Genomic DNA, 57,671 nt, shown 5'->3' on the forward strand with positions numbered 1-57,671 from the left:
GAAATTTTTCGCGAAATGGGTGAGCTCGGTTTGTTGGGCCCCACCATCCCCACGCAATACGGCGGCCCTGGATTGAACTACGTGGCCTACGGTTTGATTGCGCGTGAGGTCGAGCGTGTGGACTCGGGCTACCGCTCCATGATGAGCGTGCAGTCGTCACTGGTGATGGTGCCCATCAACGACTTCGGCACCGAAGAGCAAAAACAAAAATACCTGCCCAAGCTGGCCACCGGCGAGTGGATCGGTTGCTTTGGCCTGACAGAGCCCGACCATGGCTCCGACCCCGCCAGCATGGCCACCCGCGCCAAGAAAGTGGCGGGCGGCTACCAGCTCAAGGGCAACAAGATGTGGATCTCCAACAGCCCTATCGCCGATGTGTTTGTGGTGTGGGCCAAAGAGGTCAGCGAAGGCGGTCAAGTGGGCCCCATCCGCGGCTTCATTTTGGAAAAGGGCATGAAGGGCTTGAGCGCCCCGGCCATCCACGGCAAGGTGGGCTTGCGTGCCTCGATCACCGGTGAAATCGTGATGGACGGCGTGTTTGTGCCCGAAGAAAACGCCTTCCCCGAAGTGCAAGGCTTGAAAGGCCCGTTCACCTGCTTGAACAGCGCGCGCTACGGCATTGCCTGGGGCGCCCTGGGTGCGGCCGAAGACTGCTGGCACCGCGCCCGCCAGTACACCTTGGACCGCCAACAGTTTGGTCGCCCGCTCGCTGCCAACCAGTTGATTCAAAAGAAGTTGGCCGACATGCAAACCGAAATTGCGCTCGGCCTGCAAGGCTGCTTGCGCCTGGGGCGCATGAAAGACGAAGGCACGGCCAGCGTGGAAATCACCTCCATCTTGAAGCGCAACTCGTGCGGCAAAGCCTTGGACATTGCCCGCATGGCGCGCGACATGATGGGTGGCAACGGCATCAGTGACGAGTTTGGTGTGGCGCGTCACCTGGTCAACCTTGAAGTGGTCAACACCTACGAAGGCACACACGACATCCACGCCCTGATCTTGGGTCGTGCGCAAACCGGCATCGCCGCATTCGCCAACTGAGTCTGGCGTGATGAGCAACAGCGGGACATGGGTGTTGTCCCGCTGTTGCTGTTGGCCCTGAGCGGCTACCGTGGGCCTCTGGAGTTTTTGTTTTCTGGAGCGCCCGTTGACCCAACCCTCTTCTCCCAGCATCACCCGCCGTCAAACTTTGCAGGGCTTGGCCGGTTCTTTGGCCACCTTGGGCGCCCCCGCGTTCCTGAGCCCGCAGGCCTGGGCGCAAGACAAATTCCCCAGCAAACCCATCTCTTTGATCGTGCCGTGGCCCGCGGGCGGTCCCAGCGATGCGGTGTTGCGCGCCTTTGCCGAGAGTGCCAGCCGCGCCTTGGGCGTGGCGGTGGTGCCCGACAACAAACCCGGCGCGGGCGGCATCTTGGGCGCCACGGCCATGGTGAGTGCCAAGCCCGATGGCTACACCTTGACCCAGTTGCCCTTGGGCATTTACCGCTTGCCCCACATGCAAAAAACCAACTTTGACCCGATCAAAGACATCACCCATATCGCGTGCTTGACGGGCTACACCTTCTGCTTGGCCGCGTCCATGGACGCACCGTTCAAAACCTTGCAAGAGATGGTGACCTATGCCAAAGCCAACCCGGGCAAATTGGAATACGGTCACACGGGGACCGGCACCACACCGCATTTGGCGGTGGAGGAGTTTTGCCAAAAAGCAGGCATGGTGCTCAACCCGATTCCCTACAAAGGCGCAGCAGAAATTTTGCAGGCCATCCTGGGGGGCCACATCCGTTTGATGAGCAGCACCACCGAGGTGATGCCTTTGGTGAAAGAAGGCAAGCTGCGTTTGTTGGCCACCTTGGGCAGCAAACGCGCCAAGGCGTTTCCCGATGTGCCCACCGTCAAAGAGAGTGGGTGGGACACGGTCTCTGAGTCGCCCTTTGGCATTGGCGGCCCCAAAGGCATGGATCCGGCGGTGGTGCGCGTGCTCCACGAGGCCTTCAAAAAAACGCTGGATGACCCCAAGGTGATCGAGACCCTGGACCGCTTCAACCAGCCCGTGATCTACATGAACAGCGAGGACTACACCAAGTACGCGCAGCGCACCTACGAGTCCGAGCGCGCCACGGTGGAGCGCTTGGGGCTGGCTAAAAAAATCTAAGCCTTGGCGGTGCGGTTCACCAACACAATGCCCAGCGCCACACCGGCGAGCGCCATCAACAAACCGAGGGTCACCGGTTCACCCAGCCACAAGGCGCCCGCTGCCAACGCAAAGATGGGGGTGAGAAAGACAAACGCATTCAAGCGTGTTGCGGGGTAGTGGCGCAGCAACCACATCCACACCAAATAGCTGGCAAAGGCCCCCATCACGGTTTGCACCGCGATCGACGTCCAGGCAAACACGCCGAAGTTGCTCGGCCAGCTTTCGTGCATGAGCCAAGACAAACAGGGCAAGACGCATGCGCTCACGCCCACTTGGTAGAACAACATTTTTTCTGCGCTCACCGTGGCCATGCGCGTGCTGCGAATCACCACCGTGGTCAACGCCCACAACACACCCGCGCCCAGCGCCAAGGCGTCGCCCAGCCACGACAGCCCGTGACTGTCGGCATGTGCGGTTTGCAGTCCGTCCTTCAGCGCCACGCCCACCGAGGCAAAGGCAACCCCAAGCCCAAGCCATTGCACGGCGCGCAAGCGTTCGGCCTTGACCCGCAAAGGCAGCAGCAATGCGACCCAAAACGGCGCCGAGTACAAGAACAGCGTCAGCCGCGAGGCCGAGGTGTATTGCAAGCCCAGGTAGATGCACACGAACTCGCTGCAAAACAACGCACCCGCCAACAAGCCGGCCCCCAGACTGCCATCGGCTTCAAACAAGGCCACGTGCCGCAGACGGCACCACAGCCACAACAACACCGTTGCGCCTGCAAACCGGATCGCGGCTTGCAGCATGGGAGGCACATCGGCCAAGGTGGCTTTGACCAAGACCTGTTGCAGGCCCCAAAACAAGCAGCAGATCACCAACAGGCTCATGGCCAGCCCATCCAAATGTGTACGTCGTGTTTTCATCAGATTGAACTTAACATGACCGGCTGTTCCTGGCCTCACCTCTGACCCTTTCCATGCAAAGACGCGCTTTCAACCAACACCTTCAACGCAGTGCCCTGGCGCTGGCGCTCTCGCCTTGGATGACCGCCCTGGCCGAGCCTGCCGTGCGTGCCTACACCTGGCGTGTCCAGCCCTTTGCCTTGGGCGTGGCCAGTGGCCGACCGCGCGCCGACTCGATCGTGCTGTGGACGCGCTTGCTGTTGTCGCAGGAAGACCGTGCGGCTTTGGGCGATGGCACGCTGCGCGTGCAGGTGGAGCTGTTTGCCGATGAGGGCTTGAAGCGCCGCGTGCAACACGCCGAGGTGTTGACCGATGCCAGCCGTGGCCACAGCGTGCACCTGCATGCGCAGCACCTGCAACCCGCGACCGATTATTGGTACCGCTTTCGCCAAGGCGATGCGCTCAGCGCCGTGGGTCACACCCGCACGGCACCGGCCCTCCATGCCGATGTGCGCCAGTTGCGCATCGCGCTCGCCTCGTGCCAGCACTACGAGCAGGGCCAGTATGTGGCGCACCAAGACATCGCCCAGCAGTCGCTCGACCTGGTGCTGTTTGTGGGCGACTACATCTACGAAAGCAGCAACCCGCAATACGCGCTGCGCAAACACAGCGGGCCCGAACCCAAAACCTTGCCGCAGTACCGCGAACGCTACGAGCAATACAAACGCGACCCCATGCTGCAAGCCGCACACGCAGCACACCCTTGGGTGTTGATGTGGGACGACCACGAAGTGGTCAACGACTACGCCAACGACCAAGACCGCAACTACACCGACCCGCAACAATTTTTGTTGCGCCGCGCGGCGGCCTACCAAGCCTACTTTGAACACCAGCCCGTGTTGTTGGGGCCGGACGCCAACAGCCCGCAGGCTGCATCGATGCGGCTGTACGACCAACTCAGCTGGGGCCAGTTGGCTGATCTGTGGACCCTCGATTGCCGTCAATACCGCAGTCCCCAGGCTTGTCGCGACCCGGTGCGCGGCGGCGGGCGCATGGTCACCCAGTGCGAGGCCTTGGACGACCCGCAGCGCAGCATGCTGGGTGCCACGCAAGAACGGTGGTTGAACCAAACCCTGAGTGCTTCCAAACGCACCTGGAAGTTGTTGGGCCAAGCCACCTTGATTGCGCCCACCAGCATTCCCGCGCCTGTGGGGCGTGCCACCTACACCGATGCCTGGGACGGCTACCCCCAGGCCCGCCAGCGCTTGCTGCAAACCGTGGTTGACGCACGCTTGCAAAACGTCGTCACCCTGGGTGGTGACGTGCACATGAACGTGGCCAGCAACTTGCGCTTGGTGCCCAACGACCCGCTCTCGCCCATCGTGGCGAGCGAGTTTGTCACCACCTCCATCACCTCACGCGGCATGGGCGACAACGTGCTGGCAGTGATCAAAGCCAACAACCCAGACCTCATCCACGCACGCGCCGATGAGCGCGGCTACAGCCTGATCACGGTCACGCCAGAGCGTGTGCGCTGTGACTTCAGGACCACCGCGTTTCCTGCCGGCAGCGAAGTCGGCATGAAGACGCAAGCCAGCTTTGTGGTGAACAAAGGCAAGGCTGGCGTGCAGAGTGTGTGATCTGTAAAAATACAAGTATGCGACGTGTCACACGTCATCCTCCAATGACCGAGAAAGCTCCTTCATGTCTTTGATCGAAATTCGCAAGCGCTGCCTGATCGTAGAAACCACCTACCACGAGGGTGGCCCGGTGGTGGACAAGCCACTCAAGCTGGCGGCCTCGTGTGCTGTCATTCGCAATCCCTATGCCGGTCGTTACGAACCCGATCTGATGCCCTTCATGGCCGAGTTGCGCAGCCTGGGAACATTGCTCGCACAAGAGCTGGTGGACACCTTGGGCAAAGACAACATCGAGGTCTACAGCAAGGCCGCCATCGTGGGCATCAACGGCGAGATGGAGCATGGCGCCGTGTGGCACGAAGCGGGCGGTTGGGCCATGCGCTCGGTGTTGGGTGAACCCAAATCGATGGTGCCCGCCGTCAAGGCCGTGGCCAGTGCGGGCTACCGCATGATGGTGCCCGTGCACTACATCCACGCGTCGTATGTACGCAGCCACTTCAACAGCATCGAGGTGGGCATTCAAGATGCACCGCGCCCCAACGAAATCTTGTTTGCCTTGGTCATGGGCACCGGTGGACGCGTGCATTCGCGCCTGGGCGGTTTGCTCAAAGAAAACGTGACGGTGCACGACGGTCAGCGTTGAGCCTCGTCACGTTTCACGCGCACGGCCACCTTCGGGTGGCCGTTTGTTTTGGTGTCTGCCTCAGCGCCCGCGCACCCGCGCCACCGCTTCTGGCAAGTTTTGCCACGCCGGTTGTTGTGGCGCATAGCGGGCCCGCATCCAGCCTGCCAGCTCGGCAATTTGGCTGTCGCTGAGGCTTTGTGCAAAGCTGGGCATGAAGCCAATGTCGCGTGAAGCCGGGCGTTGCACGCCCTCCAAGATGACGCGGATCAAGTTGTCCGGGCGGTCGCTGTGCAGGTTGGTGTTGAGTGCCAACGGCTGGTTCAAGCCCAGCAGTTGCGGGCCGTCGCCGTCGTGGTGACAGCTGCTGCAACTGCCTTCGAATTGGCGTTGGGCGGCACTGGGCGGCGGCGCTTGGGCGGCGGCGGTTTGCACCAAGGCACGGGCTTGCTGGGCCAGATTGGGGGTGTCGCTCACGGGGTTGAGGCTGCTCAGGTACACCGCCATGGCGCGCAGGTCGGCGTCGGGCACCACGGCCAATTCACGCACCACCTCACCCATGGGGCCTGCCGCCATGCCGTGCTGCGGGCTGTGGCCACGGCGCAAATAACTGAACAAGGCGTCCTCGGTCCACGGCACGGGGCTGCGGTTGAGCGCGGTCAGTGCGGGAGCTTCCCAGCCGTCCACCAGCGCGCCTTGCAGGTAGGCGGCTTGCGACTTTTCCGCACCCAACCACCCGCGAGGTGTGTGGCAGCCGCCGCAGTGGCCCAGGCCGTTGACCAACTCGGCCCCACGGTTCCAGGCTTCAGACTGTTGGGGGTTGGGCGTGTAGCCGGTCTCGGTGTGGAACAGCGCATTCCACAGCCCCATCAAAGGCCGCAGACTGAACGGAAACGCCAACTGTGTTTGCGGCGGGCGTGATGCCACCGCAGGCTGCGACATCAGGTAGGCGTACAAAGCCATCATGTCGTCGTCGCGCATGTGTGCAAAGGCGGTGTACGGAAATGCCGGGTAGAGCCGGTGCCCGTCGCGCGACACGCCCTCGCGCATGGCACGCTCAAACGCGCGGTATGACCAAGCGCCGATACCACTCTCGCGGTCGGGCGTGAGGTTGGTGGTGTAGACCGTGCCAAATGGGGTGGCCATGGCACGGCCCCCGGCGTTGCGCTCGCCGTCTTCGGTGGTGTGGCAGCCCGCACAGTTGCCCAGCGCCGCCACTTGCTGGCCGCGTGCCAACATGCTGGCGCTAAAAGGTGAGGTGTCGAGCGGGCCCACCAGCGGCAAGCTGCTGCGCCAACCCAGCAAAGCGGCGCTCACGGTGAACACCCCCAGCCCCAAAGAGGCCAGCTGCCCCCAGCGGCGACGCCATGCCGACGCCACGCCCGGTTGGCGGCTGCGCGGCGTGCGCCGGTCCCAGCCTGGCTTGGACGGCGTGACCTGGTCGGCAGGTGGCGTGGGCGGGGTGGTGTGGCCCAGCGGGTGCAAGGCGGCGCGCACCACCTCGGGGGTGAACGGCGGGTTGCGAAAGCGAATGCCGGTGGCATCAAAAATGGCATTGGCAATCGCGGCGGTGCCCGGCACCGACGACGATTCGCCCGCCCCCAGCGACGGCTCGCCCGGACGCGGCATGTGCATGACCTCGATCACAGGCACTTCGCGGAAACTCAAAATCGGGTAGCTGCCCCACTCTTGGCTGGTCACGCTGCCGGTTTGGGGGTCGACCTGCACCTGTTCTTTGAGGGCGCGGCTGGTGGTTTGCAGCACGTTGCCGTGCACCTGGTGTTGCACGCCTTGTGGGTTGACCATCAAGCCAGCATCGTGGCCCACCACCACGCGTTTCACATGCACTTCACCGGTGTGTTGGTGTACCTCCACATCGGCCACCCAGGCCGCCCACGCTGCACCAAAGCCCGGCCATTTGCTGTGGATGTAGCGCGCATAGGCAAAGCCTTGGCCTTGCAACCAGTCGCCCTGTGCGGCTTGTTGTTGCGGCAGGCGGTGTGGCTTCCAGTGGGCGCGCTCGGCGGTGGCTTGCACCAGCTCATGGGCGCGTGGGTCTTGCAAGATGCGCAAGCGGTAGTCCACCGGGTCCACCTTGGCCGCACTGGCCAGCTCGTCAATGAAGCTCTCATGCGCAAACGAATTGGGCAAGGCCGACACACCGCGCAACCACGAGGCACGCAAGATGGCGGGCATGTCGTTGACGGTCACGCGCAAGTTGTCGTAGGCGTAGGGTGGGCGTGCGGTGCGGTCGCCCATCTCATACGCACGCGACACCGGGTCGAGCGTGCGCGTCAGCAGCAGGGCCAGTGTGGGCGCGCCGTTGGAGGGGTAGGCGGTTTGAAAGTCGTAGGCCGCAGGCATGCCGTCGGCCTTCAAGCCACCGCGCACTTGCATGAGTTGTGCCGCGCCTTTGGGCTCCCACGCATGCTCTTGCTCGCGCGTGAGTTGCACCCGCACCGGCGCGCGCACGGCTTTGGACAGCAGGGCCGCATCAGCGGCCACGTCGTCGGCGCCGTTGCGGCCATAGCAACCCGCAGCTTCCATGCGCACCACGTCTACCGCGGTGTCGGGCAGGCCCATCAGCAGCGCCAGATCAGCACGCAGCACATGCGGGTTTTGGCTGCCGGCCCAGACCCGCAGCAGGGTCTGGGGTGCGTCAGGGTCGCCGTCTTTCATCCACGCGGCCACGGCGCACGAGGGGCCGATGGACGCATGCATTTGGTAGGGCCACACATAGGTGCGGTCGAAGGTCTGCACGGCATCGTGCAGGGCTTGGTCCACCGCGCCTTCGTTGACCAGCTCGCGTGGTGTGCTGGGGTTGTTGCGCAAGGCTTGTTCGGTGTCGTCCAGGCCACGCATGCCAGGCCACGGCTTCCAGTGCACCACCAGTTCGCGCAGCGCTTGTTCGGCTTGTTCTTCGCGCTCGGCCACGATGCCCACAAAGTCGCGTTGCGTCACCACAGCACGGATGCCGGGAATGTGCGCGATCGACTGTGCGTCCACCCGCTCCAAGGTGTTGCCCACAAAGTCGCCGCTGTCGGCCCCCGCGTAGGGTGGGCGCACCACACGGCCATGCAGCATGCCGGGCAAGCGCATGTCATGCACAAAAATTTGCTGCCCGGTGGCTTTGGTCAGCAGGTCGACCCGAGGCAAGCTGCTGCCCACCAGGCGGTAGTCGTCGGGCGATTTGAGAGGTGTGTTGGCGTCCAGCATCAAGGCGGTGTGCTGTTCGCGCACCCACTCACCAATGTCGGCCTGTTGGGCGGGCCCGTGCACCACCCCGTCGCGCAGTTGCACTTGGCTGGCGTCGACAGCCCATTGGTGTGCTGCTTGGGCGAGCAACCATTGGCGTGCTTGTGCTGCAGCCAAACGCAAAGGCTGGGCATGAATTTGTAGCGAGGCGCTGGCAATGGTGGCACCTTGGTTGGGCGCAGCGGCGGTGCTGCCCATCACCAGGTGCACGCGCTGTGGCAGCACGTCCAGCTCTTCGGCCACCACCTGGGTGAGCGCGGTGCGTAAGCCGGTGCCCAAGTCCACATGGCCGTGCAAGGCGGTCACACTGCCGTCGTCCCACACCGCCAGCAAAATTTCGACGCCTTCGGCGGGGTTGCCCGCCACCAAGGTGGGTTGGCCCGGCGCGGGTGGCGGTGCGGCAGGCGGGTCGCGCACCACCAGCAACACGCCATGGGCTTGGTGAAAGTCGGCGCGCGAACGCACCTGTTGGGCGCGCAGTGTGTTCATGCGGGGTTGGCCATCAGCGAAGCGGCGCGGCGTACCGCATCCATGATTTCAAGGTGCGCGCCGCAGCGACACAAATTGCCAGCCAGTGCGTGGCGAATTTGGGCGTCGCTTGGGTTGGGCGTGTGGGCCAACAAGGCGACGGTCATCATCACCATGCCATTCAAGCAATAGCCGCATTGGGCCGCTTGCGCGTCGATGAACGCCTGCTGCACCACGTGCAACTGTTGCGCATTGCCCAGCCCTTCCAAGGTGGTGATGGCGCGGTCTTGCACCTCGCAGGCCGGGATCACGCACGCGCGTGCTGCCACGCCGTCCACCAGCACCGTGCAAGCGCCACACTCGCCCAAGCCGCAGCCAAACTTGGGGCCGTTGAGGCCCAGGTCGTTGCGCAAGGCGTTCAGCAAGGTGGTGTGCCGCGTGAGCGGCAGGTGGTGCGATTCGCCGTTGACAGACAGATGGACGGGCTTCATCGGGTGTGTGTTGAGGCTTGGCGTCAGACGCTCAGGTAGTTGCGGCGAATTTCGTCGTCTTCTACCAGCGCAGCCATGGCGGCCTCGTGGCGAATCTGCCCTTTTTCCAACACGTAGGCGCGGTCCGACACCCACTGCGCAAAGTGCAGGTTCTGCTCAGACAGCAAGATGCTCACGCCTTCGGCTTTGAGCGCCAAGATCATGTCGGCCATTTGCTCCACGATCACCGGGGCCACGCCCTCAGACGGCTCGTCCAGCAATACCAGCAAGGGGTTGCCCATCAAGGTGCGTGCCACGGTGAGCATTTGCTGCTCGCCACCGCTCATGCGGCCCCCCGCGCGGTCTTGCATTTCACCGAGGTTGGGAAACAGCTTGAACAGCTTCTCGTGGGTCCAGTAAGGCGCGGGCGTGCCATCGGGGAAATGGCGTGGGGCCTGTCGGCCCACGCTCAGGTTTTCCAGCACCGTGAGTTCGCTGAACACGCGGCGGTCTTCCGGTACAAAGCCCAAACCAAGGCGCGCCACTTGGTAGGGTTCGGCGTGTGAGATGTCGTGGTTCAAAAACCGCACTGCGCCGCTGCGTTTGGGCATGAGCCCCATGATGGCTTTGAGGGTGGTGGACTTGCCCGCGCCGTTGCGACCCATCAGCGCCACCACTTCGCCACGTCCGACGTGCAGGCTGACATCGAACAAAATTTGCGCTGCACCATACCAGGCGTTGAGGCCTTGCGTTTGCAGCAAGGTGTTGGGGCTCGGGTTCATGCCGGTTCTTTCCGTTCAAAGGTTTTGCCGCTGCCAAAGTAAACCTCTTGCACTTTGGGGTGGTCGCGAATGTCTTGCGCCTGGCCTTCGGCAATCAAGCGTCCACGGGCCAGCACGATGATGCGGTCGGCAAAGCCAAACACCACATCCATGCTGTGCTCGGTGAACAACACGGCCATGCCGCGTTGTGTCACCAGCTCACGCGTGAGGGCCATCAATTTGTTGCGTTCGCCCGGCGCCATGCCGGCGGTGGGTTCGTCCATCAACAGCAGGCGCGGTTGGTTGGCCATGGCAATCGCCAGCTCCAGGCGCTTGACGTCGCCATAGGCGAGTTCGCTGCACGGTCGATCGGCTTGTTCGACCAGGCCCACTTGTGCCAGCAGGGCCAAGGCGTCGGCACGGCGGTACAAGGTGGCACGGCGCCACATGGCAAACAAGCGTGCGTCGTCAGACAGCAAGGCCATTTGCACGTTCTCGGCCACGGTGAGGGAGCTGAAGGTTTCGGCGATCTGGAAGGTGCGGCTCACCCCCATCTGCCACACCTCGCGCGGCTTGCGCCCCACCAGGTTGTGACCGCCCAGCGTGATGCTGCCGCTGTCGGGTTGCAACTGGCCGTTGAGCATGTTGAAAGTGGTCGATTTGCCTGCGCCGTTGGGCCCAATCAGGGCCAACAACTCACCGGGTGCGAGGCTGAAGCTGATGTCGTCCACCGCCCGGTTGCCACCAAACGATTTGCCCAGCCCTTGCACTTGAAGCAGGCTCATGTCGTACCCCCTTGTCGCTGCGCGTGTGTGTGGCCACGCTGAAAGCGTGCCTGTAATTTGCTGCTGACAAAACCTGCCAAGCCCTGTGGGAAGACCATCACCAACAGCAAGATGGTGCCGCCCAACACGGCGCGCCAATAGTCGGTGCTGCGTGCGATGGTGTCTTGCAGGCCGGTGAAGGTGATGGCCCCCACCAACGGCCCCACCACGGTTTGCACGCCGCCCAGCAAGACCATGACCAAGCCATCGACCGACTTGGACACACCCAAGGCGTCGGGCGAAATGCTGCCTTTGGAGAAGGCAAACAAAGCGCCCGCCAAACCGGCAAATGCAGCGGCCACCACAAAGCCCGCCCACTGCAAGTGTTTGACGTTCATGCCAATAGCTTCGGCGCGCAGCACCGAGTCCCGGCTGGCGCGCAAGGCATAGCCAAACGGTGCAAACAGCATGCGCCGCAGGGCGTACACGCTCAAGCCGCACAAGGCGAGCGTGAGGTAGTAGTACATGCGCTTGTCGGCCAGCCAGGGGCTGGGCCACACGCCGGTGAGCCCGTTGCTGCCACCGGTGAAGTTGTCCCACTGAAAACAAATCGACCACAAGATTTGGCCAAAGGCCAAGGTCAGCATGGCCAGGTACACGCCCGACAGGCGCACACAAAACCAACCAAACACAGCCGCCGCCACGGCGGTGAGCAGCGGTGCGCACACCAAGGTCAACTCCATGGGCATGTTCGCGCGCAAAGCCAGCAAGGCGGCCACATAAGCCCCCAGCCCAAAGTAAGCTGCGTGACCAAACGAATGCATGCCGGCAGGCCCCATGATGAAGTGCAAGCTGCAGGCAAACAACGCGGCCGTCAGCAGGTCAATCGCCAACACGGTGGTGTAGGGCGACTGCGCGGTCAACAGGGGCAAGGCCCATAACACCAAGCCACACAACACCCAGACCAGCAGTTGACCGCGACCGCCCAAGCGCAGCGGGGCCTCGGCTTCGCCGCCATGGCGTGGCGTGCTTTGGGGTTTGCCCATCAGGCCCCAGGGGCGCACCATCAGCACCACGGCCATCACCAAAAATTCAGCCACCAGGGTGAGCTTGGAAAATGCGAACGACATGCCCCAGAGCTCCACCGTGCCCAGGCCCACGCACAGGGCTTTGATCTCGGCAATCATCAGCGCCGCCACATAGGCCCCCGGAATTGAGCCCATGCCGCCGACCACCACGATCACAAACGCGTCGCCAATGGTCAGCAAGTCCAACCCCAAGTTGGCGGGTTCACGTGGCAGCTGCAAGGCGCCGCCCAAGCCCGCCAGTGCGCAGCCCAGGGCGAACACACTGGTGAACAACCAACGTTGGTGGATGCCCAAAGCGCCCACCATCTCACGGTCTTGGGTGGCGGCACGCACCAAGGTGCCAAAGCGGGTGCGCGTGAGCAGCAACCACAACAGGCCCAACACCACCGGGCCAATGACGATCAACAACAAGTCGTAGCTGGGAAAGCGACGACCCAAAATATCGACCGCACCGGACAAGCCCGGTGCGCGTGGGCCCAACAAATCTTCGGGGCCCCACAGCCACAAGGCCGCGTCTTTGATGACCAGCACCAAGGCAAACGTGGCCAGCAATTGAAACAACTCAGGCGCGCGGTAAATGCGGCGCAACAGCAGCATCTCCACCAAGCCGCCCAGCAGGCCTGAGATGAGCGCGGCCAACAGCAGCAACCACCAAAAGCTCAGCGCCAAACCGATGGAGCGACCCACGTGTTCCACCAGCGAGTACGCGATGTAAATGCCGAGCATGAAAAACGAGCCATGGGCAAAGTTGACGATGCGCGTGACCCCAAAGATCAGCGACAGGCCGGCAGCGACCAAAAACAAAGAGGATGCACCGGCCAAGCCGTTGAGTCCTTGCACCACAAAGCCAGAAAAATCCATGTCTACATTTCCGTGAACATCCGCATGCAGCACCGAGGTGCGCTGCATGCGGACAGGGGCTGCTTAGTCGGCAGCGCGCAGTTTCTTGACTTCGTCGTTGCTCGGCTGGAAGGCCGCGCCGTCGAGGTAACGGTAGTCGACCATCACGCCCTTGCCGTTGTCATTCTTGATGCGACCCACAAAGGCACCCATAGTGGATTGGTGGTCTTGCGCCCGAAAGCTCACTTTGCCAAACGGGCTGGTGAAGCTCAGGTCGCGGAACGACACGGCGAGTTTTTCAGAGTCGGTGCTGCCGGCTTTTTTGATGCCAGCGGCCAGTGCCTGAATCATGCTGTAGCCCACGATCGAACCCAGACGTGGGTAGTCGTTGAACTTGGCCTGGTAAGCACCCAAGAAGGTTTTGTGCTCTGCGGTGTTGATGCCGTTCCAGGGGTAGCCGGTGACGATCCAGCCGTTGGGCGTTTCGTCTTTCAGCGGGTCCAGGTACTCGGGTTCACCGGTCAGCAAGCTCACCACCTCACGGCCTTGGAACAGACCACGCGTGTTGCCTTCGCGCACAAACTTGGTCAAGTCAGCGCCAAACAACACGTTGAAGATGGCATCGGGCTTGGCGTCTGCCAAGGCTTGGGCCACCGCTCCAGCGTCGACCTTGCCCAGTGCTGGCGCTTGTTCGGCCACGAACTCCACATCAGGTTGTGCGGCCTTGAGCAATTGCTTGAAGGTGGCCGCAGCCGATTGGCCGTATTCGTAATTGGGGTACACCACGGCCCAACGCTTTTTCTTGAGCTTGGCGGCTTCGGGCACCAGCATGGCGGCTTGCATGTAGGTGGAGGCGCGCAGACGGAAGGTGTATTTGTTGCCACCTTGCCAAACAATTTTGTCGGTCAGGGGTTCGCCCGCCAGGAAGAAAAATTTCTTTTGCTTGGAGAAGTCGGCCACCGCCAAACCAATGTGCGAGAGGAAGGTGCCACTCAGCACATCCACTTGTTCGCGTGACACCAGCTCTTCAGCGGCACGCACGGCGTCACCGGGGTTGGCGTTGTCGTCGCGGATGACGAGTTGCAGTTTTTTACCGTTCACACCTCCGGCGGCGTTGATTTCGTCAACGGCCAGTTCCATGCCTTTTTTGTACGGTTCCAAGAAGGCGGGCTGGGCCTTGTAGCTGTTGATCTCACCGATCTTGATGACACCTTGTGCCATCGCCGGGGCAAGACCCCAGGCCAAGGCCGCGGCGGCGGCGGCACGGGTCAGGCTGCGAAAACTCTTCATGCTGGCTCCTTTAAAAAACGAAACGTGAACGATAAACGAAACAAATCACTTCACCCTCAGCGCAGGCCGTCTTGGCCCACAATCTCTGACACTTGCAAGCCGCCGATGCGCGGTGCGGGACGACCACTGTCGGTCACCACCACGGCCACCACCATTTCGTTGGCGCGCGGGGCGTCGCTCACGCGGGCTTCCATGGCATCAAAGTGGCTGCGCACAAAGGCGGCGTCTTTGTGGCCCAAGGGCACATCGATGATGGTGCCCAAGGTGCCGCGCTTTTTGGCCGATGGCACCAAGGCGGCGCCATGGCTCACGGCTTTGCGCAGCGGCGCACCCAGTTTGGGGTGCAACACAGCGGCGGCGTGTTCAAGCTCGCCCGCTTCGCCCACGATGGCGGCTTTGCCGTAGCTTTGCGCTTGCTCGGGCGTGATGCCCAAAGCCTGGACGCAACGTTGGCCCAACAGACCGCCCAGCTCTTCGCCGATTTCGATCAGGATGTCGAGGTTGGCGCTGTAGTGGCCCGCGTAGGGGTTGTCGATCACCGCCATCGCCAGGGCGCGGCGTGTGGGTGGGTCAATGGCTTGACCGCCTTCGACATGGGTTTCGTCGACTTGCACGACGATCTTGCGAATGGTGGCTTTCATGGGGTTCATTTCTCCTATCAGGCTAAGCAGGCTTCGTGCCCGGCGACTTCGATCTGGCCTTGGCAACACAACAAGGCGGCGTGTATCAAACCTTGGGCTTGCAACTGGTGGGCATAGCGTTGACCACGTGTCAAGGCCTGGCTAATTTGGCAGGCACTGAGTGGCGGCACATCCACCGTGACCCAGCGTGTGCCCAGGTCGGCGTCGTCACGCAACTGATTCGCAGGCTGGCGCACGATGCGTGGGTCGTCCACGTTGACGGCGTTGGCAATCAAGGTGGCGGCGGCGTCGGCTTGTGCGGCGGTGGCGGCCAACACGGTCACGCTGTCGGCAATGCCGAGCGACTGGCTGCGGCCGCGCCAACCGCTGGTGGCGATGCCACGCACGGGCATGTCGGCGCTGATGTGCAGCGCGCCATCGAGCACCCAGTCACTCAGCGGCGACTCACCCCAAGCGCGTGCGATGTCGCTCACCAAACCAATGCGCACTGAAGTACCTGGCGTCAAATGCAAGGCAATGTCACCGCCGTTGTTGACCCAAGCGCGTGCAATGCCTGCGCGTTGGTAGCTGGCCAGCACCGCTTGCGCCACGGCCCCGGCGACGGCCGCCATGGCCGTGATGAAGCCGTCGGGGTGTGTGGGGCAGGGAGCGGCCAGTGGCGCACAGGCTTGCCACATGCTGCGCGCAATGGCACCGCGCAGGAGATTGTGTGCACGCGCTGGCACGGCTTGGCGCAGCTGGGGCAACTCTTGCACCAAGCTGGGCAGCATGGGTTGAAACGCGGCCCACGCGGCCTCGTGCGCGGCTTGCACGCAAGCGGCGTCACCGTCGGCCTGAATCACCAAGTCGATCGGGCCGTGCTGGAAATGCCAGCGTTGCGGGTCCAGGGCTTGGCGATGGGCTTGCATGGGTGGGTCAGCCCAACATCGGGGGTGTGTCCAGCGGCCAAGGGCTGTCGCTGGCGGGTGGTGCCACCCAACGCAGTTGTGTGGGTGCGCCGTCGTTGTGCCAAGCGCCGTGGCGCAGCGTGTCGTCCAGGCTGCGCACAAAGCCCATGTGACCGCCCAAGGCTTGGTAGTCACTCAAGCGCATGGTGAACTCAATGGGCGCCACGATGGCCGGTGTGGGCACGGTGCCAAAGCTGCCGCGAGGCATGCGCAGCACGTCCACCATCAAGGTGATGCCGCCGCCCGGCCATACATAAGACGGTGCGCCGCCGCAGGTGACATTGACCAGTGCGCGTTTGATGGCGCGTGTCAGTTGCACCGGGTTGTCGGTCACGCCCGCGCGCAAGCTGCCGCCCGCGCCGCCCAGGAACAGCACCGACACGAGCGAGGGTTCGCAGTTTTCGCCAATGCGTTCGACCACGCGACGCACGGCTTCGGGCATGTCGGCCACTTGGGGTTGCAATTGTTCATCCAGCACATACCACGCCGCGTGTTCGCCCGTGGTCGAGGTCATCAACAAGCGCAGCCCAGGGCGTGCCACCTCGGGGTCCCAGCTGTCCAAGATGGACAACGGGTCTTCGATGTCGGTGCCACCCCAGCCGGTGCCCGGATTGGCCACCTGAAAGTAACGACCCGGCGTGGACTTGCGCCCTTTGATGCGGATGCCGCTGGGTGGAATGTGCAGGCAACGCCCGGCTTGGTGCTCGCTGAGCACACCGGTGATGTGGTCGTCCACGACCACCACCTCGTCGCACAGGCCCAGCCATTGCTGGGCAAAGATGCCAATGGCGGCTGAGCCGCAGCCCACGCGCATGCGTTGCTCGGTCACACCGTTGACGATGGGCGCTTGGCCTGCTTGCAACACCACGGTGGCACCGCCGTCGATGGACACTTCCACCGCCTCGTGGTTGCCCAGGGCCTGCATCAGGTTCATGGTGACGCGGCCTTCTTTTTTGCTGCCACCGGTCAGGTGGTGCACGCCGCCCAGGCTGAGCATTTGTGAGCCGTATTCGGCCGTGGTGACGTGGCCCACCACTTCGCCCTTGCACAGCACAGAGGCTTGTTCGGGGCCGAGGTAGCGGTCGGTGTCGATCTTCACTTTCAAGCTGCAGTAGCTGAAGATGCCTTCTGTCACCACCGTCACCATGTCCACCCCGCGCGATTGCGAGGCCACGATGAAGGGGGCGGGTTTGTAGTCGGGGTAGGTGGTGGAAGACCCAATGCCGGTGACAAACACGCCACGCGAAGCGCTGGCGGCTTGGTCTTTGGCATCGACCTTCAGGTCGCTGCGTGGCGTTAACGCTTCGGTGTCAGGCTCGGGCGTGGTGCCTTGGTGCAACAGCACCACCGGATCGAGGCGCACCAACACGCCGTTGCGGTTGGCATAGCGGTCACACGCGCCGACGCGTCCGTCAGAGATTTGGCACAAGACGGGACAGGCATTGCACTCGACCTTGTTGCCGGCCATTTGCTCGTTGCGCGGTGTTGCGCGCTCCAGTCCCCAGTTGGGAGAAGCATCGTCGGGGCCTGGCAGGCCATCGCCTTTGGTGTGCGTCGTCATGTTGTACAGCCCAATGTTTTTGTGTAGTATTCACCACAACTTGATGTTGCAAACACTACATGAAATCGCAATATAGAGCATTCAACGTCGCTCAGCAAGAGGGACATTCACGACAGACGTTTCTTTTTTTAACCTTTGGGCCCAACCCATGAGTGCATTCCACGAAGAAGAAGTGTTGACGGTTCACCACTGGACCGACCGCTTGTTCAGCTTCACCACCACGCGCGACACCGCGCTGCGTTTCTCCAACGGCCACTTCACCATGATCGGCCTGCGCGTCAACAACAAACCCCTGCTGCGCGCCTACAGCATCGTCAGCCCCAACTACGAAGAGCACCTGGAGTTCTTGAGCATCAAGGTGCCAGACGGCCCCCTCACCTCACGCCTGCAACACATCCAGGTGGGCGACAAAATCATCGTCGGACGCAAGCCCACCGGCACGCTGCTCATTGACTATTTGTTGCCCGGAAAAAATCTGTACCTGCTCTCCACCGGCACCGGCATGGCACCGTTTCTGAGCGTGATCCGTGACCCTGACACGTATGAGCGTTTTGACAAAGTGATCCTGGTACACGGCGTGCGCGAGGTCAAAGAGCTGGCCTACCACGACTACCTCACGCACGAGTTGCCCCAGCACGAGTTCTTGGGCGAGATGGTGCGTGAGAAATTTCTGTACTACCCGACCGTCACGCGTGAACCATTCAAAAATCAGGGCCGTCTGACCGACGCCATCGAGAGCGGTAAGTTGTTCAGCGACCTGGGGCTGCCGGCCTTCAATCCCGCCGATGACCGGGTGATGATTTGTGGCAGCCCACAAATGCTCAAGGATTTGAAGCACATGCTCGAAACGCGTGGCTTCAAAGAGGGCAACACCACCAAACCGGGCGACTTTGTGATCGAGCGCGCGTTCGCCGAGCAGTGACCATGGCCAGCACGCGCACCCCAGCCACACCTGCGCCCAAGCGCGCCGTGACGGGCGTGCGTTTGGCTAAGCGTGTGGCCCCGCAGCGTAAAACGGGCGTGCGCGAGTTGTCGGCTCAGGCCACGCGTGAGAGCATTTTGAAAGCAGCCACGCGGGTGTTTGCCAAATACGGTTTCGATGGCGGTAGCGTGGAGAAAATTTCCAAAGCGGCCAAGTCGGTGGACCGCATGCTGTACTACTACTTCGGCAACAAAGAGGGTTTGTTCATCGAGGTGATCGAAGACATTTACCGCCGCATGAACGAGGCCGAGTCGCAACTCGATCTCAACACCGACGAGCCTGTGCAGGCGCTCAAAGACGTGATCGCCTTTGTGCTGAATTACTACCGTCGCAACCCCGAGTTTGTGACGCTGCTCAACACCGAGAACTTGCACTTGGGGCGTCACATCACCAAGTCAGACCGGGCCGCGCAGTACTCGTCGCCTGCGATTGATGTGATCCGACGCATCTTGGAGACCGGGGTGCGCAAAAAACTATTTCGTCAAGACTTGGTGGCGCGCGATGTGTATTTGCTCATTGTGTCTACCGGGTATTTCTTCATGTCCAACCGCTACACCTTGTCGGCCTTCATGGGCGAAGATTTGCAAACGCCCGAGGCGGTGCAGCATTGGCAAGACTTCGTGACCGACACGGTGCTACGCACGGTGAAGCGGTGAATTTCCACGTTCTAACCCTTTGATTGGAGAACCCCATGGCCACCGCCGCTGTTGAAGAAAAATCTGGCAAAGTTGTTTTGCGCAATATCGGGCTGCTGCTCTCGGGCGACATCGACCATCCGATCTTGGACGCCGACACCATCGTGATCCATGATGGCCTGATCACCGCGGTTGGGCGTGAAAAAGACTGCGATATCTCCGAGGCCAAGACCACCATCGATGTGCGCCAGACCTGCGTGGCCCCGGGCTTGATCGACAGCCACGTGCACCCGGTGTTTGGTGATTGGACGCCACGGCAAAACCAAATCGGCTGGATTGACTCCACCATGCATGGCGGCGTGACCACCATGATTTCTGCGGGTGAAGTGCACTTGCCTGGCCGCCCCAAAGACATCGTGGGTTTGAAAGCCCTGGCCATCACCGCGCAACGTGCGTTTGACAACTTCCGCCCCGGCGGCGTGAAGGTGATTGCGGGTGCCCCCATCATCGAAAAAGGCATGACCGAACATGATTTTCAGGAACTCGCCGCTGCCGGCGTGACGCTGCTGGGCGAGGTGGGTTTGGGCTCGGTGAAGGCGGGCTACGAAGCCAAAGAGATGGTGGCCTGGGCGCGCAAGTACGGCATCCAAAGCACCATCCACACCGGGGGGCCGTCAATCCCGGGCTCGGGCTTGATCGACAAAGACGTGGTGCTCGAAGCCGATGCCGACGTGATTGGTCACATCAACGGTGGTCACACCTCGTTGCCTGAGGCGCATGTGTGTGAGTTGTGCGAAAAGTCGAGCCGTGCGATTGAAATCGTGCACAACGGCAACGAGCGCGTGGCCATTGCCGCTGCCAAAGCTGCGCTGGAGCTGAAGTGCCCGCACCGCGTGATCTTGGGCACCGACGGACCTGCGGGCTCAGGCGTTCAACCCTTGGGCATGCTGCGCATGGTGGCTTTGCTCTCCAGCCTGGCCAACATCCCGGCCGAGTTGGTGTTTTGTTTTGCCACCGGCAACACCGCACGCATTCGCAACTTGAACTGTGGCTTGATCGAGGTGGGTCGTGCTGCCGACTTTGTGTTCATGGACCGTGCCCAGCACACCGCTGGCAAAACCTTACTTGAGAGCGTGCAGCTGGGTGACATTCCTGGCATTGGCATGGTGATGATCGACGGCTTGGTGCGTTGCACCCGCAGCCGCAACACACCGCCTGCCACCGAGGTGCCAGTGGTGGTGCACTGAATGTCTGTGCTAGTCTGCGCGGGTGTCACAGCCCAACCGTCACCTCGTGCCCAAACTTGAAATTCGCTGGCCAGGCGTGGCCATCTGGCTGAGCGCATGGGCGTTGCTGTGGGCCTGCGATGGCGTGCTCAATTTGGGCAACTTGGCCTTGTTGCTGGTCTTGGCCAGTGCCATGGCGAGCATGTGGTTGTCGGCCACGGCCTCGGTGGTGCTCAGTGCGTTGTCGGTGCTGGGCTTCAACTGGTGGTTTGTGCCACCGCGCTTCACCTTCCATGTGCATTTGCACCAAGACTTGCTGCTGCTGGTCACGATGTTGGGCGTGAGTGTGATGGTGAGTTATCTGATGGCACGTTTGCGCTTGGCCGCCGAACGAGAGAGCCAGCATGCACAGTCGGCCCAACAGCTGCGGGCTTTGAGCGAACAGTTTCGAGAAGGCTTGGATTTATCAGCGCAAGGCCGCCTGTTGCAGTCGGTGCTTCAGACGAGTGTGCAGGGCACAGTGTCGGTGTTGCTGCTGCGAGAGCCAAACGCACTGAACACCCAAGCTGCTGCGAGCAGCTTGATAGGGCACCCCGACGCACAAGACACACAAGGCTTGTGGGCTTGTGTGAAGCAGTTTGCGGCCATGGGGCCGGGGACGGGGCGTTACGAAAACCAGGGCACCTTGTTTTTGCCGTTGCGCGGCCCATCGTGTGCCTGGGGTGCGGTGGCTCTTCACGATGTGTCTTCTTTGTCGTTGAGCGCGTTCACACGCCACACGGCGCAGCAGATGTGCGATGTGTTGGGGCTAGAGATCGAGCGCGCCCACACCTTGCAACTGGCACAGCACGCCAAAGAAGAGGCGCAGAGCCAGAGCTTGCGCAACACCTTGTTGACGTCGATCTCTCATGACTACCGAACACCCTTGGCCAACCTCATGGGGGCGGCGTCCGCCATTCACGACCAGGGCGCGCTCTTGAGTGCGCAGCAGATCACCGACCTCGCGCACACCGTGCTGCTGGAGGCACAACACCTCAACCGCATGACCACCAACACCTTGCAGCTGGCACGCCTGGACGCGGCCCCATGGCAAGTGCACAAAGACTGGGAGTCCCTGCAAGAGGTGGTGGGTGCGGTGCTGTCCAAAACGCGTCTGCGCTATCCGCAGCGCCAGATCGACGTGGTGTTGCCCGCGGGCTTGCCGCTGATTTTTTGCGATGCCATGCTGCTGGTGCAGCTGCTGGATAACTTGGTGGAAAACGCCATCAAATACAGCCCTGACGAGTCCTTGATCCAGCTCCACGCACAACGGCAAGGCGACACCATCGAGGTGCGGGTGATCGACCAAGGGCCTGGCATTCCCGATGCCTGGAAAGACAAAGTGTTTCAAGCGTTTGAGCGCATACATCCGCAGGCGGCGCAAGCCGACGCCTCGGACGAGACGCAGTTGCGCCGTGGCGTGGGGGTGGGGCTGGCGGTGTGCCAAGCCATTGCCAAAGTGCATGGCGCCAAGATTTGGATTCAAGACACGCAGCCCCATGGCGCAACGGTGTGCGTGGCATGGCCCGTGGACGTGCAGCCTGAAATGAATAGCCCAAGCTCGGAGGTTTGACGGACATGGCTTTGCGTGTGCTGTTGGTAGAAGATGACCGTGAACTGCGTCGCACCTTGCGCGATGCGTTGATGGTGGAAGGCTATGAGGTGGTGCTCAGTGGCAGCGCTGCTGACGCTGCCGCCGTGTTGCGGCACACCATGCCGTCGCACACGCCGCTGGATTTGTTGATTTTGGATTTGGGCTTGCCCGATGGCGACGGGGCTGAGGTGTTGCACGCGGTGCGCGCGCAGTATGACGTGCCGGTCCTGATCATTTCGGCCCGGCACGACGATGACAACAAGGTGCATTTGCTCGATGCGGGCGCGGACGATTACTTGGTCAAGCCCTTCAGCATCAGTGAGTTGCTGGCCCGCATGCGCGTGACCTTGCGCCACCGCGGAACCGCCGTGCAGGCCCCTCAAACACATTACCGCCGGGGTGACCTCGCGGTGGACTTGGCCAAGCACGAGGTGCGCATGGGCGTCCAGGCGGTCCATCTGACACCGACCGAGTTCAATCTGCTGGCGCGCTTGGTGCGGCAAGCGGGGCAGGTGGTGACGCATCGCCAGTTGCTGTTGGATGTCTGGGGTGCGGAGTACGTGGCGCACACCCACTACTTGCGCTTGTACATGGGGCAGTTGCGGGCCAAGTTAGAACACAACCCGACAGAGCCACAGATGTTGTTGACCGAACCCGGTGTGGGCTATCGTTTGAGCGAGCCGGATTAAGCGCTTGCGGATACTTATGCGTTCCTAACGCGAACTTCGGCAAGCTCGGGGCACTTCATACAGGAGAGCCCATGTCAGTTGCAGCGATAGATTCAGGCAACCCCTCGGCCCACATCAAACGCCAGTCCACAGCGGCCTTGACCTTGGCTGCCATTGGCGTGGTGTATGGCGACATTGGCACCAGCCCGTTGTACACCGTCAAAGAAGTGTTTTTGCCAGCCACGGGTGTGGCCATGACGCCTGAAAACCTGATCGGTGCTGTCTCCACCATCTTCTGGGCTTTGATGCTCATCGTCACACTCAAGTACGTGCTGCTGATTTTGCGTGCGGACAACCGGGGCGAGGGAGGTGCTTTGGCATTGACCGCGCTGGCCGCCCATGCCGTCAAGGACCGCCCTGCGTTGCGCCGTTTCTTGTTGCTGTTGGGCTTGTTTGGCGCCACTTTGTTTTATGGCGACAGTGTGATCACGCCCGCGATTTCGGTGATCGGCGCTGTCGAAGGCCTGGAGATGGTCACCCCCGTGTTGCAGCCGTATGTCGTGCCCATTGCGGTGGTGGTGCTGGTGCTGTTGTTTGTCATGCAACGTTGGGGCACGCAACGGGTGGGCAAGTTTTTTGGTCCCATCATCGTGGTGTGGTTCACAGTGCTCGGAGCCACAGGGGTGGTGCAGATTGCGCAAGAGCCCAGCATTTTGCAAGCGCTCAACCCCTGGCATGCGGCCACTTTTTTGTGGGACCGTGGGCCGTTGATTTTGGCGGCGGTGGGTGCCGTGGTGCTGGCCTTGACCGGCGCTGAAGCGCTGTATGCGGACATGGGGCACTTTGGCCGCAAACCCATTCAGTGGGCATGGATGACATTGGTGTTGCCCGGTTTGGCCTTGCACTACATGGGGCAAGGTGCGTTGCTGATGCGCGATGCCAGCGCGATTGAAAACCCCTTCTTTCGCATGTTTCCAGAGGCTTGGTTGATTCCTGCTGTGGTGTTGGCCACGGTGGCGGCCGTGATTGCTTCGCAGGCCGTGATTTCGGGTGCGTATTCCATGACCAAGCAGGCCATTTTGTTGGGCTTTTTGCCACGCATGGACATCAAGTACACCTCTGAGCAAGAGGTGGGTCAAATTTACATGCCCGCCGTCAACTGGATTTTGTTGGTGGGCGTGGTGGCCGCTGTGCTGGCGTTCAAAAGCTCATCCGCTTTGGCCGGTGCCTATGGCATTGCCGTGACCTTGACCATGGTGATCACCACCACCATGACCTTTTTTGTGGTGCGTGACGCCTGGAAGATGTCTTTGCCTCTGGCGTTGACCGCAACCTTGTTTTTTCTCAGCATCGATGTGTTTTTGTTTGCGGGCTGCATCATCAAATTCTTTGATGGGGGGTGGTTCCCTCTGGTCATGGGCTTGACCTTGTATGTGGTGATGACCACCTGGTCACGCGGTCGTGAGTTGGTGGTCGAGACCATCCGTCGCGACGGGCTGGATATGCAGTCGTTCATCCAGCACATCGATTCCGGGTCCACCCACTTGGTCCAACGCACGGCGGTCTATGCGGTGGCCAATCCAGAAACCGTGCCGCAAGCGTTGCTGCACAACATGAAGCACAACCAGGTGCTGCACGAAAAGAACGTCATCTTGACGGTTCGCTTTGACGAGGTGCCTTGGGTGTCGGTCAATCAGCGTGTGAAGGTCGAGCGTTTGAGCGAGCACTTCTGGCAAGTGGTGGTGGTGTTTGGTTTCATGAACACGCCCGATGTGCCCAAAGCCTTGCTGCAATGCCAAGCCTTGGGCCTGGAGATTCCCGTCTTTGAAACCACCTACTTCTTGAGCCGAGAAACCGTGGTGTCTACCCCGGGCAGCGGCATGGCGCAATGGCGAGAAAAGATGTTTGCCGCCATGACGCGCAATGCAGGCGGTGTGGTGGAATTTTTCCACTTGCCCGACAACTCGGTGGTGGAGCTGGGCACACGGGTGCAAATATGAACCACACCACCTTGCCCATCACCATCAAACTCACTGGCAAAGATGGGTTGGACCCCAGGGCTTCTGCGTTGCTGGCGATGCAAGCCTCACATTTCAATTGCGACATCACCTTGGCTTGCCATGGACATGTGGTGAATGCCAAGTCGATCGTTGAGGTGATGGCCTTAGGTGCCATGCAGGATGACTTGGTGGCCCTGTCTGCCGAAGGTGAGCAGGCACAGCAAGCGGTGAACGCCTTGATTGCCGTGATTCAGCGTGCTTAGCGGGTCGGTGGGTGGCGCAGTTGCAGCCACGAATGCACGGGCCAGGGCTCACGCGCCTGCGGCATCTCGCCACCAAACACCACGCAGCCGCTGAGCAGCACGTGCGGGTGGTGTGCATCGAAGCGTTTGAGGCCTTTGAAGTAGTCGGGGTTGACGGTGCCACCGGCTTTGATCTCAATGGCGTGCAGTTGTCGCCCTACGGGCATGAGCAAGTCCACCTCGTTGCCTTCCGAGTCTCGGTAGAAATACAGCGCGCTGTTTTCGCCTTGGTTGAAACGGTCTTTCAAGGCTTCGGCCACGACAAAATTTTCAAACAACGCACCCCACAGCGGGTCACGTTGCACCTGCTCCGGCGTGCGCAAACCCAAAAGCCAGCAGGCCAAGCCGGTGTCGTAAAAATAAAGTTTGGGCGTTTTGATCAAGCGCTTGCCCGTGTTCACAAACCAAGGGGGCAGCAAATGAACAATGAAACTGCTTTGCAGCAAATCTATCCAGGCGCGTGCCGTGGGTTGCGATACGCCCGCGTCATTGGCCAAGCTGTTGAGGTTGAGCAGCTGCCCGGTGCGTCCTGCGCACAAACGCACAAAGTGCTCGAACAAGCGCAGGTCTTGCACGGCAGCGAGTTGCCGTAAATCGCGCTCAACATAGGTGGCGAAGTAGTCGCCCATGGCCTGTGAGGCTTGCAGATTTTGGTCGTGTACACGTGGGTAAAACCCGTTCAGCAAACACGAGGGCAGCGCCAGTGGCGCTTGCGAATCGATGGGGCGAAGCGACTCTAGTTCAGACAGCGTCAATGGCAACAACCGCAGCAACGCCGTGCGCCCCGCCAATGATTGGCTGACTTGCGTCATCAACTCAAACTGCTGACTGCCCGTGAGAATGAACTGCCCGGCCTCAGGATGGTTGTCCACCATCGATTGCAAGTAAGAGGGCAGCTCTGGCGCGCGTTGAATTTCGTCAAAAACTGCGCCGCCCTTGTAGGCAGACAAAAAGCTGCGCGGGTCTTCGGTGGCAAAGCGGCGTACATCGGGGTCTTCCAGCGACACATAGGGCTTGTCTGGAAACACCATGCGTGCCAGCGTGGTCTTGCCGCTTTGGCGTGGCCCCACCAGCGTGACGATGGGGTACTGCCCAGCCAACTGGCGAAGAAGGGCTTCAATGTTGCGCCTGATCATGCGCAGAAGTTTAGCAAAAACCTGTTAATTCAAAATCAAACTTTGAATTAACAGGTTTTTGGGTGGCTGAGCCGAGCCACCCAACGTGTTGCAGCGTGCCGGGCTATGTTCAGGCGGTGGCCAAGCGGGCAGCCAATGCTGCTTTGGTGGCTGTCATTTCAACCGGCAGGTGGTAGGCCAGTTGGGTGAACAGCTCTTCGTGCAACTTCAACTCTTCCACCCAAGCGGCTTTGTCGACGTGGGTGACGGTTTTGAATTGGTCGGCCGAGAAATTGAGGCCGGTCCAGTTCAGTTCGTTGTACGAGGGGCTGATGCCGAACACGTTCTCGGCGCCTTGGGCGGTGCCTTCGATGCGGTCGATCATCCACTTGAGCACGCGCATGTTCTCGCCGTAACCAGGCCACACAAATTTGCCGTCTTCGCCCTTGCGGAACCAGTTGACACAGAAGATGGCGGGCAACTTGGCCTTGGCTTGGGTGAGCTTGTCGCCCATGTCGAGCCAGTGCTGGAAGTAGTCGCTCATGTTGTAGCCCGTGAACGGCAGCATGGCGAAGGGGTCGCGGCGCACCACGCCTTGCTGGCCAGCGGCTGCAGCGGTGGTCTCCGAGCCCATCGTGGCGGCCATGTAGACGCCTTCGGTCCAGCTGCGTGCTTCGGTCACCAAAGGCACGGTGGTGGAGCGACGGCCACCGAAGATGAAGGCGTCGATCACCACGCCGGCAGGGTCGTCCCAGGCGGGGTCGAGGGCCGGGTTATTGGTGGCTGCGACGGTGAAGCGTGCGTTGGGGTGGGCGGCTTTGGCACCGGTTTCTTTGGCAATCTGGGGCGTCCAGTCTTTGCCTTGCCAGTCGATCAGGTGATCGGGCAATTTGCCGGTGTCTTTGTCCATGCCTTCCCACCACACGTCGCCGTCGTCGGTCAGGGCGACGTTGGTGTAGATCACGTTCTTGTCCAGGCTGGCCATGCAGTTGGGGTTGGTGTGGAAGTTGGTGCCAGGGGCCACACCAAAGTAACCCGCTTCGGGGTTGATGGCGTAAAGCTTGCCGTCGTCGTGCGGCTTGATCCAGGCAATGTCGTCACCGATGGTGGTGACTTTCCAGCCTTCAAAGCCAGCGGGTGGCACCAGCATGGAGAAGTTGGTTTTGCCACAGGCGCTGGGGAAGGCTGCAGCCACGTGGTACTTTTTGCCCTGGGGGTTGGTCACACCCAAAATCAGCATGTGTTCGGCCAACCAGCCTTGGTCGCGGCCCATGTTGGAAGCGATGCGCAGCGCAAAGCACTTCTTGCCTAGCAGCGCATTGCCGCCGTAGCCCGAACCATAAGACCAGATTTCGCGGGTCTCGGGGTAGTGCACGATGTACTTGGTCTTGTTGCACGGCCACGTCACGTCGGTTTGGCCAGCGGCCAGTGGTGCGCCCACGGTGTGCACGCAAGGCACAAACGCGCCGTCGGTGCCGATCACGTCGTACACGGCTTTGCCCATGCGGGTCATGATTTTTTGGCTCACGGCCACATAAGGGCTGTCCGACAGTTCAATGCCTACGTGGGCAATGTGCGAGCCCAAGGGGCCCATGCTGAACGGAATCACGTACATGGTGCGGCCTTGCATGCAACCGTCAAACAGAGGTTGCAAGGTGGCGCGCATGTCGGCGGGAGCCACCCAGTTGTTGGTGGGGCCGGCGTTTTCTTTTTTCTCAGAACAGATGTAGGTGCGGTCTTCCACGCGCGCCACATCGGTGGGGTCGGAGCAAGCCAAGAACGAGTTGGGCCGTTTGACTGGGTTGAGTTTTTTGAAGGTGCCGGCGTCGACCAATTGCTGGCACAGGGCGTTGTATTCCTCTTCGCTGCCATCACACCAATGAATCTTGGCGGGTTTGCACAAAGCGGCCATCTCGGCTACCCAAGCGATCAGCTTGGGGTTCTTCACATAAGCGGGTGCGTTCATCAAAGCTCCTAAGTCAAAAATTGTTGGAGGTCAGGGCTCAGCCGACCGCGTAGGGCGCGAAGCCCTGACCTCAAACAATTTCATCCTGATGACAAAAGGTCGCACATTCTAAGAATGGATGGCCTTACCCAGGCTTGCAAAGGTGACTCAAAGCAGAAAAAGAACCCAAAAGGGTGCAAAAAAGCGCCTGAGAAGGCGCTTTTTTGAGGTGCTCTGCCGCTTTGGCGACAGATTTGGTGCATCAAGACATGAACACGGCGATGAACGCCAGCAAGAAAATCAGGATAGCACCCGCCACAGGCAGCACGATGGGCATCAGGGGGACGATGGACTCCACAACGTCTTGTTCGCCGTTGTGGGGTGTGTGGTTGTCGTGGGACATGTGGGTTTCCTCAATCGATGAATGCTGCGAATTCTAAATCAGCTGCGACATGGGCCCGGGCGATGTGGGCTTGGGTCACGCATGGGTGACCACGCGCAAGACTTCTTCGCCATAGGCTTCGAGCTTTTTCACGCCAATGCCGGCAATGCCTTGCAAGGCTTCCAAGCTGTCGGGACCGGCCTGCGCGATGGCACCCAAAGTGGCGTCGTGAAAAATCACATACGCGGGCAGGTTGTGGGCGCGTGCCACTTCGGCCCGCCAAGCTTTGAGCGCCGCATAGCGGATCTGGCCTTGGGCATCCAGTTCAACGGGCGCGGGCTTGGCCGCCCCGCTCGTGCCCCGTTTGGCTTTGCGATCAGCCGGTGTGGACACCGAAGCGCGCAAGCGCACCGTGACTTCGCCTTTCAAAACGGCGCGTGAGGCCTCGGTCAAATACAGCGTGCTGAAGGCTTGGGCATCCACGCCCAAGGCGCCGATGGCGATGAGCTGGCGCAACACCCCGCGCAACTGCACCTCGGTGAAGTGGGCGCCAATGCCAAACGTGCTCAAGGCCTGGTGGCCGTATTGCTGTACTTTTTCAGTGGTCTTGCCGCGCAAGATGTCCATCAGATGCCCGGCTCCGAAGGAGATGCCGCTTTGTTGTTGCACCCGGTAGATGGTGGACAGCAGCATGCGGGCCGCTTCGGTGCCGTCCCAAATCTCGGGGGGCTGAAGGCAGTTGTCGCAGTTGCCGCAAAAATACTGAAGTGCCCCCACGCTCGGCACTGGCGTGTCCTCGCTGCCCCCCGAGGGGGTTGGCCTGCCTTGGGAACGGCCCGGCGGCAGTCCGGCTGCCCCCACGCTCGGCACTGGCGTGTCGGGTTGGTAGGTTTCGCCAAAGTAGCGCAGCAGCCGCACGCGGCGGCAGTCGGTGGCTTCGGCCAGGGCCAGCAGGGCGTCGAGTTTGCCGCGCATGACTTGTTTGAAGTCTTCTCCCGCTGGGCTCTCGTCGATCATGCGGCGCTGGTTGACCACATCGTTCAGGCCATAGGCCATCCAGGCGTGGGCGTCTTGGCCATCGCGACCGGCACGCCCGGTTTCTTGGTAGTAGCCTTCGATGTTTTTGGGCATGTCCAGATGCGCCACAAAGCGCACATCGGGTTTGTCGATGCCCATGCCAAACGCCACGGTGGCGACCATCACCAAACCTTCTTCGCGCAAGAAACGGTTTTGGTGCCGCTGGCGAATCGCGCCGTCCAAGCCCGCGTGGTAAGGCAACGCGGCAATGCCGGCGTCGCACAACAGCTTGGCCACTTCTTCCACCCGTCGGCGAGATTGGCAGTAAACGATGCCGCTGTCTTGGCCCCAGGCCCCGCTGTGTTCGCGTTGGATGAAGCGCAGCAACTGCAAGGAGGCGTCTTTTTTCTCGACGATGGTGTAGCGGATGTTGGGACGGTCAAAGCTGCTGACAAACTGTTGGGCGTCCTCCAACTGCAAACGCTCCACGATGTCCGCGCGGGTGAGGGCATCGGCAGTGGCGGTGAGTGCCAGGCGCGGCACGCCCGCATAGCGTTCGTGCAGCACGGTGAGGGCGCGGTACTCTGGGCGAAAGTCGTGGCCCCATTGGCTCACGCAATGCGCTTCGTCAATGGCAAACAGGCTGAGCTGCCCTTGGGCATGCAGGGCATCGAGCTGGGCCAAAAAGCGGGGCGTGGTGACGCGCTCTGGCGCGGCATACAGCAAGGTGATGTCGCCCCGGCGCAGCCGTTGCTCCACCGCATAGGCTTCTTCGCCGCTCAGGCTGGAGTTGAGAAAGGCCGCTTCCACACCGGCTTCGTGCAGCGCGCCCACCTGATCGTGCATGAGCGCGATGAGGGGTGACACCACGATGGTGATGCCGTGACCCATGCGCTGGCGCGCAATGGCCGGTATTTGGTAGCACAGCGACTTGCCGCCACCCGTGGGCATGAGCACCAGCGCGTCGCCACCGGCGCACACGTGCGCCACGATGGCTTCTTGCGGACCACGGAATGCGTTGTAACCAAAAACCTCGCGCAGGATGTCGTGCGTGCTTACATCTGTTCCCACGGCAGCCCATCAAAGCGCCAGCCGTTGAGGCTAGAACGCTGGAAGTTGGCGTTCAAGTCGCCTTCAAACCCGTGCAACACGTTCACCACGTCGGTGAAGCCTGCGGCCTCTAAGGCGCGACCTGCATCGACTGAGCGCTGGCCGCTGCGGCACAACAGCACCACCGTGCGGTCTTGGCGGCCCGCTTCGGCAAGCACTGCGGCACAAAACGCTGGCGCGTCGGTGGTGAACTCGGGGTATTCGTACCAGGAAATATGCACCGCACCCGGCGGGCGACCCACATACATGGACTCGATCTCCATGCGGATGTCGATCATCAGCACGTCGGGATTGGCTTGCATCAGGGCCCAGGTATCGGAGGGAAGCAGGTTTCGCATGGGGCGTGATTGTCCCTCTTCTTACAATCTCCCCATGACCCAGTCTTACACCCGAGCCCAACAATTGCCCGCATTGCTGGCCCAACGCATTGTCATTTTGGACGGTGCCATGGGCACCATGATTCAGCGTTTCAAGCTGAGCGAGGCCCAATACCGGGGTGAAGGCTACACCGGCCCCGACGCGCAGTACGCGCGTTTCAAAGACTTTCACAAAGACGTCAAAGGCAACAACGAGTTGCTCAGCTTGACGCGTCCCGATGTGATTCGCGACATCCATGAAAGCTATCTCGCAGCGGGTGCCGACTTGATTGAGACCAACACCTTTGGTGCGACCACGATTGCCCAGGCCGATTACGACATGGCCGATTTGGCCCGCGAGATGAACCTGCGCTCGGCCCAAATTGCGCGCGCAGCCTGCGACAAATACAGCACCCCCGAGAAGCCCCGCTTTGTGGTCGGCGCTTTGGGCCCCACGCCCAAAACGGCCAGCATCAGCCCGGATGTCAACGATCCCAGCGCACGCAATGTGGATTTCGAGCAGTTGCGCGCAGCGTATTACGAGCAGGTGCAAGCCTTGGTGGAGGGTGGCGCTGATGTGCTGATGGTGGAAACCATTTTTGACACGCTCAACGCCAAAGCCGCCTTGTTTGCGATTGACGAGTACTTCGAGGCGAGCGGTGAGCGCTTGCCCTTGATCATCAGTGGCACCGTGACCGATGCCTCAGGGCGCATCTTGAGTGGCCAAACCGTGACCGCGTTTTGGCACAGCGTGCGCCATGCCCAGCCGCTGGCGGTGGGCTTGAATTGCGCGTTGGGTGCGGCGCTGATGCGTCCCTACATCCAAGAGTTGGCGCGGGTGGCAGGCGACACCTTCATCAGTTGCTACCCCAATGCGGGCTTGCCCAACCCCATGAGCGACACTGGATTTGACGAAACACCCGATGTGACAGCCCGCTTGCTGCACGAGTTTGCGGCCGAGGGGTTGGTCAACATCGTGGGCGGCTGCTGCGGCACCACCCCTGAGCACATCGCGGCCATTGGTCAAGCGGTGTCTGACCAACATACCCGTGCTTTGAGTGCGGGCCCTTTCTACCGCGAATCTGCGTAAGGCGTAATCCATGTCACACCATCTCCTGAGCGCCTGTCAGGCGGCCCAACAACTAGCCCAACGCACACTGCGTGCTGAAGACTTGGTGCGTGATTGCTTGGCCCGCATCGACGCCCGTGAAGCTGAGGTGCAGGCTTGGAACCATGTGGCGCGCGATGCCGCACTAGCGCGTGCGCGGGCTTTGGACCAAGGTGCCCACCAAGGCTTGTTGCATGGCCTGCCGATTGGTGTGAAAGACCTGATCGCCACCGCCGATATGCCCACTACCTATGGCTCGCCCATCTATGCCGGGCATCAACCGGCCAACGACGCCAGTTGTGTGGCCTTGGCGCGTGCGTCGGGCGCGGTGGTGTTGGGCAAAACCGTGACCACCGAGTTCGCCACCTTTCAGCCCAACCAAACCCGCAACCCGCACAACACGGCGCACACGCCAGGTGGCTCGTCGTCGGGCTCGGCGGCTGCGGTGGCCGATGGCATGGTGCCGCTGGCGTTGGGCACGCAAACCGCAGGCTCGCTCACGCGACCTGCTGCGTATTGCGGCATCGTGGCGTTCAAGCCCAGTTTTGGGGGCATCAACCGTGCCGGGGCCAAGCCTTTGTCGGACACGCTTGACACCGTGGGCACCCTGGCGCGCAGCGTGCCCGATGCGGCCTTGTTTGCTGCGGCCTTGAGCGGTCGCCATGACTGGTTGGTGCGCCCCATGGGCGAACACCTGGCCCGCCCCTTGCGCGTGGGCCTGTGTCACACCTATGAGTGGCCGCAGGCTTTGTCCGAAACCCAAGACGCCATGCAGCAAGCGGCTGCGCGCATTCAAGCGTCGGGTGCGATGACCTTGCACGAGGTGCGCCTGCCCGTGGACTACGAGCTGCTGGTGCAGGCTCAAACCCACATTCAGTTGGCTGAACAAGCCCAGTGTTTGGCCTACGAACGCTTGCAACATTTTGAGCGCTTGAGCCCGCGCTTGCAGGGCATCATGCAATCGGGAGTGGCCGTGACCGCTGCGCAATACGACCAGGCCCAAGCCTTGGTGGCGCGCTGCCGCGCCCAGTTGGCTGATGTGTTCAAAGATGTGGATGTGCTGCTCGCGCCCAGCGCAGCAGGTGCGGCACCAGTGGGCTTGGACAACACGGGTGACCCGGTGTTTTGCCGCATCTGGACCGTGCTGCACACCCCCACGGTGAACATTCCAGCAGGCCACGCGCCCAACGGCATGCCTGTGGGGTTGCAGGTGGTGGGGCCGGTGGGGGGTGATGCGTTCACGTTGGCTGCTGCGCATGCGCTGCACCAGTTAAAATAACGCCTTCCCCAAGGAGCGTTGCAGCTTCATCCCACCGTGTCTGGTGCGTGCGTGAAGTCAGGCTTGGGGCCGTATCTTTGCAACGACGCTCACCTGAACGATGACCCCAGGTGAGATCCCCCATGAATTCGATAGCCGTTCCTCCCATGAAACTGTCTGGTTTAGAGCCAGTCTCTATTGGCGCGGACACTTTGTTCGTCAACGTCGGTGAGCGCACCAACGTGACGGGCTCCAAAGCCTTTGCTCGCATGATCTTGAACGGCGAGTACGAGCAAGCCCTGGCCGTGGCCCGTCAGCAGGTGGAGAACGGCGCGCAAGTGATTGACGTCAACATGGACGAAGCCATGTTGGACAGCCAGGCCGCGATGGTGCGTTTTTTGAACCTGATGGCAGGCGAACCCGACATCGCCCGCGTGCCGGTGATGGTGGACTCCAGCAAGTGGTCGGTCATCGAAGCGGGCTTGCGCTGCATCCAAGGCAAGGGCATCGTCAACTCGATCAGCATGAAAGAAGGTGTGGAGGAGTTCAAGCGCCAGGCCAAGTTGGTCAAGCGTTATGGCGCGGCAGCGGTGGTGATGGCGTTTGATGAAAAAGGCCAAGCCGACACCTACGCGCGCAAGATTGAGATTTGCGAACGCGCTTACCGCGTGCTGGTGGACGAGGTGGGCTTTGCGCCCGAAGACATCATCTTTGACCCGAACATCTTTGCCATTGCCACCGGCATTGAAGAGCACGACAACTATGCGGTCGACTTCATCGAAGCCACGCGCTGGATCAAGCACAACTTGCCCGGCGCCAAGGTGAGTGGCGGCGTGTCGAATGTGTCGTTCAGTTTTCGTGGCAACGACCCGGTGCGTGAAGCCATCCACACCGTGTTTCTGTACCACGCCATCAAAGCAGGCATGGACATGGGCATCGTCAACGCCGGCATGGTGGGCGTGTACGACGACTTAGAACCCACGCTGCGCGAGCGCGTGGAAGACGTGGTGTTGAACCGCACTCCGAAGTACAAAGACGGCGAAGAACACCTCACCCCTGGTGAGCGTTTGATTGAAGTCGCCGAAAGCGCCAAAGGCGCGGCCAAAGACGACAGCGCCAAACTTGCTTGGCGTGGCACGCCGGATGTGCCCGTGTCGGTGGAGGCGCGTCTGAGCCACGCGCTGGTGCATGGCATTACTGACTTCATCTCGGAGGACACCGAAGAGGCTTACCAGGCCATTTTGGCCAAGGGTGGGCGCCCTTTGCATGTGATCGAAGGCCCCTTGATGGACGGCATGAACGTGGTGGGCGATCTGTTTGGCCAGGGCAAGATGTTCTTGCCCCAGGTGGTCAAGAGCGCCCGCGTGATGAAGCAGGCTGTGGCGCATTTGGTGCCCTACATCGAAGAAGAAAAACGCTTGCAGGCCGCTGCGGGTGAAGACGTGAAAGCCAAGGGCAAGATCGTCATGGCTACCGTCAAAGGCGACGTGCATGACATTGGCAAGAACATCGTGACTGTGGTCTTGCAGTGCAACAACTACGAAGTGGTGAACATGGGCGTGATGGTGCCTTGCCATGAAATTTTGGCTAAAGCCAAAGAAGAAAACGCCGACATCATTGGCTTGTCCGGTCTGATCACGCCCTCGTTGGAAGAAATGCAGTACGTCGCCGGCGAAATGCAAAAAGACGACTACTTCCGCAGCCGCATGATGCCGCTGATGATTGGCGGCGCCACCACCAGCCGTGTGCACACCGCTGTGAAGATCGCTCCGCATTACGAAGGTCCGGTCGTGTATGTGCCCGACGCTTCGCGCAGCGTGGGCGTGGCGCAAGGCTTGTTGTCAGACCAAGCGGCGACCTACATTGCTGAGCTCAACGCCGACTACGCCAAAGTGCGCGAACAGCACGCCAATAAAAAACAAACGCCCTTGGTCACGCTGGCGCAAGCGCGTGCCAACGCCACGCCTATTGGCTGGGACATCTACAAGCCGACCAAGCCCAAATTCATCGGGCGTCGGGTGTTCAAAAACTTTGATCTCGCCGAGTTGGAAAAGTACATCGATTGGGCACCGTTCTTCCAGACCTGGGATTTGGCCGGACCCTATCCCGCCATCTTGGATGATGCGGTGGTCGGCGAGGAAGCCAAGAAGGTGTTCGCCGATGGCCAGGCGATGTTGAAAAAAATCATTGCCAACCGTTGGCTCACCGCCAATGCGGTGGTGGGCCTGTACCCCGCCCAGCGGATGGGTGACGACATCGTGTTGTATGCCGACGAAAGCCGCCAACAACCCGTGATGACTTGGTATGGCCTGCGCCAGCAAACCGTGAAACCACAAGGGCGTCCCAACCGGTGTCTGGCCGACTTTGTGGCCGACCAAACCCAAGCGGCCGATTACGTGGGCCTGTTTGCGGTGACGGCGGGCATTGGTTCTGAGAAGCAAGAAAAGCGCTTCATCGATGCGCACGATGACTACTCGGCCATTTTGTTCAAGGCCCTGGCTGACCGCTTGGCAGAAGCTTTTGCTGAATGCATGCACCAGCGCGTGCGCACCGATTTGTGGGGCTATGCGGCCGACGAGGCGTTGAGCAACACGGAGCTCATTCAAGAAAAATACCAAGGCATTCGTCCTGCACCCGGCTACCCGGCGTGTCCCGACCACAGCGCCAAAAAACCCATGTTTGAACTTTTGCAGTGTGACGACATTGGCATGGGCGTGACCGAGAGCCTGGCCATGACGCCAGCGGCCAGCGTGAGCGGCTTTTATTTGGCACACCCCGACGCGACGTACTTCAACGTGGGCCGTATTGGTGATGATCAGGTGAATGACTTGGCGCAGCGCCAGGGGGTGGCGGTCAAAGACCTGACGCGTTTGTTGGCACCTAATTTGTAAACAGCGGCGACGTTTGCGACACGTTTGCAAAACACAAAGGGCGCTCCTCGGAGCGCCCTTTGTGTTGGGGAGCATGGTGCGTCAAGCCTTGAGGCAAGCACTCATTTTTTGTTTGCGCTCGTCGCCTTTGAGTCCTGCGGCTTCTTCGTTGCAGCGCTTCATTTTGTTTTGTTGTGAGCCAGTGCCTTTGGACTTGGCTGTTTCTGTGTCGGCAGCAGGCGCTTTGGCGCTCAGGCACTCCTTCATGAAGGCTTTGCGCTCGTCGCCTTTCTTGCCTTCGGCGCTCTTGTTACAAGTGGCCATCTTGGTTTGCTGGGTCGGTTTGTCGCCTTCGGCGTGTGCGGTGTTGAAAGCCAAGGCGCACGCCAAGCTGGTCCATGCCAAAAGTTTGTTCATCGTGTTTCTCCGTTGTGTGAAAGTGAAGCCCTCATGCAACCGCAGCGAGGGTCGATAAATTCGATCACGCACAACCCAAACGGGAACACATCGCACACAGATAAAAAGTGAGCCATACCTTCTCAGTGCGTGGACAGAACCCGTCTGTATTGCACCGCTTCTGCCACATGCGCGGTATGGACGGCATCGCTCTCGGCCAAGTCGGCGATGGTGCGCGCCACACGCAGCACGCGGTGGATGCTGCGGCTTGACCAGCCGAGTTTGGTGGCGGCATGGTTCAAAAACTGTGTGGCGGCTGTGTCGAGACGCAGGTGGGTCTCAAGCGCTTGTCCATGCAATGCTTGGTTGGGTGCGCCTTGCCTGGCCATGGCCCGGGCATGGGCGTTTAAGCAACGCATGCGGACTTGCGCTGTGCTTTCGCTGGGCCCGGATTGCAGCAACACCTCGGAGGCCAGTGCCGGAACTTCCACTTGCAAATCAATGCGGTCTAGCAGCGGGCCGCTGAGTTTGGCTTGGTAACGCGCGACTTGGTCTGGCGTGCAGCGGCAGGCCTTGATGGCTGAGCCCAAGTGGCCGCATGGGCAAGGGTTCATCGCAGCAATCAACTGAAACTGCGCCGGAAACTCCGCTTGCGTGGCTGCACGTGACAAGGTGATGTGCCCGCTCTCTAGTGGCTCACGCAGTGCTTCGAGTGCGCGCCTGGGAAACTCAGGCAGTTCGTCCAAAAACAACACGCCGTGGTGTGCGAGCGAGATTTCGCCGGGACGTGGTGGCGTGCCTCCGCCGACCAGCGCAACGGAGGTGGCGGTGTGGTGTGGACTGCGCGTGGGGCGTTGCATCCACTGCGACAATGCAAACCGACCCGCCAAGCTGGCAATGGCGGCACTCTCTAAGGCTTCGTCCAAGCTCATGTCTGGTAACAACGCGGCAAAGCGCTGCGCGAGCATGGATTTGCCCGAGCCCGGGGGACCGATAAACAGCAGCGAATGACCGCCTGCGGCGGCGATTTCAAGCGCACGTCTGGGGACGGCTTGACCTTTGACATCGGCCAGATCAGCACCGTCATGGGGCCGTGAGCCGTTCTTTGGTGCAGGCAATAGCCGAGCCCAACCCGTTCCATCGGGGGGAGGTGCTTGCACTTGGCTAGCTTCTGATTTGGCAAAGTGCGCAACCACATCTTTCAAATGGTGCGCACAGTACACCTCGGCAGTAGGAACCAAAGCCGCTTCTTCGGCGCTGGTGCGTGGCAGCACCAAGCGTGTGCGTACCCCCGCGCCATGCAAAGCCAGCCCCATGGCCAAGGCCCCGCGTACCGGGCGCAGCTCGCCCGAGAGCGACAACTCACCTGCAAACTCGTGCAGTGCCAAGGCTTCGGTATTCAGTTGCCCATGAGCGGCCAAGATGCCGAGCGCGATGGGCAAATCGAAGCGCCCCGAATCTTTGGGCAGATCCGCAGGGGCCAAATTGACGGTGATGCGTTTGTTGCTGGGAAAGTCGAACCCCGAATTTTGAATGGCGCAGCGCACCCGTTCACGCGCCTCTTTGACCTCGGTGTCGGCCAAGCCCACCAGGGTGAAACTGGGCAAGCCATTGGCCAGATGCACCTCGACCGTCACGGCAGGAGCACGCAATCCCAACAGCGCACGGCTGTGAATCAAAGCAAGTGTCATGGCTTTCTTTCGTGTGATTGAGCCCCAATGCAGGGCAAGCAAGGCGAAGGTGCGCACCAAATATGTGCGCCAAAATGGTTCTGTGTTCAGACTACCGCATCACTTTGGGGGGTTGTGTAGGTGCGATAAACACTTTTGTTTACTCCTTCCCTGGCACGGACCCTGCTAACTGAACATGTACCCAATCTTTTTCATGGAGAAAACAAATGAACATCAAGTCCAAACTTCTGCTGGCCCTCTTGGCCACCTCTTCGGCTGCTTTTGCTCAAACCGCACCTGCTGCGCCTGAGTCGACCTTGGGCTACAACGTGGGTGTGGTGAGCGAGTACCGCTACCGCGGCATTGCACAAACGCACGGCCAACCTGCGCTGCAAGGTGGCGTGGATTACGCGAACACCAATGGCTTTTACCTGGGGGCTTGGGCTTCAACCATTCGTTGGATCAAAGACAACAGCACGGCAGCTAGCCCAGTCAAAGGTCCCGTTGAAATCGACCTTTACGGTGGCTACAAAGGCGAAGCAGCTGGTTTGGCTTATGACGTGGGTTACCTGCGCTACCAATACCAGGGCAACACCCTGAAAGACACGGGAACAGGCACGACGTGGACCAATGCCAACACGGACGAAATTTATGGGGCAGTGACTGCTGGCGCTTACACCGCAAAGTACTCTTATTCTTTGTCTGACTTGTTCGGCAACATCAACTCCAAAGGCAGCACCTACATTGACTTGAGCGCCACCTTTGATCTGGGTGACGGCTACTCGCTGGTCCCCCACGTTGGCCGTCAAGTGGTGAAGAACACCGCTGCTGCCAATTACACAGACTTGGCGTTGACTTTGAACAAAGATCTGGGTGACGGCTTGTCTGCCAGTGCATCTGCAATCAGCACAAACGGTAATGGCGCTTCGGGTGGCTTCTACAGCAGCCCTTACCAGTCCTTCAACCAAGCCAAGAGCACTGTTGTCCTTGGCGTGAAATACAGCTTCTAAACCAAGCGCGTCGTCTTCTCTAGGAGCAACCATGAAACTCATCACCGCCATCATCAAACCTTTCAAGTTGGACGAGGTTCGCGAAGCCTTGTCGCAAATTGGGGTTCAAGGCATCACTGTCACAGAAGTCAAAGGCTTTGGCCGTCAGAAAGGTCATACCGAGTTGTATCGCGGTGCCGAGTACGTGGTTGACTTCTTGCCTAAGGTCAAGATTGAAGCCGCTGTGGCTTCAGAACAAGTCGACCGCGCCATCGAAGCCATTGAGGGTTCTGCCCGCACCGGCAAGATTGGCGACGGCAAGATTTTTGTCTACGACCTCGAACAAGTGGTTCGCATTCGCACCGGTGAAACCGGTCCCGAAGCCCTTTGATCGTGTCGCACAGACGCCCTTTTTGAAAGACCCCATCATGAAAAAACTGCTTGCCTCCCTCGCCCTCGGGCTAGGCCTGCTGCTCGGCGGCTCTGCCGTCATGGCGCAGACCGCAGCGCCCGCTGCTCCTGTTGCTGAAGCCAAGGCCACTGCGCCAGCTGCTGCTGCTGCAGCCGCCGCACCTGCTGCTGCCGAAGCTGCTCCAGCTCCCGTGCCTAACAAAGGCGATACCGCTTGGATGACCGTGGCCACTGTGCTCGTGATTCTGATGACCATCCCTGGTCTGGCCTTGTTCTACGGCGGTTTGGTCCGCAGCAAGAACATGCTGTCCGTGTTGATGCAGGTGTTTGTCGTGACCTCCTTGATTTATGTCTTGTGGGTGATCTACGGCTACTCCATGACCTTCTCGGCGGGTAATCCGTTCATTGGTGGACTGGACAAGTTGTTCTTCAAAGGCATCACGCCTGACTCCATTGCTGCCACGTTCAGCAAAGGTGTGGTGATTCCCGAGTTGACCTTCGCTGCCTTCCAAGCCACGTTTGCGGCCATCACTTGTACCTTGATCGTGGGTGCTTTCGCTGAGCGCGCTCGCTTCTCTGCGGTGTTGTTGTTCTGCGCTTTGTGGTTCACCTTCAGCTACATGCCTGTGGCCCACATGGTTTGGTATTGGGACGGCCCTGACGCCATCACCGACGCTGCTTCTTTGGAAACTGTCACAGCTGCCGCAGGTTGGTTGTGGGCTAAGGGTGCACTCGACTTCGCTGGCGGTACCGTCGTGCACATCAACGCTGCTGTGGCAGGTTTGGTGGGCGCTTATGTGATCGGCAAGCGCACGGGTTATGGCAAAGAGTCCATGGCACCTCACAGCTTGACCTTGACCATGGTGGGCGCATCGCTGCTGTGGGTGGGTTGGTTCGGTTTCAACGCAGGTTCTAACCTGGAAGCCAACGGCGTGACCGCACTGGCATTCATCAACACCTTGGTGGCCACCGCTGCTGCAACCTTGAGCTGGATCACCGGGGAGTCCCTGTCTAAAGGCAAAGCCTCCATGTTGGGTGCTGCTTCGGGTGCTGTGGCTGGTTTGGTGGCGATCACCCCAGCTTGCGGATTCGTGGGCCCCATGGGTGCCATCGTGATCGGTTTGTTGGCAGGTTTCTTGTGCCTGTGGGGTGTCAACGGCCTCAAGCGCATGCTCGGTGCTGACGACTCGCTCGACGTGTTTGGCGTCCACGGCGTGGGCGGTATCTTGGGTGCTTTGTTGACCGGTGTGTTTGCTGCGCCTTCTTTGGGCGGCACGGGCATCTTTGACTACGTGGCCAATGCGGTGAGCCCTGAGTACTCCATCTCAGGTCAAGTGTGGATTCAGTTCCAAGCCGTGATCACCACCATCGTGTGGTCGGCCGTGGTGTCTTACATCGCCTACAAACTGGTTGACTTGGTCTTGGGTCTGCGTGTCTCTGAAGAAGAAGAGCGCGAAGGCTTGGACATCAGCTCACACGGCGAAACGGCCTACCACCGTTAATCCATCCAGGTTTATTTCAAGTTTTCCTTGGACTTTGAGCCCGCCTAACCGGCGGGCTTTTTTTATTTTTGATCAAGCTGTTCAAAAAATTCAAACCCTGCATTCCAGCCTGCCGCTAACATGCCTGCCATGCAAGCGACCCTGCACTATTTCTCCGAGCGCTTACGCGCCGCATCCAGCAACGCCACACCTCTGCGTTTTCGTGGTGGCGGCAGCAAAGACTTCTATGGTCAAACACTGCAAGGCGAAGTCTTAGACACCCGTGCGTACCGCGGCATCTTGAGCTACGAGCCCAGCGAGTTGGTCATCACCGTGCGTGCGGGTACCCCCATGGCCGAAGTGCAAGCTGCCTTGGCCGAACAAGGCCAGTGCTTGCCGTTTGAGCCGCCGCTGTTTGGCGCGGCCACGGTGGGTGGCATGGTGGCTTCGGGATTGGCGGGCCCTGCCCGTGCCAGTGTGGGCACGGTGAGGGACTTTGTGTTGGGTGTGCGCATGCTCAATGGCCAAGGACAAGACTTGACGTTTGGTGGCCAAGTGATGAAGAACGTGGCGGGCTATGACGTGTCGCGTTTGATGGCGGGTAGCTTGGGGCAGTTGGGGTTGATCACCGAGGTGTCCTTGAAAGTCCTGCCCGTGGCGCCTGCCGAAGCCACCTTGATGTGTGCGGGCGTGGGGCAGTCTCAGGCCCTGAGTTTGCTCAACCAGTGGGGCGGGCAGCCGCTGCCGCTCAATGCCAGTGCTTGGGTGCACGACGACACCTTGCCTGTTGCACAAGACTGTTTGTTTGTGCGTTTGCGCGGTGCGGTGGCGGCGGTGGAAGCGGCGGTGCAGAAGATGGGCGCGCAAGTGCAGGCCCTTGGCGCAGCCGTGACGCGCATGGACAACGCCCAGGCCATGCCTGATTGGCAGGCCAGTGGCGAGCAGACCTTGCCTTTCTTTACCCAAGCGCCAACGCCGGATGCGTGTTTGTGGCGCTTGTCGGTGCCGCAAACAGCGCCTGCGCTCAACGTGCAGGCCTTGTTGGGCTTGCCGGACCGTCAATACGTGGAGTGGCATGGCGCACAGCGCTGGGTCTGGGCCGCCGCGTCGCAGGCGGGCGCATTGCGTGCGTTGGCACACAGCGCGGGTGGTCATGCCGTGTTGTTCAGAACCAGCACGTTGCACGGTGACGCAGACAAGGCGGTGGGTGTGTTTTCGCCGCTCGATGCGGTGCAGCAACGCATCCAGGACCAACTGAAAAAACAATTCGATCCAGCGGGTATCTTGAACCCAGGGCGCATTTGAAAGCAGCACATCCATCATGCAAACCCACCTCGCCCCCGAATACCAAGACACGCCGCAAGGTCGTGAGGCCGAAGCGATTTTGCGCAAATGCGTGCATTGCGGTTTTTGTACCGCCACCTGTCCGACGTACCAATTGCTGGGTGATGAGTTGGATGGGCCGCGTGGTCGCATCTACCTGATGAAGCAGGTGTTGGAGGGTGCACAGCCCACGCGCAAAACCCAGTTGCACCTGGACCGCTGCCTGACCTGTCGCAACTGCGAGAGCACCTGTCCGAGTGGGGTGCAATACGGCCATTTGGTGGACATTGGCCGCCAATTGGTGGATGCCAAAGTGCCTCGCCCCTTGGGTGAACGGGTGGTGCGTTGGGCGCTCAAAGAAGGCTTGCCATCGCCCTTGTTTGCCCCGGCGATGAAGCTGGGCCAAGCCGTGCGTGATGTGCTGCCTGCCGCCTTGCGCGCCAAAGTGCCCGCGCCTCAAACGGCAGGTACATGGCCCACGCAAACCCACGCGCGGCAAGTGCTCATGCTGGCTGGGTGCGTGCAACCGGCCATGTTGCCCAACATCAACAGTGCCACCGCACGTGTGTTGGATGCTGCGGGCATTCAAACTTTGGTTGTGCCTAAAGCGGGTTGCTGTGGGGCCGTGAAGTTTCACCTCAATGACCACGAGGGTGGCAAGGACCACATGCGCGCCAACATCGATGCCTGGTGGCCGTTTGTGCAGCAAGGGGTCGAAGCGATTGTGATGAACGCGTCGGGCTGTGGTGTGATGGTCAAGGACTATGGCCACGTGCTGCGCGATGATCCCGTCTATGCCGAGAAAGCACAACGCATCAGCGCGCTCACGCGCGACCTGAGTGAGCTGTTACCTGCATTGGTGCCCGTGCTCAAACCCAAACTCAAGGCCGCAACCTTGGCGCAAGCAGGCCTGCAAGCCTTCCATCCGCCTTGCACTTTGCAGCATGGTCAACAGCTCAAAGGTGGGGTGGAAAAACATCTGGCTGATTTGGGTTTTGCGGTGCAAGTGGCTGAGGTGGAGTCCCATTTGTGCTGTGGCTCGGCGGGCACCTACTCTGTCTTGAACCCGGACATTGCGTACACATTGCGCGACCGCAAGCTGGGTCACTTAGACGCCTTGCAACCGCAAGCGATTTTGAGTGCCAATGTGGGCTGCATCACGCACTTGCAAAGTGGCACCGCCTTGCCAGTGAAGCACTGGATAGAGGTGGTGGACGCGGCGTTGGCCTGAGTGCCGCGCGGCGTCACTGTGCGCGCGATGTGGCAACGGCTTGCAGTGGTGACAGGCCGTGTGAGGTCCAAAAATGCGGCGAATCAAGCAGCAGCGCCTCGATCTGCGCGCACAGTTGTTTGCGGTCAAAGGGTTTGAGCACAAGGCCGTTCATGCCCGCTTGCATGCAACGTGCGTGGTCGTCGGTGTTGACGTTAGCGGTCAAGCCCAACACCGGGACATGGCATTGAGGTTCGGGGAGTTCGGTTCGTAGCGCGGCCGTGGCAGCGATGCCATCCATCACCGGCATGACCATGTCCATCAACACCAAATCAAACGCATGACCGCGCAAGGCGTTCATGGCTTCTACCCCGTTGGTGGCTTGCTCCAGATCGGCTTTGGGCCAACGTGATTGAACGACTTGGCAAGCCAGCAAGCGGTTGACGGGGTTGTCGTCCACCACCAGTACGCGCAAGGGCAGGTCTTGCCAGGTTATTTCCAAAGAAGAGGGTGTGTTGGTTTCACGAAGCGCCGATGCGGCGACCAGCGGCAAGCGAAACCAAAACCGTGAGCCCACGCCAAGCGCGCTCTCAACACCCATCGTGCCACCCATCAGCGTCACCAAATGGTGACCAATCGAAAGACCCAAACCATTGCCACCATACAGGCTGGCCGTTTGTGGTGTGGCTTGCTCGAACCGGTCGAAGATTTTGTCCAATCGGTGTGGGGCAATGCCGATGCCGGTGTCTTTGACCACGAACAGCAAGTCATTGCCCGCGCGGCTGACGTGCAGCGTGACCGAGCCACGATGCGTGAACTTGAGCGCATTGCCTAGCAAATTCACCAGAACTTGTACCAGTCGATGGCGGTCACCCATCACGATGGCAGGCAGGTCATCTTGAATGTCCAAGGTGTATTCAATTTTCATGCTTGCGACGCGTTGTTGGAACAACGCGAATGCGCTGCGTGCTGTTTTGATCAGATCGAATGGCTCATGCTGCACAGAGATCTTCCCGGTCTGCATCTGCGAGTAATCCAGGATGTCGTTGATGACCGTGAGCAGGTGGTCTGCCGATTGGTTGACCAGGCTCACCACTTCGGATGCGCGCGGGTTGTGCGCTAGCTGTTGTTGCAGCAAATCGTTGAAACCCAAAATGGCGTTCATGGGTGTGCGCATTTCATGGCTCAGCGCCGCGATGAAAGAATTCTTTTGGGTTTGTGCCCTCAGCAGCTCTGCGCGTTTGCTCAACAACTCGGCTTGACGTTGCTGGTTGCGTTGCAGACTTTTTCTGAATAGGTGTTCATAAAACAAAGGCAATATGAGCACACTCAGCGCAATGGCGATGTGGTTGCTCAGAGACCACCAGCCAAGCCGCATATCGGTGGTGTGGTCTGCCGGAATGTAGCCAAACCAAGCCAAGACAGCCAAAGTAGTCATGCACAGCAGGCTGATGAGCATCCATGCCAGTCCGTGTCGAATACCCAGGACAAACAATGGTGACAAGGGCAACAGCACCAACCATCCGGTGGTGGCTGCAAATATGCCACCCGTCAACATGGAGACATAGGCCACGCGAGCCACGGCATACAGCGTGCCAAGCGTGAGCCCTATGACGGGTGGCAAGCCTTTGATATGGGCGTAAGTGAGCAATAAAAACACCAAACCGATGTCGATGCTGGTAGTGCCTGCGGGCATGAAGTCAAAGTAATGAAAGAGCGTGGCGATCAGGACCAAGAACAACGTAAAAAACAAATAAAACGAGCCCTGGATTTTTTTGTGTGCCGAGGTGTCATGCGTCATCGAGCACTCCCTCTGCGCTCAGCAACGCGTGTACGCGGTCGAACAATTGCAGTTTGTCAATGGGCTTGTGCAGCACGGCGTTCATCCCCGCCATCAAGCATGTGGCACGGTCGCTCGGATGGGTGCTGGCGGTCAAGCCCACGATGGGGATGCGACATATGGGTTCGGGCAACTGGGTGCGTATTTCGCGTGTGGCTTGCGCGCCATCCATGTCGGGCATGATCATGTCCATCAAGATGATGTCGACAGGCGATGTCATCACTTGCTCCAGGCAACTTTTTGCACTGTGTGCCGTCATCACACTCGCTTGTGGCCATAAGGTTCGACAGAAGTGCACGGCCACTTGCAAATTCACGGCGTTGTCGTCGACCACCAGAATGCAAAATTTGGCGTCTGCTTGGCTTGGCAGGTTTGCTCTGGGTGGACTGGGTGCATCACAAGGTTGGCACGGAATACAAAACCAAAAATATGAGCCCTGACCAGGTTGGCTTCGCACCCCGATCTCACCTCCGAACAACTGCACCAGGCGCTCGCAAATCGACAAGCCCAGGCCTGCGCCACCAAACTGCCGACGCGTTTCTGCGTCTGCATGTTCAAAGCGGTTAAAGATGATGCGTTGAAGCTCCAAAGGGATGCCCACGCCCGAATCGATGACATCAAAGCGCAGCGCATTTCCTTGCCGACGCAGACCCAGACACACTTCGCCTTGTGCGGTGAACTTGAACGCGTTTTCAAGCAAGTGGCACAGGATTTCTTTGACGCGCAAGGGGTCGGTCATCACCCAGGCGGGCAATCCGTCTTCGATCTGGGTGACAAACCGCACCGGGCTGTCGGGTTGCTGTGCAAACGACCCAACGCACACGTGCAAGGCTTCGTACAAATGCACAGGGACTTGTTGCAGTTGCAGCCGACCGGCTTGCAGCTGTGAAAAATCCAAGATGTGGTTGGTCAATTTCAGCAGGCGTTCGGTGGAGTCCCGAATCAAATCGACCGTCGCTTCAGCTTTAGGGTCGCCTTTGACTTCGCCCCGCAACACATCGTTGAAGCCCAAAATGGCGTTCATCGGCGTGCGTAACTCATGGCCGACACCCGCCACAAATGCGTCTTTGTAGGACTCGGCCTGAATCAGCTCTTCGCGCATCCTCTCCAGTTCTTGGTTGCGTGTTTTGACCGATGCCATTTGGCGGCTGTGCAACACGTGGTACATCATGGGAATCATGAACACAGCCAACATGACCGTCACTTTGGCGAGCAAGGCCCAGCCGACGTACTGCGGCGCAAGGTAGAAGTGCTCTTGCAAAACCCCAAGATAGGTTGCAACTGCCAGCATCACCATGGTCAGCACCACCACCCCTGCCCACACCAAGGCCGCGGTTTGGCCGATGAAAAACACGGCGGGAATGGGCAACAACGCCATGCAAATGAGCTTGGGCGAATTGATGCCACCGGTTTGTTGCGTCACCGTCAGTATCAAGGCCAGGCCAATCAGCAGCATGGCATGCACAACGGCACGCATGCTCCAGCCAGCCCACAGATAACCCACCAACAAAATCAGCAAGCCAGCAGAAGTGGCCAGTTGAACCCAACGGTGCTCAGGCGGGAGGGGTGAGTTGATGAAGTAAAAAGCCAAGCAATCGAGCACCATGGTGCTCAAAAAGATCACCAACATCACATGTTTTTGACGGGGCAAATCCTGAGGAAATGCATTGAGCCAAGTTTTGTAGAGAGGCTGCATGCATCGATAGTACCCATAAATCCGTAAAAAGTAACAAAAATAAAACTAAATAGTAATATTTGTTACTTTAAAAATCTATTTTTACCTATCGTTGAGCGCGGCTTCAATGGCCGGTGCCAGTTTGGCGGGGGTGTCTTGCGGTGCGTAGCGCTTGATCACGTGCCCATCCTTACCCGCCAAGAACTTGGTGAAATTCCATTTGATTGCTTCGCTGCCCAGCAAGCCTGGGGCTTCGGCCTTGAGCCATTGATACAAAGGGTGGGCTGCGTTGCCGTTGACATCGATCTTGGCCATCATCTCAAAGCTCACGCCGTAATTTTTTTGGCAAAAAGCGCCAATCTCGGCGTTGCTGCCCGGGTCTTGTGCGCCAAATTGGTTGCAAGGAAACCCCAGCACCGTCAACCCTTGGTGTTGATAGCGTTGGTGCAAGTCCTCCAATCCAGCGAATTGCGGTGTAAACCCACATGCGCTCGCGGTGTTGACGATCAGCACCACCCGATCTTTCAGGGCGGACAAGGGCATGACACTGCCATCCAACCGGATCGCTTCAAAGTCATAGAGGGTGCTCATCGTGTGTCTTTCGTAAGGGGTGTACGTTGAGATTGTGAGGCCAACAGTGCGGCCAGAACGATCAAGCCACCACCCAGCGCAATGCGCCAAGTCAGCACCGATGCGCCCAGACTGACCGAAGAAACGCTGGCAAACACCACCTCAGACAGCATCACCATCGATGTGGTGTGAGCACTCAGGCGTGCTGCACCATATTGCAGTGCTAAGTTGCCCATCAGAAAAGCCAAGGTCAGCACCAACGCCCAGGGCCACCAAGCGGCCACATCCCAGGTCAACCCAGGTAGCAAGCCCGAGGCTTGCGCCAACACCGCACACAACAAAGCCATGAGTGCACCGCCGCCAAACATGGCCACCATGCGCGAAGGCTCCGGGGTGTGCTGCAAGCGCAACAGCAACACATTGGTGAGGGCAAAGCTCAGCCCCCCCATCAAAGCCAGCAGGTCAGGCAAGCTTTGCGGCACAGGCCATGGCGTATCGGGCGTTTTGAGCACCAGCACCACGCCGAGCAAGGCCAAGCCCATGCGTGCAAGCGCTGGGGTGTTGGGGCGCTCGCCCAACAACCACCAGGCCAGCAGCAGCGACCACGTGGGCATCAAATAAAACAGCAACACCACCCGCACCACATCGCCTGTGGTCACGGCCCAGTTAAAGCCGACATTGGTCAGCCCTGAGGCCACCAACAGCCACCACAGTTCGGGGTGTTGTTTCAGGCCACGCCACGCCGAAGGGCGCCACAACGTGATGCAGATCCAGGCGGTGGTGAACACACAGGCGGTGGTCCACAAGGGGTGCAAGCCATCGGCATGCAATTGACGCAAAGGCCACCAAGAAAGGCCCCACACCAAGGCATTCAAGCCCAGGGCCAAGACGGGCAGCAGGCGCGGTGTGTTCACCTCAGCCGTGCAAGTCGTCGTTGCGTGCGATGTGCATCAAGCGCGCCAACTCTTCGCGGTGGTGGATGTGGTTCGACTCGTGCCAGAGTTTGATCAGCCACATCACATAGGCGACCAACACGCCAAACGCGGTGATGGCGCCAAAGGCACTCAAGCCCATGCTGGTGCACAGGGTGTACAGCCCACCCAGGCCCAAGATGCACAGTTGTTCATTCAGGTTTTGTACGGCGATGGAGCGACCCGCCCCCATCAGGTTGTGACCACGGTGCTGGAGCAAGGCGTTCATGGGCACCACCAAAAAGCCGCCCAAGCCACCCAGCACAATCAAGAACGGCACGGCGATCCACAGGTTGTCGATGAAGTTCATGGCCACCACGCACACGCCCATCAAGATGCCCAAAGGCATCAGGCGTGTGGCGTGGTCGAGGCGCATCTTCATGGACGCTGCGACCGCACCCACCGCTGTGCCAATGGCCACCACGCCCACTAGGCTGGACGCCTGCGTGGTGGTGTAGCCCAAAGCTGCCGCACTCCAGGCCAACACGATGTAGCGCAGGTTGCCACTCACACCCCAAAACAAGGTGGTGGTGGCGAGAGAAATTTGTCCCAGCTTGTCGTGCCATAAGCGCTGGGTGCAGTGCCAAAAGTCTGGAATCAGCGCCCACAGATTGCGCGCCATGCTTTTTTCAGGATCCAAACGCATGGGAATCAACGCAGCACCGGTGTAGGGAATGCGGGTGTTGAACCAAGCCGCCAGCGCGTAGATCAGCACCAGCAAGCAAATCGCAGCTTCGCTGGGTGTGTCGATGCCCGTGGTCACAAACGGCACATCCAAAGACAACAAAGCACTCGAGAGCGCATGGCCGACCAACTGGCCGCCCAACAACACACCCAAGATGATGGAGGCAATCGTCAGTCCTTCAATCCAGCCATTGGCCTTGACCAACTGGGAGGAGGGCAACAGCTCCGTCAAGATGCCGTATTTGGCGGGTGAATAAGCTGCCGCACCCAAACCCACCACGGCATAAGCAGCCAGAGGGTGTACGCCAAACAGCATCATCAAGCAGCCGATGACTTTGATGCTGTTGCTCATCAGCATCACCTGGCCTTTGGGTTGCGAGTCGGCAAATGCGCCCACGAACGGGGCCAGCACCACATAAAACAGCGCAAACATGGGCACCAAGGCCGCGCGTTGCCATTCCGCAGCGCCATCTGCTTTGAGGAGTTCAACCGCGGTGACAAACAACGCGTTGTCGGCCAACGAACTGAAAAACTGGGCCGACATGATGGTGTAAAAACCGCGCTTCATGAAACATGGGCATGCCGTCGCCAGCGACGTGACATGCAAACTCCTCTTTCTTATGGATCGCAACGCTTTGGTTATATCACGCGGGTGCCACAATATTGACCATGCCCCGCCCGATACAAGCCATCGTTCACACCCAAGCCCTTCGTCACAACTTGCAGCAAGTCCGTACGGCAGCACCCGATGCACGGGTTTGGGCGGTGGTCAAAGCCAATGCGTATGGCCACGGCATTGAGCATGTTTTTGAGGGGCTGCGAGGCGCGGATGGCTTTGCCTTGTTGGACTTGGACGAGGCCCAACGCGTGCGTACTTTGGGCTGGCGTGGTCCGGTGTTGCTGCTGGAAGGCGTCTTTGAAGCCCGCGATTTAGAACTTTGTTCGCGTTTGGACCTGTGGCACACGGTGCATTGCGACGAACAAATCGACATGCTCAGCCGTCATAAAACGCAGGTGCCGCACAGGGTCTTTCTCAAAATGAACAGTGGCATGAACCGCTTGGGCTTTAAACCACAAAGTTTTCGCTCAGCATGGAATCGTTTGAACCAACTGCCGCAAGTGGATGAAATTTCTCTCGTCACCCACTTCAGCGATGCCGATGGCCCGCGAGGCGTGGCCGAACAAATGGCCGTGTTTGCCCGCACCACCCAAGACTTGCCGGGTGAGCGCAGCACCGCCAACAGCGCCGCGTCGCTGCGCCATGCACAAGCGCCTGAAGTGGCCGCCGATTGGGTGCGTCCTGGCATTGCGTTGTACGGCAGCGCCCCCGACTTTCCTGAGCATGACCTGGCGCATTGGCATCTACAGCCGACGCTGAGTTTGCGCAGCCAAATCATTGCGGTGCAAGAGCTGCAAGCAGGCGACAGCGTGGGCTATGGCTCGTTGTTTCGCGCCGAAGCGCCCTTGCGCATGGGGGTGGTGGCATGTGGCTATGCCGATGGATACCCGCGCCATTGCCTCACGGGCACACCGGTCTTGGTCCATGGGGTGCGCACCCGCACCTTGGGGCGCGTGAGCATGGACATGCTCGCGGTTGACCTCACGCCTTGTCCCCAGGCCGGTTATGGCAGCGAAGTCACCTTGTGGGGGCGTGCCTCCAATGGCGCCGTGCTGCCCATCGACGAGGTGGCCCATGCCGCAGGCACGGTGGGTTACGAGCTGATGTGCGCTGTCAGCGCGCGCGTTGGTTTTCAAGTCGACTGAGTCACGCACGTGCCGCTGCGTCACCTGCTGCTTGCCTTGCTGCTGATGGTGGTGTGGGGCAGCAACTTTGTGGTGGTCAAAACCACGCTCCATCAACTGCCCCCTTTGCTCATGGCCGCCTTGCGCTTTGCGTTGGCGGCATTTCCGGCCTTGCTGTGGTTACCTCGACCTGCGGTGGATTGGCGCAATGTGGCGGCCTATGGCTTTTTGATTGGTGTGGTCCAGTTTTCTTGCCTCTACACCGCGATCCAAGGGCACATCACGCCGGGGCTGGCGTCTTTGGTGGTCCAGACCCAAGCGTTCTTCACCACCGGTTTAGCCATGTACTTTTTGCGTGAGCGCGTTCAAGCCTTCCAGTGGGGGGCCTTGTGCTTGGCCATGTGTGGTTTGGGGCTGATTGCTTGGCACACCGATGGCGACACGTCGCTGTTGGGCCTGGTGCTTGTGTTGACGGCGGCGCTGGGCTGGTCGTCGGGCACTCTGGTGTGCAAACAAGCCGGTGGTGTGAACCTGTTGAGCTATGTGGTGTGGTCCAGCGTGTGGGCCACGTTTCCTTTGCTCGGCTTGTCCTTGGTGTTTGAAGGCTGGCCTGCCATTCAAGAAGCACTGCAACAGGCGCACGCCCTCACCTGGGCGGGCGTGGCGTGGCAGGCCTGGGCCAATACCTTGTTTGGCTACGCCGTGTGGGGCTGGTTGATGGCCCGTCATCCGGCAGCCACCGTAGCGCCTTTGTCCTTGCTGGTGCCCGTGTTTGGCATGGCTTCTTCGGCGCTCTTATTGGGCGAGCCCTTACCGGGCTGGAAGCTGGGTGCCGCCGCCTTGGTGATGGCAGGCTTGGCGCTCAACGTGTTGTGGCCGCGCTGGCGCGCCCGTCACGCAGGGTAAAGCCCCAAGCCTTGCGCTTGCAAACGTGCCAAACCCATCAGGGCATCGGTGAAGGGTGTTGTCACGCCGGTGATCTGCCCCAGCTCGCGCACCGCACCCACCAGTGCATCCAGCTCCACCGCGCGGTGTGCTTGCACGTCTTGCAACATCGAGGTTTTGAAAGCGCCGAGCTTGCGTGTCACCGCGTGCCGATCTTCGGGCTCTTGTGCAATGGCCAAGCCGATCCGCGTGCCAATCTCTTTGGCTTCCAGCATCACGCTGGAAATAAAGCTGCGCACCAGCGGGTCGTCCATGATCTTGTCGGTCGTGGCACCGGTCAGCGCACTGATCGGGTTCACGCTCATATTGCCCCACAGCTTGTACCAAACGTCTTTTTGAATCTGCGGCGACAGCGTGGCGTCAAACCCCGCTTGGGCCAGCAGCGCTTGCAAGGCCTGGCCTCGCTCGCTCAGCGCACCGCAGGGCTCGCCCACGATCAAGCCGTTGCCAAAGTGGTGAGCGATCTCGCCGGGAGAACGCAAAGAACAACTCGCGTGCACCACGCCCCCCAGCACGTGTTGGGCAGGAATGGCGCGTGCAATGCTGCCGTCGGCGTCAACACTCACCAAGGGCGTGTTGGCATAGTCGCCACCGAACTGTTGCAAGAACCACCAAGGCACGCCATTCATCGCCGTCAGCACCACCGTGTACGGACCGATCAGCGGGGCGATGTGGCGCGCCACATCGTGCAATGCGGGGGCCTTGACGGCGATCACCACCAGGTCTTGCACCCCCAGATCGGCCGGTTGCGCGCTGGCGCGCACAGGCACCGCATGGCTCACCCCGCCGCTGTGCAGACGCAGGCCATGCGCTTGCAAGGCGCTCAGCGTGTGACCGCGTGCCACCACCGACAGCTGCACGCCGGGCAATTGCCCCACGCGCGCGCCAACCCAGCCGCCAATGGCACCTGCGCCGTAGATGCACACCTTGGAAAACATCATTGCCGGTACCCCATGTCGATGCGGTCCACCTGACGCACCAGGGCCTCAAACACATCCACCCCTGCGCCCCCGTGCTGGTTGTCGAATTGCAGCGAGTCGCGGGTGCACCTGGCGGCAATGGCTTCGGGCACGGCAATGGGCGTGCCCATGCTCAGCGTGGCGAGTTGAATTTCGCAGGCGCGTTGCAGCGTCCACAAAATCGCAAAGGTTTCGGGCACCGTGCGCCCCCAAGCCAACAGGCCATGGTTGCGCAAAATCACAGCTTGCTTGTGGCCAATGCTGTGCAGCACGCGTGGGCCTTCGTCGGCGTGGATGGTGATGCCTTCAAAGTCGTGGTACGCCACCATGTCGTGCAACTGCGCCGAATAAAAATTGCTTTGCGACAGCCCGCCTTGCAAGCTGGACACAGCCACCCCGGCGGTGGTGTGGGTGTGCATCACGCAATGCGCGCCGTCTATGCCGCCATGCAAGGTGGCATGCACCACAAAGCCTGCGGGGTTGATGCGGTGCGCGGAACCGTCCAGCACCTCGCCTTGTAGGTTGATCTTCACCAAGTTGCTGGCCGTGACCTCGCTGTAGTGCAGGCCGAATGGGTTGATCAAAAACTGCTTGTCGTCACCGCTCACGCTGTGCGGCAGGCGCACCGTGAGGTGGTTGTAAATCATCTCGGTCCAGCCCAGCATGGCGAACACGCGGTAGCAAGCCGCCAGCTCAACACGGGTGGCCCATTCGTCGGGGTGAAAACGGTGGCTCATGGCGTCTGGCTCAGTAGACCTGGCCTTTGGTTGTGGCAGGTGCGGCGGTTAAGCCTTCTTTGTATTTGGCGGCCAAGGCTGAGGTTTGGCGCGACAAGATCATGCTGTCCACGCCCACCGCCACAAACAAGGCACCGAGGGCCAGATACTGGCGCGCCAAGGTTTCGTCGCCCATCAAGATGCCGGGCGCTTTGCCCGCTTTTCGAATGCGTGCCATCGCGTCCACGATGGCCGCTTGCACTTCGGGGTGGGTTTGGTTGCCGATGTGCCCCATCGAGGCCGACAAATCGGCGGGCCCGATGAACACCCCATCCACGCCTGGTGTGGCGGCAATCGCGTCGAGGTTCTTGAGTGCTTCACGCGTTTCGGCCTGCACCAGCACGCACACTTGTGCATTGGCTTCTTTGCCGTAGTTGGGATAGCGCCCCCAGCGCGAGGCACGCGTGCCTGCCATGCCACGGATGCCACCTTGGCCATCGTCTTGCGGGTAGCGGCTGGCTTGCACAATCGCGGCCGCTTGTTCTGCGGTGTCCACCATCGGCACCAGCAAGGTGGTCGCGCCCAAGTCCAGCACTTGCTTGATCAAGGCCGGGTCGTGGTGCGGAATGCGCACCACTGGGTGCGAGTTGGGGTAAGCCGCCACGGTTTGCAACTGGGCCAAGAGGGTGGTCAAGTCGTTGGGGCCGTGCTCGCCGTCGATCACCAGCCAGTCAAAACCGGCCCCCGCACAGATGTCGGTGGTCACGGCATTGCCCAGGCCCATCCACAAACCAATTTGGGCTTGCTGTTGGTGGAGCGCTTGTTTGAAAAGGTTGACAGGTGTTTGCATGGCAGTGTGGTGGGTTGAAAAAAAAAGAAAGTGTGTGCGTCTTTGAGTTCACTCAGGTGGGCGCGGTGAACAGGGGGTGGAGGTTACCGAAACGCCCATCAAACACGGGCAAGCCCACATCGATTTGCAAGGTGATGCCCACATGGCGACGCGTCAACAGGTCGGCCAAGTGGGCGCGTGCGGTGGCCATCAAGCGTTGCCCCGCATCTTGTTGCGTGGCCTCGCTGCGGCCCTTGCCCATGCGCAAATTCAGATAGACAAAGCCGTGGTCGCCACTGCCGTCAGCCACGGCGTAATGCGCCGCTGGGTAGGCGAACACACGCACGCCACCGGTGGGGAACACCTGTTCACCCGCTTCGTCACGCACCGTGAGCATGGTGTCGGCCAAGCGGCGGCACAGCTGCGTCATGTCGGTGTCGTGGTCGAGTTGGCCGCTGTAGAGGATGACGAGGTGTGGCATGGGGGTGTCAACAAAGAGCTTGGATCTTACAAACGGCCAAACGCTTGGTAGGCAGTGGCCGCGCTGGCTTGTGCGGCAGGGATGTGTGAGCCGTCTTGGGGCGTGACAGGAAACACGGCATTGATTTGCCCGGTGCCCGAAGCGCCAAAGTATGGCGTGATGATTTCGGCACTGCCGTCGTAGCCCGACCAACCCAAGGCACCCAACAGCATGGCGGTGTCATGCATGAAACCTTCGCCATGGCCTTTGCTCGCGTACTCGGGCAGCATCTCGCAAAACGCCGCCCATTCGCCCATCTGCCACATGCGGATGACTTGCGCGTCGAGCTTTTCCAACAACGGACTCCAGACCTTGAAGGCAAATTCAGGCGCCAAGCCGTTTTGTGCAAAGCGGTGGCTCAGCGAGCCACTGGCCAAAAACGCCACCCGTCCGTCGTAGTGTTGTTCGATCGCTTGGCGCATGGCCCAGCCTAGGCGCGCGCTGTCATTCAGGTAATGCGCCATGCACAGGGCCGACACCGACACCACCTTGAAGTGCTGGTCGGCATTCATGTAGCGCAGCGGCACCAGCGTGCCGTACTCGGGCGACAAGGTGGTGGCGTCGTGCGCCAGCGTTTCCACGCCGTACTCGTTGCACACGCGTGCCAGCAGTTGCCCGAGTGCTGGGTTGCCGGGCGACTCAAAATCCATGTTGCGGATGAAGTGCGGCAACTCGTTGCTGGTGTAGCTGCCTTTGAAATGCGCGGCGCAGTTGATGTGGTAGTTCGCATTCACCAGCCAGTGGGTGTCAAACACCACCAAGGTGTCCACACCCAGAGCCCGGCACCGGCGGCTGATCTCTTGGTGCCCCGCAATGGCGTCTTGGCGCGTGCCGTGGCGCGGGCCCGGCAACTCGCTCAGGTACATGCTGGGCACGTGGGTGATCTTGGCGGCGAGGGCGAGCTGTCCCATCACACGCCCCAATGTGGAATGTGGTGGCTGCCCATCGACACCGCCACGTTTTTGGGTTCGCAAAACACCTCGTAACTCCAGGTGCCGCCTTCGCGCCCGGTGCCACTGGCCTTGGTGCCACCAAAGGGCTGGCGCAAGTCGCGCACGTTTTGGCTGTTCACAAAGCACATGCCCGCTTCCACCGCAGCGGCCACGCGGTGGGCGCGGCCAATGTTCTCGGTCCACACATAGCTGCTCAAGCCGTAGGCGATGTCGTTGGCCAGGGCAATGGCGTGGGCTTCGTCCTTGAACGGAATCAGGCAGGCCACGGGACCAAAAATTTCGTCTTGCGCGATCTTCATGCGGTTGTCCACATCGGCAAACACCGTGGGCCACACATAGTTGCCGCGTGCCACGTGGGCCGGCAGCGCGGGGGCATACGAGGGTCGGTCGAGTCCGCCGCAGAGCAGCGTGGCGCCTTCTTTGGGACCGAGGTCGATGTAGCTGCGCACCTTGGCCAAATGGGCCTGGCTGATCATCGGGCCCACCACGGTGGCTTCATCGAGTGGGTCACCCACGCGGATGCGCTTGGCGCGTTCGGTGAACTTGGCCACAAAGTCGGCGTAGATGCTTTGCTGCACCAGGATGCGGCTGCCCGCCGTGCAGCGCTCGCCGTTGTTCGAGAAAATCATGAACACGGCCGCGTCCATGGCGCGCTCCAAGTCGGCGTCTTCAAACACCACAAAGGGCGACTTGCCACCCAGCTCCATGCTGAACTTTTTCAGGCCTGCGGTTTGCACAATGCGGTTGCCGGTGGCGGTCGATCCGGTGAACGAAATGGCGCGCACATCGGGGTGTGCCACCAGCGGTTCACCCGCGTCTTTGCCGTAGCCGTGGACCAAGTTCAGCACGCCCGGTGGCACACCGGCTTCCAGCGCCAACTCGCCCAAGCGCGCGGCGCTCAAGGGCGACAGCTCGCTCATCTTGAGCACCGCCGTGTTGCCAAACGCCAAGCAGGGTGCCACCTTCCAGGTGGCGGTCATGAAGGGCACGTTCCACGGGCTGATCAATGCGCACACGCCCACCGGGTGAAACAGCGTGTAGTTCAGGTGGGTGGGGGTGGGGTAGGTGTGGCCATCGACGCGCGTGCACATCTCGGCAAAGTACGAAAAGTTGTCGGCTGCACGCGGCACCAGTTGCTTGCCAGTTTGGGCAATCACTTGGCCGCAGTCTTGGGTTTCGGTGCGGGCAATCTCGGGCACGTGCTGGGTGATCAGCTCGCCCAAGCGACGCATCACCTTGGCGCGTTCGGGGGCGGGCGTGTTGGCCCATTTGGGAAACGCGGCTTTGGCGGCGGCCACCGCAGCGTTGACTTCGGCCTCGCCCCCGCTGGCCACTTCGGCCAACACCTCTTGGGTCGCGGGGTTGATGGTTTCAAAGCGCGGGCCGTGGCTCACCGATTGGCCGTTGATGAGGTGGTCGATGGTCTGCATAGCGGTCTCCAAAAGTGGGGGGTTACAGGCGCGCCGGGGCGGCTGCGATGGTGTTGGTGAGCGAGCCCACGCCCTCGATCTCGGTCACGACCACATCGCCCGGCTGGCAGTCCACCACGCCGTCGGGGGTGCCGGTCAAGATCAGGTCGCCGGGGTAGAGCGTCATGAACTCGCTGAGGTACTCGATCAAGGTGGGCACATCAAAAATCATGTCGCGGGTGTTGCCGCTTTGTGTGACCTGGCCATTCACTGTGGTTTGCAGCGCCAAATTCGACGGGTCGCCATAGGTTCGGTGCAGCGACGCCGCGTCTACCAACCAGGGGCCCAGGGGGGTGCAGGTGTCACGGTTTTTCACCCGCATGT

The 57,671-nt window shown here is 60.4% G+C and carries 50 protein-coding genes and 1 riboswitch (2 of these 51 cut by a window edge); of the genes, 21 read left to right on the forward strand and 29 right to left on the reverse strand.

The window, feature by feature from the left end; genetic code table 11:
* Both B9Z41_RS08265 and B9Z41_RS08270 read left to right on the forward strand, forming a co-directional pair.
* Window positions 1-1,041, forward strand: partial view of an acyl-CoA dehydrogenase gene (locus tag B9Z41_RS08265; RefSeq protein ID WP_100146585.1) — the 3' portion only. 156 nt of this gene lie to the left of the window's left edge; the window shows 1,041 of its 1,197 coding nt (coding positions 157-1,197); its start codon lies beyond the left edge, outside the window; its stop codon occupies window positions 1,039-1,041.
* Window positions 1,042-1,147: 106 nt separating this feature from the next.
* Window positions 1,148-2,155 carry a tripartite tricarboxylate transporter substrate binding protein gene (locus tag B9Z41_RS08270; RefSeq protein ID WP_233202595.1) on the forward strand — a complete coding sequence of 336 codons (1,008 nt, stop codon included), beginning with the start codon at window positions 1,148-1,150 and terminating at the stop codon, window positions 2,153-2,155.
* On the opposite strand, the gene B9Z41_RS08275 is transcribed toward B9Z41_RS08270, so the two are convergent.
* Window positions 2,152-3,060, reverse strand: a complete 909-nt coding sequence (locus B9Z41_RS08275) for a DMT family transporter (RefSeq protein WP_100146586.1) — start codon at window positions 3,058-3,060, stop codon at window positions 2,152-2,154. The genes B9Z41_RS08270 and B9Z41_RS08275 overlap by 4 nt on opposite strands.
* 53 nt (window positions 3,061-3,113) lie before the next feature.
* Here B9Z41_RS08275 and B9Z41_RS08280 point away from each other — a divergent pair, with 53 nt between their 5' ends.
* Window positions 3,114-4,679, forward strand: coding sequence for an alkaline phosphatase (locus B9Z41_RS08280; protein WP_100146587.1), 1,566 nt, complete (start codon window positions 3,114-3,116; stop codon window positions 4,677-4,679).
* A gap of 64 nt (window positions 4,680-4,743) precedes the next feature.
* Complete coding sequence (locus B9Z41_RS08285) at window positions 4,744-5,322, forward strand: amino acid synthesis family protein (protein ID WP_100146588.1); 579 nt, start codon at window positions 4,744-4,746, stop codon at window positions 5,320-5,322.
* A 60-nt stretch (window positions 5,323-5,382) separates the two neighbouring features.
* Here B9Z41_RS08285 and B9Z41_RS08290 read toward each other — a convergent pair whose 3' ends face one another.
* The 9 genes from B9Z41_RS08290 to B9Z41_RS08330 all read right to left on the reverse strand — a co-directional run bounded on the left by B9Z41_RS08290 (window position 5,383) and on the right by B9Z41_RS08330 (window position 17,386).
* Window positions 5,383-9,045 (reverse strand): molybdopterin cofactor-binding domain-containing protein, encoded by a 3,663-nt coding sequence (locus tag B9Z41_RS08290; protein ID WP_100146589.1) that lies wholly within the window; start codon window positions 9,043-9,045, stop codon window positions 5,383-5,385.
* Window positions 9,042-9,515 (reverse strand): (2Fe-2S)-binding protein, encoded by a 474-nt coding sequence (locus tag B9Z41_RS08295; protein ID WP_100146590.1) that lies wholly within the window; start codon window positions 9,513-9,515, stop codon window positions 9,042-9,044. Before B9Z41_RS08295 ends, B9Z41_RS08290 begins: the two co-directional genes overlap by 4 nt.
* A 23-nt stretch (window positions 9,516-9,538) precedes the next feature.
* Entirely contained in the window at window positions 9,539-10,276 is a 738-nt protein-coding gene (locus B9Z41_RS08300) for an ABC transporter ATP-binding protein (RefSeq protein WP_100146591.1), read from the reverse strand.
* Window positions 10,273-11,040 (reverse strand): ABC transporter ATP-binding protein, encoded by a 768-nt coding sequence (locus B9Z41_RS08305; RefSeq protein WP_100146592.1) that lies wholly within the window; start codon window positions 11,038-11,040, stop codon window positions 10,273-10,275. Before B9Z41_RS08305 ends, B9Z41_RS08300 begins: the two co-directional genes overlap by 4 nt.
* Window positions 11,037-12,968 (reverse strand): ABC transporter permease, encoded by a 1,932-nt coding sequence (locus B9Z41_RS08310; protein WP_100146593.1) that lies wholly within the window; start codon window positions 12,966-12,968, stop codon window positions 11,037-11,039. Before B9Z41_RS08310 ends, B9Z41_RS08305 begins: the two co-directional genes overlap by 4 nt.
* Before the next feature lie 63 nt (window positions 12,969-13,031).
* Window positions 13,032-14,237, reverse strand: a complete 1,206-nt coding sequence (locus B9Z41_RS08315; protein ID WP_100146594.1) for an ABC transporter substrate-binding protein — start codon at window positions 14,235-14,237, stop codon at window positions 13,032-13,034.
* A gap of 56 nt (window positions 14,238-14,293) precedes the next feature.
* Entirely contained in the window at window positions 14,294-14,878 is a 585-nt protein-coding gene (locus B9Z41_RS08320; protein ID WP_100146695.1) for an amino acid synthesis family protein, read from the reverse strand.
* Window positions 14,879-14,895: 17 nt separating this feature from the next.
* Window positions 14,896-15,786 carry a UPF0280 family protein gene (locus tag B9Z41_RS08325; RefSeq protein WP_100146595.1) on the reverse strand — a complete coding sequence of 297 codons (891 nt, stop codon included), beginning with the start codon at window positions 15,784-15,786 and terminating at the stop codon, window positions 14,896-14,898.
* A 7-nt stretch (window positions 15,787-15,793) separates the two neighbouring features.
* Window positions 15,794-17,386, reverse strand: coding sequence for a 6-hydroxynicotinate reductase (locus tag B9Z41_RS08330; RefSeq protein WP_100146596.1), 1,593 nt, complete (start codon window positions 17,384-17,386; stop codon window positions 15,794-15,796).
* 148 nt (window positions 17,387-17,534) lie between these two features.
* Between B9Z41_RS08330 and B9Z41_RS08335 the strand changes: the two genes are divergently transcribed.
* From B9Z41_RS08335 to B9Z41_RS08365, 7 genes are all read left to right on the forward strand, one after another.
* Window positions 17,535-18,308 (forward strand): ferredoxin--NADP reductase, encoded by a 774-nt coding sequence (locus tag B9Z41_RS08335; protein ID WP_100146597.1) that lies wholly within the window; start codon window positions 17,535-17,537, stop codon window positions 18,306-18,308.
* Between the two features lie 2 nt (window positions 18,309-18,310).
* Window positions 18,311-19,024, forward strand: a complete 714-nt coding sequence (locus B9Z41_RS08340; RefSeq protein ID WP_100146598.1) for a TetR/AcrR family transcriptional regulator — start codon at window positions 18,311-18,313, stop codon at window positions 19,022-19,024.
* A gap of 35 nt (window positions 19,025-19,059) precedes the next feature.
* Window positions 19,060-20,250: an amidohydrolase family protein gene (locus B9Z41_RS08345; protein ID WP_100146599.1), complete on the forward strand. Its 1,191-nt coding sequence runs from the start codon at window positions 19,060-19,062 to the stop codon at window positions 20,248-20,250.
* A 46-nt stretch (window positions 20,251-20,296) separates the two neighbouring features.
* Window positions 20,297-21,841 (forward strand): ATP-binding protein, encoded by a 1,545-nt coding sequence (locus B9Z41_RS08350; protein ID WP_158236152.1) that lies wholly within the window; start codon window positions 20,297-20,299, stop codon window positions 21,839-21,841.
* Window positions 21,838-22,551, forward strand: coding sequence for a response regulator (locus B9Z41_RS08355; RefSeq protein ID WP_199172958.1), 714 nt, complete (start codon window positions 21,838-21,840; stop codon window positions 22,549-22,551). Before B9Z41_RS08350 ends, B9Z41_RS08355 begins: the two co-directional genes overlap by 4 nt.
* 71 nt (window positions 22,552-22,622) lie before the next feature.
* Window positions 22,623-24,530 (forward strand): potassium transporter Kup, encoded by a 1,908-nt coding sequence (locus tag B9Z41_RS08360; protein ID WP_100146602.1) that lies wholly within the window; start codon window positions 22,623-22,625, stop codon window positions 24,528-24,530.
* A complete protein-coding gene (locus B9Z41_RS08365) occupies window positions 24,527-24,793 on the forward strand; it encodes an HPr family phosphocarrier protein (protein WP_158236153.1) in 267 nt (88 codons plus the stop codon). The genes B9Z41_RS08360 and B9Z41_RS08365 overlap by 4 nt, the downstream gene beginning before the upstream one ends.
* On the opposite strand, the gene B9Z41_RS08370 is transcribed toward B9Z41_RS08365, so the two are convergent.
* The 5 genes from B9Z41_RS08370 to B9Z41_RS08385 form a co-directional block, all read right to left on the reverse strand.
* Window positions 24,790-25,968: an ATP-binding protein gene (locus tag B9Z41_RS08370; RefSeq protein WP_100146604.1), complete on the reverse strand. Its 1,179-nt coding sequence runs from the start codon at window positions 25,966-25,968 to the stop codon at window positions 24,790-24,792. The genes B9Z41_RS08365 and B9Z41_RS08370 overlap by 4 nt on opposite strands.
* Window positions 25,969-26,077: 109 nt before the next feature.
* Window positions 26,078-27,913: a phosphoenolpyruvate carboxykinase (GTP) gene (locus B9Z41_RS08375; protein WP_100146605.1), complete on the reverse strand. Its 1,836-nt coding sequence runs from the start codon at window positions 27,911-27,913 to the stop codon at window positions 26,078-26,080.
* A 241-nt stretch (window positions 27,914-28,154) separates the two neighbouring features.
* Complete coding sequence (locus B9Z41_RS17135; protein WP_199172959.1) at window positions 28,155-28,295, reverse strand: hypothetical protein; 141 nt, start codon at window positions 28,293-28,295, stop codon at window positions 28,155-28,157.
* A gap of 75 nt (window positions 28,296-28,370) precedes the next feature.
* Window positions 28,371-30,362, reverse strand: a complete 1,992-nt coding sequence (locus B9Z41_RS08380; protein WP_100146606.1) for a RecQ family ATP-dependent DNA helicase — start codon at window positions 30,360-30,362, stop codon at window positions 28,371-28,373.
* Window positions 30,347-30,739, reverse strand: coding sequence for a rhodanese-like domain-containing protein (locus B9Z41_RS08385; RefSeq protein ID WP_100146607.1), 393 nt, complete (start codon window positions 30,737-30,739; stop codon window positions 30,347-30,349). Before B9Z41_RS08385 ends, B9Z41_RS08380 begins: the two co-directional genes overlap by 16 nt.
* 34 nt (window positions 30,740-30,773) lie before the next feature.
* Here B9Z41_RS08385 and B9Z41_RS08390 point away from each other — a divergent pair, with 34 nt between their 5' ends.
* The 3 genes from B9Z41_RS08390 to metH all read left to right on the forward strand — a co-directional run bounded on the left by B9Z41_RS08390 (window position 30,774) and on the right by metH (window position 36,014).
* On the forward strand, window positions 30,774-31,847 hold the full coding sequence (locus B9Z41_RS08390) for a homocysteine S-methyltransferase family protein (protein WP_100146608.1): 1,074 nt from the start codon (window positions 30,774-30,776) through the stop codon (window positions 31,845-31,847).
* A 10-nt stretch (window positions 31,848-31,857) separates the two neighbouring features.
* On the forward strand, window positions 31,858-33,144 hold the full coding sequence (locus B9Z41_RS08395) for an amidase (protein ID WP_100146609.1): 1,287 nt from the start codon (window positions 31,858-31,860) through the stop codon (window positions 33,142-33,144).
* 4 nt (window positions 33,145-33,148) lie between these two features.
* Window positions 33,149-33,242: riboswitch (S-adenosyl-L-homocysteine riboswitch) on the forward strand.
* Between the two features lie 48 nt (window positions 33,243-33,290).
* A complete protein-coding gene (metH, locus tag B9Z41_RS08400; RefSeq protein WP_100146610.1) occupies window positions 33,291-36,014 on the forward strand; it encodes a methionine synthase in 2,724 nt (907 codons plus the stop codon).
* A gap of 81 nt (window positions 36,015-36,095) precedes the next feature.
* On the opposite strand, the gene B9Z41_RS08405 is transcribed toward metH, so the two are convergent.
* Window positions 36,096-36,410 (reverse strand): PsiF family protein, encoded by a 315-nt coding sequence (locus B9Z41_RS08405; protein ID WP_100146611.1) that lies wholly within the window; start codon window positions 36,408-36,410, stop codon window positions 36,096-36,098.
* A gap of 122 nt (window positions 36,411-36,532) precedes the next feature.
* Complete coding sequence (locus tag B9Z41_RS08410) at window positions 36,533-38,080, reverse strand: YifB family Mg chelatase-like AAA ATPase (protein ID WP_100146696.1); 1,548 nt, start codon at window positions 38,078-38,080, stop codon at window positions 36,533-36,535.
* A gap of 206 nt (window positions 38,081-38,286) precedes the next feature.
* Between B9Z41_RS08410 and B9Z41_RS08415 the strand changes: the two genes are divergently transcribed.
* From B9Z41_RS08415 to glcF, 5 genes are all read left to right on the forward strand, one after another.
* Window positions 38,287-39,069 (forward strand): TorF family putative porin, encoded by a 783-nt coding sequence (locus B9Z41_RS08415; RefSeq protein WP_100146612.1) that lies wholly within the window; start codon window positions 38,287-38,289, stop codon window positions 39,067-39,069.
* A 31-nt stretch (window positions 39,070-39,100) separates the two neighbouring features.
* On the forward strand, window positions 39,101-39,439 hold the full coding sequence (gene glnK, locus B9Z41_RS08420) for a P-II family nitrogen regulator (RefSeq protein WP_100146613.1): 339 nt from the start codon (window positions 39,101-39,103) through the stop codon (window positions 39,437-39,439).
* 37 nt (window positions 39,440-39,476) lie between these two features.
* Window positions 39,477-40,961 carry an ammonium transporter gene (locus B9Z41_RS08425; RefSeq protein ID WP_100146697.1) on the forward strand — a complete coding sequence of 495 codons (1,485 nt, stop codon included), beginning with the start codon at window positions 39,477-39,479 and terminating at the stop codon, window positions 40,959-40,961.
* Between the two features lie 129 nt (window positions 40,962-41,090).
* Window positions 41,091-42,245 (forward strand): glycolate oxidase subunit GlcE, encoded by a 1,155-nt coding sequence (gene glcE, locus B9Z41_RS08430; protein WP_100146698.1) that lies wholly within the window; start codon window positions 41,091-41,093, stop codon window positions 42,243-42,245.
* Between the two features lie 16 nt (window positions 42,246-42,261).
* On the forward strand, window positions 42,262-43,494 hold the full coding sequence (gene glcF, locus B9Z41_RS08435; RefSeq protein ID WP_100146614.1) for a glycolate oxidase subunit GlcF: 1,233 nt from the start codon (window positions 42,262-42,264) through the stop codon (window positions 43,492-43,494).
* Window positions 43,495-43,507: 13 nt separating this feature from the next.
* Here glcF and B9Z41_RS08440 read toward each other — a convergent pair whose 3' ends face one another.
* The 5 genes from B9Z41_RS08440 to lplT form a co-directional block, all read right to left on the reverse strand.
* A complete protein-coding gene (locus B9Z41_RS08440; RefSeq protein ID WP_100146615.1) occupies window positions 43,508-45,274 on the reverse strand; it encodes an ATP-binding protein in 1,767 nt (588 codons plus the stop codon).
* Window positions 45,264-47,009: a hybrid sensor histidine kinase/response regulator gene (locus B9Z41_RS08445; RefSeq protein WP_100146616.1), complete on the reverse strand. Its 1,746-nt coding sequence runs from the start codon at window positions 47,007-47,009 to the stop codon at window positions 45,264-45,266. Before B9Z41_RS08445 ends, B9Z41_RS08440 begins: the two co-directional genes overlap by 11 nt.
* 81 nt (window positions 47,010-47,090) lie before the next feature.
* Window positions 47,091-47,579, reverse strand: a complete 489-nt coding sequence (locus B9Z41_RS08450) for a glutathione peroxidase (RefSeq protein ID WP_100146617.1) — start codon at window positions 47,577-47,579, stop codon at window positions 47,091-47,093.
* The gene (locus tag B9Z41_RS08455) at window positions 47,576-48,472 is read right to left on the reverse strand and encodes a DMT family transporter (protein WP_233202597.1); all 897 of its coding nucleotides are present in this window, start codon (window positions 48,470-48,472) and stop codon (window positions 47,576-47,578) included. The genes B9Z41_RS08450 and B9Z41_RS08455 overlap by 4 nt, the downstream gene beginning before the upstream one ends.
* A gap of 1 nt (window position 48,473) precedes the next feature.
* A complete protein-coding gene (lplT, locus tag B9Z41_RS08460; RefSeq protein WP_100146618.1) occupies window positions 48,474-49,781 on the reverse strand; it encodes a lysophospholipid transporter LplT in 1,308 nt (435 codons plus the stop codon).
* Between the two features lie 101 nt (window positions 49,782-49,882).
* Here lplT and alr point away from each other — a divergent pair, with 101 nt between their 5' ends.
* Window positions 49,883-50,977 carry an alanine racemase gene (gene alr, locus B9Z41_RS08465; protein ID WP_100146619.1) on the forward strand — a complete coding sequence of 365 codons (1,095 nt, stop codon included), beginning with the start codon at window positions 49,883-49,885 and terminating at the stop codon, window positions 50,975-50,977.
* Window positions 50,978-50,986: 9 nt separating this feature from the next.
* Window positions 50,987-51,862, forward strand: a complete 876-nt coding sequence (locus B9Z41_RS08470) for an EamA family transporter (RefSeq protein ID WP_199172960.1) — start codon at window positions 50,987-50,989, stop codon at window positions 51,860-51,862.
* Here the strand turns inward: B9Z41_RS08470 and B9Z41_RS08475 are convergent.
* The 7 genes in view from B9Z41_RS08475 to B9Z41_RS08505 are tightly spaced (at most 52 nt apart) and all read right to left on the reverse strand, a layout consistent with a single transcriptional unit that may run on beyond the window.
* Window positions 51,850-52,842, reverse strand: a complete 993-nt coding sequence (locus tag B9Z41_RS08475; protein ID WP_100146620.1) for a 2-dehydropantoate 2-reductase — start codon at window positions 52,840-52,842, stop codon at window positions 51,850-51,852. The two genes, B9Z41_RS08470 and B9Z41_RS08475, sit on opposite strands and share 13 nt — an antisense overlap.
* On the reverse strand, window positions 52,839-53,597 hold the full coding sequence (locus B9Z41_RS08480; protein ID WP_100146621.1) for a class II aldolase/adducin family protein: 759 nt from the start codon (window positions 53,595-53,597) through the stop codon (window positions 52,839-52,841). Before B9Z41_RS08480 ends, B9Z41_RS08475 begins: the two co-directional genes overlap by 4 nt.
* A 10-nt stretch (window positions 53,598-53,607) precedes the next feature.
* Window positions 53,608-54,426 carry an aldolase/citrate lyase family protein gene (locus tag B9Z41_RS08485; protein ID WP_100146622.1) on the reverse strand — a complete coding sequence of 273 codons (819 nt, stop codon included), beginning with the start codon at window positions 54,424-54,426 and terminating at the stop codon, window positions 53,608-53,610.
* A 52-nt stretch (window positions 54,427-54,478) separates the two neighbouring features.
* On the reverse strand, window positions 54,479-54,886 hold the full coding sequence (locus B9Z41_RS08490; protein WP_100146623.1) for a 5-carboxymethyl-2-hydroxymuconate Delta-isomerase: 408 nt from the start codon (window positions 54,884-54,886) through the stop codon (window positions 54,479-54,481).
* 26 nt (window positions 54,887-54,912) lie between these two features.
* Window positions 54,913-55,836, reverse strand: coding sequence for a 3,4-dihydroxyphenylacetate 2,3-dioxygenase (gene hpaD, locus B9Z41_RS08495; RefSeq protein WP_100146624.1), 924 nt, complete (start codon window positions 55,834-55,836; stop codon window positions 54,913-54,915).
* Complete coding sequence (gene hpaE, locus B9Z41_RS08500) at window positions 55,836-57,308, reverse strand: 5-carboxymethyl-2-hydroxymuconate semialdehyde dehydrogenase (protein ID WP_100146625.1); 1,473 nt, start codon at window positions 57,306-57,308, stop codon at window positions 55,836-55,838. The genes hpaD and hpaE overlap by 1 nt, the downstream gene beginning before the upstream one ends.
* A 22-nt stretch (window positions 57,309-57,330) precedes the next feature.
* Window positions 57,331-57,671, reverse strand: the 3' end of a protein-coding gene (locus B9Z41_RS08505) for a fumarylacetoacetate hydrolase family protein (protein ID WP_100146626.1). Its footprint extends 439 nt past the window's final position; only the last 341 of its 780 coding nucleotides appear in the window; the start codon falls outside the window, past its right edge; it ends in the stop codon at window positions 57,331-57,333.

Source organism: Limnohabitans sp. JirII-31 (assembly GCF_002778315.1).
Lineage (GTDB): Bacteria > Pseudomonadota > Gammaproteobacteria > Burkholderiales > Burkholderiaceae_C > Limnohabitans.

Coding starts and splice junctions, on each gene's coding strand:
- B9Z41_RS08325 (WP_100146595.1), bottom strand. CDS start 15,786: ATGCAAGCCCATCGCCAAGCCCTGGACCCGCAACGCTGGCATTTCCAG.
- glnK (WP_100146613.1), top strand. CDS start 39,101: ATGAAACTCATCACCGCCATCATCAAACCTTTCAAGTTGGACGAGGTT.
- B9Z41_RS08300 (WP_100146591.1), bottom strand. CDS start 10,276: ATGAACCCGAGCCCCAACACCTTGCTGCAAACGCAAGGCCTCAACGCC.
- glcF (WP_100146614.1), top strand. CDS start 42,262: ATGCAAACCCACCTCGCCCCCGAATACCAAGACACGCCGCAAGGTCGT.
- B9Z41_RS08375 (WP_100146605.1), bottom strand. CDS start 27,913: ATGAACGCACCCGCTTATGTGAAGAACCCCAAGCTGATCGCTTGGGTA.
- B9Z41_RS08410 (WP_100146696.1), bottom strand. CDS start 38,080: ATGACACTTGCTTTGATTCACAGCCGTGCGCTGTTGGGATTGCGTGCT.
- B9Z41_RS08315 (WP_100146594.1), bottom strand. CDS start 14,237: ATGAAGAGTTTTCGCAGCCTGACCCGTGCCGCCGCCGCCGCGGCCTTG.
- hpaD (WP_100146624.1), bottom strand. CDS start 55,836: ATGGGACAGCTCGCCCTCGCCGCCAAGATCACCCACGTGCCCAGCATG.
- B9Z41_RS08370 (WP_100146604.1), bottom strand. CDS start 25,968: ATGATCAGGCGCAACATTGAAGCCCTTCTTCGCCAGTTGGCTGGGCAG.
- B9Z41_RS08480 (WP_100146621.1), bottom strand. CDS start 53,597: ATGAGCCACCGTTTTCACCCCGACGAATGGGCCACCCGTGTTGAGCTG.
- B9Z41_RS08330 (WP_100146596.1), bottom strand. CDS start 17,386: ATGACGACGCACACCAAAGGCGATGGCCTGCCAGGCCCCGACGATGCT.
- B9Z41_RS08450 (WP_100146617.1), bottom strand. CDS start 47,579: ATGAGCACCCTCTATGACTTTGAAGCGATCCGGTTGGATGGCAGTGTC.
- B9Z41_RS08335 (WP_100146597.1), top strand. CDS start 17,535: ATGAGTGCATTCCACGAAGAAGAAGTGTTGACGGTTCACCACTGGACC.
- B9Z41_RS08275 (WP_100146586.1), bottom strand. CDS start 3,060: ATGAAAACACGACGTACACATTTGGATGGGCTGGCCATGAGCCTGTTG.
- alr (WP_100146619.1), top strand. CDS start 49,883: ATGCCCCGCCCGATACAAGCCATCGTTCACACCCAAGCCCTTCGTCAC.
- B9Z41_RS08415 (WP_100146612.1), top strand. CDS start 38,287: ATGAACATCAAGTCCAAACTTCTGCTGGCCCTCTTGGCCACCTCTTCG.
- lplT (WP_100146618.1), bottom strand. CDS start 49,781: ATGAAGCGCGGTTTTTACACCATCATGTCGGCCCAGTTTTTCAGTTCG.
- B9Z41_RS08305 (WP_100146592.1), bottom strand. CDS start 11,040: ATGAGCCTGCTTCAAGTGCAAGGGCTGGGCAAATCGTTTGGTGGCAAC.
- B9Z41_RS08295 (WP_100146590.1), bottom strand. CDS start 9,515: ATGAAGCCCGTCCATCTGTCTGTCAACGGCGAATCGCACCACCTGCCG.
- metH (WP_100146610.1), top strand. CDS start 33,291: ATGAAACTGTCTGGTTTAGAGCCAGTCTCTATTGGCGCGGACACTTTG.
- B9Z41_RS17135 (WP_199172959.1), bottom strand. CDS start 28,295: ATGTCCCACGACAACCACACACCCCACAACGGCGAACAAGACGTTGTG.
- B9Z41_RS08445 (WP_100146616.1), bottom strand. CDS start 47,009: ATGCAGCCTCTCTACAAAACTTGGCTCAATGCATTTCCTCAGGATTTG.
- B9Z41_RS08440 (WP_100146615.1), bottom strand. CDS start 45,274: ATGACGCATGACACCTCGGCACACAAAAAAATCCAGGGCTCGTTTTAT.
- B9Z41_RS08405 (WP_100146611.1), bottom strand. CDS start 36,410: ATGAACAAACTTTTGGCATGGACCAGCTTGGCGTGCGCCTTGGCTTTC.
- B9Z41_RS08475 (WP_100146620.1), bottom strand. CDS start 52,842: ATGATGTTTTCCAAGGTGTGCATCTACGGCGCAGGTGCCATTGGCGGC.
- B9Z41_RS08280 (WP_100146587.1), top strand. CDS start 3,114: ATGCAAAGACGCGCTTTCAACCAACACCTTCAACGCAGTGCCCTGGCG.
- B9Z41_RS08490 (WP_100146623.1), bottom strand. CDS start 54,886: ATGCCACACCTCGTCATCCTCTACAGCGGCCAACTCGACCACGACACC.
- B9Z41_RS08340 (WP_100146598.1), top strand. CDS start 18,311: ATGGCCAGCACGCGCACCCCAGCCACACCTGCGCCCAAGCGCGCCGTG.
- B9Z41_RS08395 (WP_100146609.1), top strand. CDS start 31,858: ATGTCACACCATCTCCTGAGCGCCTGTCAGGCGGCCCAACAACTAGCC.
- B9Z41_RS08310 (WP_100146593.1), bottom strand. CDS start 12,968: ATGGATTTTTCTGGCTTTGTGGTGCAAGGACTCAACGGCTTGGCCGGT.
- B9Z41_RS08385 (WP_100146607.1), bottom strand. CDS start 30,739: ATGCGAAACCTGCTTCCCTCCGATACCTGGGCCCTGATGCAAGCCAAT.
- B9Z41_RS08485 (WP_100146622.1), bottom strand. CDS start 54,426: ATGCAAACACCTGTCAACCTTTTCAAACAAGCGCTCCACCAACAGCAA.
- hpaE (WP_100146625.1), bottom strand. CDS start 57,308: ATGCAGACCATCGACCACCTCATCAACGGCCAATCGGTGAGCCACGGC.
- B9Z41_RS08390 (WP_100146608.1), top strand. CDS start 30,774: ATGACCCAGTCTTACACCCGAGCCCAACAATTGCCCGCATTGCTGGCC.
- B9Z41_RS08345 (WP_100146599.1), top strand. CDS start 19,060: ATGGCCACCGCCGCTGTTGAAGAAAAATCTGGCAAAGTTGTTTTGCGC.
- B9Z41_RS08360 (WP_100146602.1), top strand. CDS start 22,623: ATGTCAGTTGCAGCGATAGATTCAGGCAACCCCTCGGCCCACATCAAA.
- B9Z41_RS08290 (WP_100146589.1), bottom strand. CDS start 9,045: ATGAACACACTGCGCGCCCAACAGGTGCGTTCGCGCGCCGACTTTCAC.
- B9Z41_RS08365 (WP_158236153.1), top strand. CDS start 24,527: ATGAACCACACCACCTTGCCCATCACCATCAAACTCACTGGCAAAGAT.
- B9Z41_RS08320 (WP_100146695.1), bottom strand. CDS start 14,878: ATGAAAGCCACCATTCGCAAGATCGTCGTGCAAGTCGACGAAACCCAT.
- B9Z41_RS08285 (WP_100146588.1), top strand. CDS start 4,744: ATGTCTTTGATCGAAATTCGCAAGCGCTGCCTGATCGTAGAAACCACC.
- glcE (WP_100146698.1), top strand. CDS start 41,091: ATGCAAGCGACCCTGCACTATTTCTCCGAGCGCTTACGCGCCGCATCC.
- B9Z41_RS08425 (WP_100146697.1), top strand. CDS start 39,477: ATGAAAAAACTGCTTGCCTCCCTCGCCCTCGGGCTAGGCCTGCTGCTC.